A 46369-nucleotide genomic window follows, 5' to 3' on the forward strand; every position below is an offset into this window, starting at 1 on the left:
TGCATCGCTTTAAGAAGCAGGACAGTGGATATTTCTATTGATGGTGGATTAATACAAATTGCTGTTGGCTGATGAGAAAGGTCAGGAAAGGTATGCCTGAACGCAAAGGATTCCCGCATCCATGCGGATCGGCCGCGCCTTCCCTGGCGTGGACGCTTTGCTTTTCAGGCATACCTTTCCTTCCCGGTTGGGCTTGATCATGGCTTTAAAAACATGCGCTGAACTATCAAAATTACGGAACGCCCGTCATTCCCGACTGAATAGCACAGTATTTATAAAAAAACTGATGCCGCATAATCCTGCGTCGGCCGTTTCATTAACTTACTTAAGAGCGCTGTTAATTAAAAAATTGAACAGCGCCCTTTAGTTATTAACGTTTCAAACGGTAATACGCTTCGTTCCAGCGCAGTGCGTCTTTAAACGCAGGTAAACGCGTGTGCTCATCAATCACCAGCACTTCGATATCGTTCATCTCACCGTACAGATACATATCATCCAGCGTCAGCGCCTGGCTGAACACCGTATGGTGCGCGCCGCCGCCCAGAATCCACGCTTCGGATGCCGTTGCCAGTGACGGCTGGGCTTTCCACAGTGCGCGCGCAACCGGCAACTTCGGCAGCGGTTTCGGCTGTTCGATAGCATCCACCACGTTAACCAGCAGACGGAAACGATCACCCATATCAATTACGCTGGCGTTAATCGCGCGACCCGCTGGCGTTGAGAAAATCATGCGCGCCGGATCGGCTTTATCACCAATGCCCAGGAACTGCACATCGATCAATGGCTTCTCTTCAATGGCAATCGACGGGCAGACCTCCAGCATATGCGAGCCGAGAACCAGATCGTTACCGGGTGAGAAGTGATAGGTGTAATCCTCCATAAAGGAGGTGCCACCTTTGCGATCGCCTGCCAGCACTTTGAAAATGCGCAGCAGCGCAGCGGTCTTCCAGTCACCTTCACCTGCGAAGCCATAGCCCTGACCCATCAGACGCTGAACCGCCAGACCTGGCAACTGCGTCATGCCATGCAGCGTCTGGAAGTTGGTGGTGAAAGCGTGGCAGCCTTCTGCTTCCAGGAAACGCTTCAGACCCAGCTCGATGCGCGCGGCATCCAGCACGTTCTGACGCTTTTCGCCGCCGGAAGCGGCAACATCGGTAAAGCGATAAAGGCTTTCATATTCATCGACCAGCGCATTCACGTCGCCATCGCTGACGCCATTGATCACCTCAACCAGATCGCCGACGCCCCAGCCATTCACCGAATAACCGAACTGAATCTGCGCGGCGACTTTATCGCCTTCGGTCACGGCCACTTCACGCATGTTGTCGCCAAAACGCGCAACTTTCAGCTGCTGACTGGCCTGTTTTGTCAGTGCTGCACGCATCCAGTTGCCGAGGCGCTGCTGGCTGGCGCTATCCTGCCAGTGACCGGTCACCACGCTGTGCTGCAGGCCCATACGTGCGCCGATGAAACCGAACTCGCGGCCGCCGTGTGCGGTCTGGTTCAGGTTCATAAAGTCCATGTCCATGCTGTCCCACGGAATCTCCGCATTGAACTGGGTATGGAATTGCAGCAGCGGCTTATTCAGCACGCTCAGGCCACCGATCCACATTTTGGCCGGGGAGAAGGTGTGCAGCCAGGTAATGATACCGACGCACTCCTTGTCATAATTGGCGTCGCGACACAGAGCCAGCGCTTCATCCGGTGACTTAACCAGCGGTTTCAGCTCCAGACGCAGCGGTAAACCGGCCTGATTTAAACCCTCTACCACCTGACGTGCATTCTGTTCAACCTGGCGTAACGTCTCCGCCCCGTAGAGGTGCTGCGTGCCGATGACAAACCACACGCTGTAGCTGTTTGACTGTTCCATAAAATCACTCCTTTACTTTGAGCCTACCTCAATAGGCTATTTTATTTGTCAGTCTGAACCTGGGCAGTGCTCACACAGGCTGCTTTAGCAACCTGAACGCCCGTCAGGGCGGCCCTGAAAGGGCGAGCGTAGCGAGTCATCCTCACGTGCTCCGTGTACTACGGATTGTTCCGCGCTGTCCGTGTCCAGACTGCCTGCAACATTACGCCTGCTGAGATAGGCTCTTAGCGGAAGCGGGGCGTGCGGCGTATTGCGGTTCAGCCGCCACGCACCATTGTTGATAGCGTTGATAAAGTTGTTGATAGCGGGCGACGCGCGCCGGATCGGGCTGCAGTGTCACGGCAATCGGGCTGGCCATCACCTGCTGGGCGTCGGGAACGCTGGCGTGCACACCGGCGGCGACGGCGGCGAAAATGGCCGCACCCAGCGCACAGCACTCGTCAGAGGCGACGATATCCAGTGGGCGGTTCATCACATCGCAGCAGGCCTGCATAATCGCCGGGGATTTCCGCGCGATGCCGCCCAGGGTCAGAATGCTCTCGACCGGGATCTGCTGTTGCTCGAAGCACTCCATAATTGCGCGTGCACCAAATGCGGTGGCGGCGACCAGACCACCAAACAGGGCGGGGGCATCGGTGCCCAGATTGAGGTCGGTAATCACCCCTTTCAGCCGCTGATTAGCATTTGGCGTGCGGCGACCGTTAAACCAGTCCAGCACCACCGGCAGATGGTCGAGCTGCGGGTTTGCGGCCCAGGCCTCGGTCAGATCTTTAATCAGACTCTTTTGCATCTCAGCCAGCTGAGGCTTCAGCTCCGGATGCTGCTGCGCCGCCAGCTGCAGCGGCCAGCCCAGTAAACGGCTGAACCAGGCGTAGATATCACCAAAGGCAGACTGACCCGCCTCCAGCCCGATAGCGCCTGGCATTACGCTGCCATCGACCTGACCACAGATGCCTTTGATGTCGCGATCGCCGACCTTTTCACTATCCGCAATCAGGATGTCGCAGGTCGAGGTGCCGATCACTTTCACCAGGGTATAGGGTTTGGCACCGCCACCGACCGCGCCCATATGGCAGTCAAATGCGCCACCCGAAAGCGTCACGGTTTGCGTCAGGCCAAGACGCTGCGCCCATTCAGGGCTAAGCGTGCCGACAGGCAGATCAGCGGTCCAGGTATCGGTAAACAGGGGAGAGTCGAGCTGTTGCGTTAACAGCGGGTCCAGCGCATTGAGAAAATCCACATCGGGCAGGCCGTTCCAGTCGCCGTGCCACAGCGCCTTGTGCCCGGCCGCACAGCGGCCGCGGCGCAATTTGTCAGGTGCGGTGGTGCCGCTTAACAGGGCTGGCACCCAGTCGCACAGTTCGACCCAGGAGACAGCGGCGTCACGCACGGCCGCATCTTCACGCGACACGTGCAGAATCTTCGCCCAGAACCACTCCGAGGAGTAAATCCCGCCAATATAGCGGCTGTAATCCAGGAAGCGGCCGCTGTGGCACAGCTGATTGATCTCTTCCGCTTCTTCTATAGCGGTGTGATCTTTCCACAACACAAACATCGCGTTGGGGTTGTCGGCGAACTCCGGACGCAGCGCCAGCACGTTGCCGTCGCGGTCAATAGGGGCAGGGGTCGAACCGGTGCTGTCAACACCAATGCCGACCACGGCGTTGCGCTGATCTTCACTCAGTGCATTCAGCACGCCGAGCAGCGCCTGCTCCATGGCGTCGATGTAATCCTGTGGATGGTGACGAAAACGGTTAGTGTGCGGATCGCTGTATAAGCCCTGTTGCCAGCGCGGATAGCTGAACACCGCACTCTGCAGCTCTTTGCCGCTATGACAATCCACGGCCAGCGCACGCACCGAATCACTACCAAAGTCCAGCCCAAGGGTGATGGCTCCAGCACGCATCGGAATCTCCTGTAGTTAGTTAACTCCTGTATCCTGGGTTCGGCGCGCCAAATCAGTTAGTCATCGCTGGCTGACAATATGCACTTTTCTGTCATCGGCAGTGATTTTGTGATCCATTGCAAAAGTTAAGGTCCGGTTAAATTTGCTGAATATATGGATCATTTTGTCGTGATTTTAAGATGTGATACCGCTCTACATTTTTCTTCGCTAATACCGCTAAAACTAGCCCAGCGTCTGGACAGTCTGTCAGCACATGCCAGCCTAACGCACTGATTTATGGCTGTACCCACAAAACAAAACAAACTGGTAGCGTTTACACCGATTCGTTATTAGCAGCGAAAAATAACCTGGTACCGGAGAGCATCATGCATAAATTCACTAAAGCGTTCGCGGCCATCGGCCTGGCAGCGGTTATGTCACAATCCGCTATCGCCGAGACCATGAAGCTGGGATTCTTAGTCAAGCAACCAGAGGAACCCTGGTTCCAGACTGAATGGAAATTCGCCGACAAAGCGGGCAAAGATCTTGGCTTTGATGTCATTAAAATTGCCGTGCCGGATGGTGAAAAAACCCTGAATGCCATCGACAGCCTGGCGGCTAACGGCGCGAAAGGTTTTGTTATCTGTACGCCCGATCCGAAACTCGGCTCTGCCATCATGGCAAAAGCGCGTGGCTACGGTCTGAAAGTCATCGCGGTCGATGACCAGTTCGTCACCGCCAAAGGCAAACCAATGGATACCGTGCCGCTGGTGATGATGGCTGCGACCAAAATTGGTGAGCGTCAGGGTCAGGAACTCTATAAAGAGATGCAGAAACGCGGCTGGGATGTGAAAACCACCGGCGTGATGGCGATTACCGCTAACGAACTCGACACCGCTCGTCGTCGTACCGGCGGCTCCATGGACGCGATCAAAGCCGCTGGCTTCCCGGCAGCGCAGATCTACCAGGTCCCCACCAAATCTAACGACATCCCTGGCGCGTTTGACGCCGGTAACTCTCTGCTGGTTCAGCATCCTGAAGTCAAACACTGGCTGATTGTCGGCATGAACGACAACACCGTGCTGGGCGGCGTGCGTGCGACCGAAGGTCAGGGCTTTAAAGCCGCTGACGTCATCGGTATCGGCATCAACGGCGTGGATGCCATCAGTGAACTGTCGAAAGAGAAGGCAACCGGCTTCTACGGATCGCTGCTGCCAAGCCCGGATATCCACGGCTACAAAAGCAGCCAGATGCTCTACAACTGGGTCAGCAAAGGTGAAGAGCCACCGAAATTCACCGAAGTTACCGATGTGGTGCTGATCACCCGTGACAACTTCAAAACTGAACTGGCGAAAAAAGGACTGATGTAACCCTGAGCCTGCCAGGCAGTTTGTCGCCTGGCATCCTTAATAGCCAATTTCGCGCCGCCCGCCATAACCGGCCGGTGGCGCGAAAGAGTGAGGAAAAACATGAACACTGATTCAGCATTTCTGTCGTTTCATGGCATCAGTAAAACCTTCCCTGGCGTCAAAGCGTTGCAGGATATCTCCTTCGACTGCCGTGGCGGTGAAGTCCATGCTCTGATGGGCGAGAACGGCGCAGGCAAATCGACGCTGTTAAAAATACTCAGCGGCAGTTATCAGCCGAGCGGCGGTGAGATTCGTATTAAAGGCCAGCCGATGAGCTTTCAGCGCACCACCGATGCGCTGGACGCGGGCGTCGCCATTATTTACCAGGAACTGCATCTGGTGCCGGAAATGAGCGTGGCAGAGAACATCTATCTCGGTCAGATCCCGCACAAACATGGGCTGGTCAACCGTAAGCTGATGCGTTTTGAGGCGGGCCTGCAACTGAAAAATCTCGGCATGGATATCGATCCCGATATGCCGCTGAAATATCTGTCGCTGGGGCAGTGGCAGATGGTGGAGATTGCCAAAGCGCTGGCGCGTAACGCGCGTATTATCGCCTTTGATGAGCCAACCAGCTCCCTGTCGGCGCGTGAAATCGACAACCTGTTCCGCGTCATCCGTCAGCTCCGTGAGGAGGGCCGGGTGGTGCTCTACGTTTCACACCGCATGGAGGAGATCTTCGCCCTCAGCGATGCCATCACCGTCTTTAAAGATGGCCGCTACGTGCGGACGTTTACCGATATGGCTAACACCCATCACGACGATCTGGTGCAGGCGATGGTGGGACGAAACCTTGGTGATATCTATGGCTATTCACCGCGTGCCAAAGGCGCGGTGCGGCTGGAGCTGGACAAGGTCGAAGCGAAGGGCGTGCGGACGCCGATTTCGCTGAAAGTCCATGCCGGTGAAATCGTCGGCCTGTTTGGCCTGGTCGGTGCCGGTCGCAGTGAACTGCTGAAAGGGCTGTTTGGCGGCACGCGTCTGCGCGGCGGTCAGGTGATTCTGGACGGCAAACCGCTGCCGCTGCGGGAGCCGATCGATGCCATCCGTGCGGGCATCATGCTCTGCCCGGAAGATCGCAAAGCCGAGGGCATTATTCCGGTGCATTCGGTGCGCGACAACATCAACATCAGCGCCCGTCGTCATAACCTTACTGCGGGCTGCCTGATTAAAAACGGCTGGGAAAATAAAAATGCCGACAGCCATATCCGCTCGCTAAACATCAAAACGCCCAGCGCCGATCAGCTGATCATGAACCTTTCCGGCGGCAACCAGCAGAAGGCGATTCTGGGACGCTGGCTGTCAGAGGATATGAAGGTGATCCTGCTGGATGAGCCAACGCGCGGTATCGATGTCGGTGCCAAACATGAAATCTATAACCTGATTTATCAGCTGGCGAACCGGGGCATTGCGGTGCTGTTCGCCTCCAGCGATTTACCGGAAGTGATGGGCCTGGCCGATCGCATCGTGGTGATGCGCGAAGGTGCCATTGCCGGTGAACTGCTACACGACGACGCCACGGAACAGCAGACGCTGAGCCTGGCGATGCCCAAAACCACTCAAGCGGCCGCCGTGGCCTGACAGGAGATCATCATGGCTTCATCCACGACCTCAAATACGCCGCAGCCCGCTTCACGCGGCGGCCTGCAGTTAGGTCGCATCTGGGACAACTTCGGCATGCTGGTGGTATTTGCACTGCTGTTTATTGTCTGTGCGATCTTTGTGCCGAACTTCGGCTCGTTTATCAATATGAAAGGCTTAGGGCTGGCAATGTCGATGTCCGGCATGGTCGCCTGCGGCATGCTGTTCTGTCTGGCTTCCGGTGATTTTGACCTGTCGGTCGCTTCCGTCATCGCCTGTGCGGGTGTGGTTACCGCCGTGGTGATTAACATGACCGAAAGCCTGTGGATTGGCGTGGGTGCCGGCCTGGTTCTCGGTATGATCACCGGCTTTATCAACGGCTTTGTCATTGCCCGACTCAAGATCAATGCGCTGATCACCACGCTGGCGACCATGCAGATTGTCCGCGGCCTGGCCTATATCTTCTCTGACGGTAAAGCGGTCGGTATCGAAGATGAGCGTTTCTTCGAACTGGGCTTTGCCAACTGGCTTGGCGTGCCCGCTCCCATCTGGCTGACTCTGGCCACCATGCTGATCTTCGGCTTCCTGCTCAACAAAACCACCTTTGGCCGTAACACCCTGGCAATTGGCGGCAATGAAGAAGCCGCACGTCTGGCCGGTGTGCCGGTGGTGCGCACCCGCATCATCATCTTTATCCTCTCCGGTCTGGTTTCAGCGGCGGCGGGCATCATTCTGGCGTCACGTATGACCAGCGGCCAGCCAATGACCTCCATCGGCTATGAGCTGGTGGTGATTTCTGCCTGCGTGCTGGGTGGCGTTTCGCTGAAGGGCGGCATCGGTAAAATCTCCTATGTGGTGGCAGGGGTGCTGATCCTCGGCACGGTAGAGAATGCGATGAATTTATTGAATATCTCGCCATTCTCACAGTATGTGGTACGCGGTCTGATACTGTTAGCTGCGGTGATTTTTGACCGTTACAAACAGAAAAAAGCCTGATTGAGCGAGCCGTTGGTCCGCAGAGGCAGAAGCCTCTGCGGGCTATCCGAACAATAACAGACTGAGTGAGGACGCTATGTATCACCGTGAATTACCGGCCGAGCAGCAAAACCCCTTGTTGCCGGGCTATTCATTCAATGCCTGGCTGGTGGCGGGGCTGACGCCCATCACCGCAGATGGCCCGCTCGATTTCTTTATCGATCGCCCGCACGGCATGAAAGGTTACATTCTGAATCTCACTATTAAAGGTAAAGGGCGGGTATTTGACGGCGAGCGGGCATTTGACTGCGAACCTGGCGAAATGCTGCTGTTTCAGCCGAAAACGGCTCACTATTATGGTCGCGCGCCGGACAGCCCGCAGTGGTTTCACCGCTGGGTCTATTTCCGTCCGCGCGCCTACTGGCACGACTGGCTGCGCTGGCAGGATGAGCAGGAGGGCGTGGGACGACTGCTGCTGCCTGAATCGCTGCGTGGCGAATTTGATCGCCTGTTTGCCAGTATCGAACAGACCCACAATTCGGGCCGTCGCTTTGCGGAAGAGCTGGCGATGAACCTGCTGGAACGGCTGCTGCTGCGCGCCGTTGAAGAAGATCCTCGTAGCCATCAGTTAATTCGCGATCCGCGCGTGATTGAAGCCTGCCAGTACGTCACCAACCATCTCGCCAGCGAGGTTAAGATTGAAGAGGTGGCGCGCCACGTCTGTCTGTCGCCGTCGCGGCTGGCGCATCTGTTCCGCGAGCAGATGGGCGTGAACCTGCTGCGCTGGCGTGAAGATCAGCGCGTAATCCGCGCGAAACTGCTGCTGCAGACCACCCAGGAGCCGATCGCCTCGGTAGGACGTGAAGTGGGCTATGACGATCAGCTCTACTTCTCACGGGTGTTCCGCAAGCGGGTCGGCGTCAGTCCCAGCGACTTCCGCCGCCGTAATCAGGATGCGCACGACAGCCTGGCCGCTCAGACCGCCTGGCCGCTGGCGCGAAGTGCTATCTCTTAGTTTTTTCGGGGAATTCCGGCTTGTCGTCATTTGGTTAATAGTCTTAAATCAATCAGGTTATCAACTAAGAGTCTGGTCAACCAGGCTCTGAGAGGAATCCAAATGAGCGATAAATTACGTGTTGGTCTGATTGGCTACGGTTTTGCCAGTAAAACGTTTCACGCCCCGCTGATTGCGGGGACGCCGGACGTCGAACTGGCAGCCATTTCCAGTAGCGACGCCAGCAAAGTCCACGCCGACTGGCCTGCCGTTAAGGTGGTGGCTGACCCTCAGGCGCTGCTGGACGACCCGACGCTGCAACTGATTGTTATTCCTACCCCCAACGACACGCACTTCCCGCTGGCAAAAGCAGCGCTGAACGCCGGTAAACATGTGGTGGTCGATAAGCCTTTCACCGTGACGTTGTCACAGGCGCGCGAACTGGATGCGCTGGCGAAAGCCAAGGGGCTGCTGCTGTCGGTGTTCCACAACCGCCGCTGGGACAGTGACTTCCTGACGCTGAAATCGCTGATTGAGGCCGGTACGCTGGGTGAAGTGCGCTACTTCGAATCGCACTTTGACCGCTTCCGTCTGGAAGTGCGTAATCGCTGGCGTGAAATGAAAGGCGCAGGCAGCGGAATCTGGTATGACCTGGGGCCGCATCTGCTGGACCAGACGCTGCAGCTGTTTGGCCCGCCGGTCGCTATCACGGTTGATCTGGCCGAGATGCGTCCGGGCGCGCAGACTACCGACTACTTCCACGCGACGCTGACTTATCCGCAGCGCCGTGTCGTGCTGCACGCCAGCATGCTGGTCGCGGCAGAATCTGCCCGTTATACCGTCCACGGCACGCGCGGCAGTTACGTCAAATATGGTCTTGATCCGCAGGAAGATCGCCTGAAGTCAGGTGATTTCCCGCCGCAGGAAGACTGGGGCTATGACATGCGTGATGGCACTCTGACGCTGGTTGACGGAGATTCCCTGACCGAAACGACCCAGCTGACCCAGCCAGGCAACTATCCCGCTTACTATGCGGGCATCCGCGATGCGATTGCCGGACGTGGTAACAATCCGGTGACAGCGGAAGAGGCGATTCATGTGATGGAGCTGATCGAGTTAGGTCTGCAATCCGCCGAGAAACGCCAGACGATGTCGCTGAAGCGCGTTTAATCGGTCGGTGCTTAAAACGCAATAAGTAAAAAAGCGAAACGGGCCGGATATCCGGCCCGTTTTTTGTCCCTACGCTTCAGGATTACTGCACCCGTGCGCAAAGAGCCGCTTTCTCTGCTTCGCTAAGGAACGCAATCGTCAGACCATTTTCCTGCGCCTGACGGATCTGCGCCGCGCTCAGACCGGCAGCCGGAGCGGCGTGATGATACTCATGCGCCAGTTCAATGCCCTGAACCGCCGGATCATCCGTGTTAATCGTCGCCAGAATGCCATGCTCCAGGAAGGTCTTCAGCGGATGCTGCGCCAGTGATGGCACGGTGCTGGTCTGGATATTGGAGGTCAGGCAGGATTCAATACCAATACGGTGCTCCGCCAGGAAATCCATCAGCGCGCGATCTTCAATCGCTTTCACGCCGTGACCGATACGTTCTGCACCCAGCTCCCGAATCGCCTGCCAGATGCTCTCGGGTCCGGCCGCCTCGCCCGCATGGACGGTCACGCGGAAACCGGCATCGCGCGCCTGGGTAAAGTGGCTCAGGAACTCGCTGCCCGGGAAGCCCAGCTCATCACCCGCCAGATCGACCGCGGTGATGTGATCACGATGGGCAAGCAAACCTTCCAGTTCGCTGAGGCAGGCATCTTCGCCAAAGGTACGACTCATGATACCGATCAGACGCACGTCGATATCGTGCTGCTGACGGCCTGCGCGCACGCCCTCAATTACCGCTTCAACCACACCGGCAATCGGCAGGTTGTGGGTCATCGCCATATAACCAGGGGAAAAACGCAGTTCAGCATAGTGAATGCCCGCGCGGGCGGCATCTTCGACATTCTCCTGCGCGATCCGGCGGCAGGCATCCAGATCACCCAGCACTTTCACACCCCAGTCGAGCTTCTGCAGGAAACTCACCAGGTCCGGCTCATTCTGGCCGACCTGCACATGCGGACGCAGCGTCTCCAGCGTGGAAGCAGGCAGGGCGAGGTTAAACTGGCGACCTAAATCGAGAATGGTTTGTGCACGGATGTTGCCATCAAGGTGGCGGTGAATATCAGTCAGAGGAATTTTAGAATCGATCATGGCGCACTCGCTCAGTTGTCGGTGAAGTGCAGAGCATTATAAAAATATCTTGCGCAACAGCGCCAGCTATTTGCGCAACAGCTGCGCCGGATGCTGCTTAATTACGCATAACCGGCGAGCAATGGTTGCCTCGCCGGTTAATGTCAGCCCTGCAACTGATGGATCGCCGCAATCAGGCGTGAAACGCCCTCATCAACTTTGCTGCGCGGACAGCCAACGTTAAGACGCAAAAACCCTTTGCCTGCATCACCGTAGGTCGATCCGGGCATAATTGCGACCCGTTGCTGGATCAGCGCCTGTTGCAGGGCCTCTTCAGGAATGCCCAGCGGATTGATATCGAGCCAGGCGAGATAGGTCGCCTCGGGAATGTGCCAGTTCAGTGCGGGAAACTCAGCGTTAAGCCGATTGGCAACCAGTATGAAATTACCATAAAGATAGCTGCGCAGGGCATCCAGCCAGGGTGCGCCTTGTTGGTAGGCGGCAACGTGTGCCGTGACGGCCAGCACGGCCGGAGAAGAAAGGCCGTCAGCATTTTTCAGCGCCTGAAACCAGGCGGCTCTGTCTGCCGCATCCGGGATGATTCCCCACGCACCGGTCAGTCCCGGCACGTTGAAGCTTTTCGACGCCGAGGTAAACAGCGCCCAGTCACTGCGCGCCACGCTGGCCCACGGAGTATGGGGCTGATTACCCATAATCATATCCATATGGATTTCATCGCTGATCACCCGCACGCCGTGACGATCGCAGAGCGCCGCCATCTGTTGCAGCTCAGCTGCTGTCCACACTTTGCCGGTGGGATTGTGCGGGCTGCAGAGCAACAGGATTTTGCAGCGCGGGCGCGCCAGCCGCGTCTCCAGCGCGGCCATATCACATCGCCAGCTACCGTTATCCCGCTGCAGCGGCATCTCCAGCACCTGTCGCTGATTGCCGCGTACCGTTTTATAAAAAGCATCGTAGGCGGGAGTGTGGAGCACCACTTCATCATCCGGGTTGCTCCAGCGGCGCAGCATCTGCGCCACCATATAGATCACCGAGGGTCCATAAACCAGCGTGTCAGCATCGGGCTGGTAGCCGAAACGGCTGGACATCCAGTGGCAGCAGGCGGAAAGAAAATCGTCATGCTGCCAGCGACTGTAACCCAACACGCCGTGTGCTACGCGCTGTGCCAGCGCCTGCTGAACCGCTGGCGCAGTTCTGAAGTCCATATCCGAAATGGTAAACGGCAGCAGATCGGGGACGCCAAAGCGGTCAGCCACGAAATCCCACTGGGTCGACCAGCTGCCGCGGCGATCGATGACTTCGTCAAAGTTAAACATTATCGGCTCCGGCACTTCAGGCAGGGACATTCATCAGGTGTGACAGTTCATCTTTCACCGACTGCACCTGTGGACCAATAACCACCTGCAGGCTGGTCTGATTAAGATGGACCACACCTATCGCGCCGTTGGCTTTCAGCGCCGCATCATCCACTTTACTCATATCCGCCAGGGTCAGACGCAGACGCGTCAGACAATTATCCAGCGAGGTAATATTCTCCACGCCGCCAAGTGCCGCGAGAATAGCCGGTGAGTTATAGCCAGATTTGCCTTTACCGGCATTGCTGACCTGCTGCGCAACCGCACTGGCACTTTCCACTTCGCGGCCCGGTGTTTTGATATTGAAGTGCAGAATGGCGAAACGGAAAATCAGGTAGTAACCGACAAACCATATCGCTGCGACAACGGGTACCCAGTACCATTTGGTCGACAGCCCGTGCAGCACACCAAACACCACAAAGTCGATGATATTGCCGTCTGTATTGCCGATAGTGACGCCCAGTATCGCCATGATGCTGAAGCCAACGCCGGTCAGCAGGGCGTGGATCAGATAGAGGAACGGGGCGACAAACAGAAACAGGAATTCGATAGGTTCGGTGGTGCCGCCAACCACGCAGGCCACCACGCCAGAGATCAACAGGCCTTTGATCTTATGACGATTCTCCGGGCGGGCGCAGTGATAGATGGCCAGGGCAGCACCTGGCAGACCACCCAGGAACGCAGGCATTTTACCCTGTGACAGGAAGCGGGTCGCGCTTTCAGCAAAACCGTGGGTTTCCGGGCAGGCGAGCTGCGCCTGGAAAATGGTTAAGGCACCACTCACGCTCTTGCCACACACATCCAGTGTGCCGCCTGCATCGGTAAAGCGCATGATGGCGACCAGAATATGCTGCAGGCCAAACGGCAGCAGCAGACGTTCGCCGGTACCAAAAATCATCGGGCCGAAATCACCCGCGCTGTTAATCATCCAGCCTAATCCGGTGATGCCCCGTGCGAAAAAAGGCCAGATCAGCGGGACGACCAGTCCCAGTAAACCAATCACCAGCGTGGTGATAATTGGCACAAACCGGGTGCCGCCAAAGAAAGCCAGCGCATCGGGCAGTCGGATATTATGAAAGCGCTCATGCAGCCAGAACACCACAATACCCACAATGACCGCGCCCAGAATGCCAGTATCGATCGACGGGATCCCCAGGATCGGCTGAACGTTGTTAGCTTTCAGCAGGGCGGCATCGGTGGTTGGCAGAATGCCGTGGATATTGAGCCAGAAGTTGATGCTGAGGTTTAGCACGGCATACCCCACAAAGCCGGCAAACGCTGCCACGCCCTTGTTCTCGCGCGCCATACCCAGCGGAATCGCAATGGCGAACATCACCGGCAGATAGCTAAAGGCGAACGATCCCAGTTTGGCCATCCAGAGAAACAGATATTGCAGCCAGGGGTGATCCAGCACAGGTAACAGGGTCAGGACATCACGACTGCTCAGCGAACTGCCAATCCCGAGCATGATGCCGCAGAAGGAAAGCAGGGCAACCGGCAGCATAAAGGTTTTGCCCAGACTCTGGAAAAATTCCCAGACGGACATTTTTTGGTGAGAGGGTGACATGAACGCTCCTGGATAAACGGACCACTGAGTGAAGTGGCGGGATGATAAAACGTTTTACCTGGATCTTATGCGCGCTGAATCACACTCTTCAGGTCATGGACGATATAATTCTGACGTCATAAGGTGTAACGTTTTACCTTGTTTTCTAATGCTGTAATTCAGTTGAGTAATCTGATGAGTAAAATCACCATCAATGATGTTGCGGCGGCGGCGGGCGTGTCGGTGACCACGGTATCGCTGGTGTTATCCGGCAAAGGACGGATCTCTGCGGCCACCATGGCGCGCGTGAACGAGGCCATTGAGCAACTCGGTTTCGTGCGTAACCGTTCGGCAACCATGCTGCGCGGGGGTGAGAGTGGCGTGATTGGCTTGATCGTCCGCGATCTCAGCCAGCCATTTTATGCCGAAATGACGGCAGGTCTGAGTGAAGCGCTGGAGAAGCAGGGCAAATTGCTGTTCCTGACGCAGAGCGGCGCCCAGGGACAGCATCTGCATCGCTGCTTTGAGTCACTGGTCGCTCAGGGAGTGGATGGCGTGGTGCTGGGAGGCGGTGCCGATAAGGCCAGCCAGATTGTGACACGGGCCAGAGAGGTGAATATGGCCTTAGTCTGTGCCGCGCGCGCCAGTAGTCTGGATGAGGTGGACGCTATCCGTCCCGATAATGCTCAGGCTGCGCGTCTGGCCACAGAATACCTGATTCGTCAGGGGCATCAGCGCATTGCCTGGCTGGGCGGTCATAGCGCATCACTGACCCGGGCAGAACGTCTTGGCGGCTATTGCGCCACCCTGCTGCAATATGGGCTGCCGTTCCGGCCTGAATGGATTATTGAATGCGGTAACACGCAAAAAGAGGCGGCTGATGCGGCGGTACAGCTGTTTCAGCACCATCCGCGGCTGACTGCCGTGCTGGCCTATAACGCCACTACCGCGCTGGGATGCTATTTTGGGTTGTTGCGCACCGGGCGAACATTCGCCCGGGGTGCAGTCGACAGCTATTACGATCAGCAGCTGGCTCTGATGGGCTTTGGCGATGAACCGCAGGCGGAACTGACCGATCCGCCGCTGACGTTTGTCACCAGTTCAGCCCGGGAGATTGGCCGTGTGGCAGCTGAGCGTATCCTGCAACGGATAGCGCAACCGGATGCCGCCCGGCAGAACGTGATTATGCCGCCGCAGCTGGTTATTCGCGGCTCGGCATAAAAAAGGCGACCCGGAGGTCGCCTTTAAAGGAAGAGTAGAGAATTACTGCGGCATCCCTTCGCTGGTCGGCATACCCAGCATATAGCGGGAGAGGAACTGCTCCAGCGTCATTTTGTCGCCGTTCATGTTCACCTGACCGTTGGTATACTGCAGGCTGGTGACGATATTGTTATCCTGCTGCTGGGTCAGGCGGAACATCTGACCCATCGCCGCCAGTCCTTTCACCTGCTGATCTGCCAGCTTCTGTGCGTCATCGGCCTGATATCCTTCAGCCAGTCCCACTTTATGCATGGTTTCGGTCGCCATTGGCATATTGATGACCAGCTTGCTGTCCAGGCTCTTCAGTACCCGATCAACCATGGCGCTGAGTGTCTGGGCTTCGCCGGTCACCGCAGAGGGATCGTTGAAATTAGCGTTCAGGTTAAAGGTGCTTTCACCTTTATCATTTTTCCAGCTCAGCGGGGCGATACTGATCGCAGGTGAGCCCTTCAGCAGCATCGGCAGGTTGCTCATCAGAATCTGATGCACACCCGCCTGGTAGCGGATAGGATCTTCCGCGACGCCAGGCTGGCTAAGCAGTTCCTGCATCTGCGCGTTGTAACGATCGGAGAAGGCTTTTACCGCCTGCGCATCAAACTGTGACAGTTTCATCTTCAGCGCTGCCTGACCAAAATCCTGCTTCTGCAGCTGAATGCCTTCAACTTTGTAGTCGATATTGCCGCCAATCTTACCGGCGCTGTTATCGAAAGAGGAGGTGCCTTTCATTTTGTGCAGCGTCAGGGCGTCCTGACCATTGATGCTGGCATTGACCTTCTCAATATCCACTGACTGGTCGCCAATACGTACGCCTTCCGGGCTGAGATGGGTGTTACCGCTCAGCTTCAGACCATTAATGGTGAACAGCACCGGCTGGCCCATCTCATTTTTACTGGTCAGCGCGAGGCTATCAACATCACTGTCCAGCGACACTTTGTCGCCTTTGTTATCCGCGCTGACGTTGAAGGTGCCCCCATTGGTGGCAAGACGCTCGCCGCTTTGCGCATTCTGATAATCAACCGGCAGAACGCGCAGCGCCGTATCGGTGGCACCGCTGTAGCCGATACGGGTATCGGCGTTAATCAGCGACTTGTTGCCGGTCAGCTCAAACAGCTTTTTCACCGCATCGGTGTTAGCCAGTTCGGTATGAACCGACGCCATGCTCGGGATCAGATTAAAATGCTTCAGCTGAGCAAACGGGAAAGGGCCATGATCGATGGTTTCGTTCAGGATGATGCTCTGGCCTGGTTTCAGCAGGGGATTATCTTCCGTCTGCGAGTTGGCCTGAATCACCAGATTCACTTTGCTGCTGAACACGCCGCGCTGATAGTCCTGATAGCTGATCTTCAGTCGGCTGTTAGGGGCATAAGCATTCAGCTGGGCATTGGCGTTCTGCACCAGCTCATCCCTGTGGCTTTCAATCTGCTTGCCGGTGAACCATGCCGCGCCAGTCCAGACTACGCCCAGTGCGATGATGACACCTACGGCAACATTGGTCTTTTTCATTGCTGATTCGTCCTTATCCTTGAGTCCGCTTATGCCGCAGGTTTACCCCAGCGACTGAAGAAAAACGCCCGCAGGCGTTTAAAAGCTAATAGGTTGAAATAATAGCAGTTAACAGGCACTCCGTCAGCCGCTTCACCCTAAGTCGTTAAATACCCGCGCCAGTCGGCCCGTGCCTGCGACCGTTACGGGGGATTCGCTGGCGGCAATGAAGCAGGATTCACCTGGTTTCAGCGTCACCTGCTGCTCGCCTTTGGCGATCACCGTCTGGCCTTCGATGCAGAAAAGCAGTGCGGCGCTCTGCTGCGCCAGCGGCTGTGGCTCTGCGTTCAGGGTATGAATGGCAAAGGCAAAATCCTCCACCGGAATCGGGAAGCGCAGCGCGTTGCCCTGTTGCTCTGGTTCGGTCAGCAGGGTGCTGGCTGGCTTCTCTTCAAACTTCAGGTTCGCCATCAGCTCGGCAATATCGATATATTTCGGGGTTAAACCGGCCCGCAACACGTTATCGGAGTTTGCCATCACCTCCAGCGCCACGCCTTTCAGATAAGCGTGCGGGGTCTCCGCATAGAGGAACATCGCCTCGCCCGGTTGCAGCGTGATTACGTTCAGCAGCAGCGGCGAAAACAGGCCGCTGTCGTCAGGATACTCTGCCGCAATCATGCGAATGGTCTGCCACGGCTCACCCTGTTGTGCATCAACCGCGGATTTCAGGATGCCCAGCGCCAGCGATTTCGCCTCACCCTCCAGTGACAGCAGGGTAGAGAAGAGCGCGGCCAGCGTATCCTGATCGGGATGCTGCAGAAAATGGGCTATCTGTGGATGTGCGCCCGCAACCGGCTCCAGCAGTGAGACCATCTCCGTCAGGGTGCGAAAGCCATTCATCGCCTGGAAAGGCGTCAGCGCGAAGACCAGCTCCGGCTTGTGGTTGGCATCTTTATAATTACGCTCAGCAGCCGTCAGCGGAATACCCGCCGCATTCTCACGGGCAAAGCCCACTTCGGCCGCGCGTTTGCTGGGATGGACCTGAATCGACAGCGGCTGATCGGCAGACAACACTTTGAACAGGAAGGGCAGTTCACCAAAACGCTGTGCCACCGCTTCGCCCAGCATGGCGGCAGGCGCGGCATCAATCACGTCACGCAGCGAACGCTCGCTGCCCTGGTCAATCACGGTGGAGGGGCTCTTCGGATGTGCGCCCATCCAGAGTTCCGCCATCGGCAGCCCCTGTGGATTAGCGATTCCGTAAAGCTCAGTCAACGCAGTTTTGCTGCCCCATGCGTAGTTTTGCAGCGTATTGTTCATTTTTTGCATTGTATAACCCTTTATCACGGGAAATTATTGCCAGTATTAAAGCAGAAACTGCCGGTAAAAATACATCTCCAGCGCAAAAGGACGCTAAGCTCTGATAATGTTAAATTATTGTGTATTACTATCCTGACCGCCCGGCAGTCGATCGTAATGACGTACCGGGCGGTCATTCTTTTAAAAACCAGATGAAGGAGACGTATTCATGGCAGCCAATCGCATTGAGAAAGATTCAATGGGCCCCATCGACGTACCGGCAGACAAACTGTGGGGCGCGCAGACACAGCGCTCACTGGAACACTTCCGCATCTCAACCGAAAAAATGCCGACCGCGCTGGTGCATGCACTGGCATTGACCAAGCGCGCCGCGGCCAGCGTTAACCGCGATCTGGGACTGCTGCCCGCTGACCGCGCCGAGGCGATTGTCAGCGCGGCCGATGAGGTGCTGGCTGACAAGCATGCGGATGAATTCCCGCTGGCGATCTGGCAGACCGGTTCCGGCACCCAGACCAATATGAACATGAATGAAGTGCTGGCGAACCGCGCCAGTGAAATCCTTGGCGGCGAGCGCGGAATGGCGCGGCTGGTTCATCCCAACGACGATGTGAACAAGAGCCAGAGTTCCAACGATGTCTTCCCGACGGCGATGCACGTTGCCGCCGTTATCGCCTTGCGCGAACAGCTGATCCCTCAGATTCAGGTACTGAAAAAGACGTTGAGCCAGAAGTCCGACGCCTTCAAAGATATCGTCAAGATTGGCCGTACTCACCTGCAGGATGCCACGCCGCTGACTCTGGGCCAGGAGATTTCCGGCTGGGTGGCGATGCTGGAGCATAACCTGAAGCATATTGAGCAGAGCATTCCGCACGTGGCGGAACTGGCGCTGGGCGGCACGGCAGTAGGTACGGGCCTGAACACCCATCCGGAATATGCGGTGCGCGTGGCGAAGGCGCTGGCCGATCTCACGCAGCAGCCATTTGTCACTGCGCCAAACAAGTTTGAGGCGCTGGCAACCTGTGATGCGCTGGTGCATGCGCATGGCGCGCTGAAAGGGCTGGCCGCCTCGCTGATGAAAATCGCGAACGACGTGCGCTGGCTCTCTTCCGGCCCGCGTTGCGGCATCGGCGAAATCGCCATCCCGGAAAATGAGCCAGGCAGCTCCATCATGCCGGGTAAAATTAACCCGACCCAGTGCGAAGCGATGACCATGCTCTGCTGTCAGGTGATGGGTAACGATGTGGCGATCAATATGGGCGGCGCATCCGGTAACTTTGAGCTTAACGTGTTCCGTCCGATGGTAATCCATAACTTCCTGCAATCAATTCGCCTGCTGGCGGATGGCATGGACAGCTTTAATCATCACTGCGCGGTCGGCATTGAGCCGGTGCGTGAGCGCATCGATCAACTGCTTAACGAATCGCTGATGCTGGTGACGGCGCTGAATACCCATATTGGCTATGACAAAGCGGCAGAAATTGCCAAGAAGGCGCACAAAGAGGGGCTGACGCTGAAAGGCTCGGCGCTGAAGCTGGGTTATCTTACCGAAGAGGAGTTTGATGCCTGGGTACGGCCGGAAGAGATGGTCGGCAGCATGAAGTCGTAAGGTTTGAGTGAGTCAGAGGCCAGCGAAAGCTGGCCTTTTTTATTTATATTGGACAATCGACCCACAGATGCAGTCTGGGGATCAAAAGATTCAGCGGTTCAGCGGCAGGTTTATAACGATGGTTAATATTATCGGCATCGTAGTTAAGCAATTCGCCCAGAACCGGAACCTGGCTGCGATCGCGACAGATAACCAGAATCGGTGAAGGACAGGCCAGCTGAGTTTGTTTTTGTTCATCCGCGCGCCAGACGCGTGCAACCGGCTGGACTTTCACCGGGCGCTTGATTTTCAGCCGTGCCGAGGCGGGCAGGGCGCGCACGCTTGCCAGCTCCTCTTGCACTTTTTCCGCCCACTGTTCACGTGACCACGGCGCTTTTGCTCGTCCCGACTTCAGGCTTTTTTCCAGCTGGGCGATCACCTCTTCACGCTTGAGATTCTTGATAATGTGCTTGTTGGCCCAGCCGAAACGCAGGCTGTCGGGTGCGCTCAGCAGGGTGATAGTGCGATAGGCATTCAGGGTAATCAGCCCGCGCAAATGCTGGTGGACGAACTCAAAACGCGCTTCACTCGGCAGGCCAGAGTCCACCGTAATCAGCTGCTCCAGCCGTGCTTTCAGCTGATTGATGACGTCGACCAGTGCGCCGATCTCCGCCTCCTGCTGCGCGTTGCATTCGATACAGAGCGCGCCAGGCAAGCGCACGGCAGCCTTGGTGCTCAGCTGTTCTGACTGATGCTGCATAAACAGGCGGCAGTAGTGGTCAAGCGCCATCTTTAACGCGCTCTCCCCGAGATGCTGCTCGACGGCAATCCGGCTGATCGCTTCATGTTCGCGACCTTTAACCACCGGCGGCAGGCTGAAGACGCGGGCGATCAGCAGAGGCTGCGCTTCAATCTGCTGACGCAATTCACCCAGCGCCAGTTCCAGGTCATTTACACATTGATGCATATCAGCCACTAAGTCGTAGCGCGTCATGTTGTGCCTCCATAGTTACAACGTCCACAATGTGGCAGAAGCCTGGCGAGGATGCAAGCGCTATATAGTTACAACATACTGAAAGGGTTGTACTCACAATCGTGCGGCCTGCATAGCTATCCAGTCAAAATGGCATCACGCATTTTGGCTTATCACAGAACATGTTATAAAAACGGTTCGCCTGCTAACCAGGAGATTGCCTGTGAATCAGAACAACAAACCCGGCATCGCCGCCATTATTACCCTGGGCTGGGTGCAGATCCTGTCATGGGGCGGGTCGTTCTACCTGATGGCGGTGATGGCGAATCCGATTGCGGCTGAGACAGGCTGGTCACAGCAGTGGATTTATGGCGCACTCTCGACCGGGATTCTGGTATCGGGCCTGTTGTCACCGCTGGCAGGCAGGATTATCGCCCGCACCGGTGGCCGCCTGTTGCTGGCACTAAGTGGCATGGTGATGGCGGTGGGGCTGGTGATCATGGCTTATAGCCACTCTCTGCCGCTGTTTCTGTTTGCCTGGGTAATTATTGGCATCGGCATGGCGATGGGCCTTTATGACGCACTGTTTGCCACACTCGGCACCTGCTATGGCGGTCAGGCGCGTGCAGCGATCACCGGTATCACCCTGATATCTGGCTTCTGCACCACGCTGGTCTGGCCGGGAACGGCATTGTTAATCCACGGATTCGGCTGGCGAAACGCGTCGCTGATTATTGCGGCACTGATGGTCGTCTGCGTGCTGCCCGCCTATCTGTTTGCCTTACCCGACAGTCATGCTAAGCGGCCGGTGAAGCGACTGAGTCCGCAGTCTGGCACGGCGGAGATTGCGCCTGCGCTGTTCTGGCTGCTGTGTGCCATTTTTACCCTGGCGTCCGTGATCATGACGGCTATTTCCGTGCAGCTTATCGCCTTGTTGCAGGCCAGTGGCCATACGCTGACCTCGGCGCTGGCGATCAGCGCCGTACTTGGCCCGTGTCAGGTAGGATCCCGACTCGTCGATATCGCCTTTAAACGCAGTCATCCCATCCGTACCACCTTTTTTTCCGTTGGACTGGTGGCACTGGGCTTGCTGTTGCTGGCACTGTTTCCGCAGATGGCGTTGCTGAGCATGGTGTTGTATGGCGCAGGAAATGGCTTACGTGCCATCGTGCGGGGAACTTTACCGCTGGCGATGGTCAAACCAGAGTCCTATGCGATTGTGGTGGGTAAAATGGCCCGCCCGGCGTTGATGGGGCAGGCACTGACGCCGCTGATAGGTGGATATGTGTTTGAAAAGATGGGAGCAACGGCGACGCTGTGGTTGCTTTGCGCCCTGGCAATCTTTAACGTGGTACTGGTTATTGCGCTGAAGCAGCGATTACCGGCGACATCGGCCACCACGGCATAACGGAACGGTTCTCCTTGCTGCGCAGGAAGAGGGCCGTTAGCAGGCTAAGCACCTTGTGCTATCGGGCCTCAGCCTTTGGTGAATACGTGCCTTGTCACCGCCGGTTTGCTTCAAAAAAGCAACAGTGTTTGTTATATTTATTGCTCATTGATTGTTCACTTATGCGGCAATAAAACAATAAGATGCACCGCAACTCAGGATAAAGAAATGCTTGATTACCGCTTCCCGACAGCTTTGCAAATGGTTCTGAGCGTAGCGATGGCGGAGCAAATGGGAAAACGCTCTACCAGCGCGATTCTGGCCTACGGGCTGGAAGCGAATCCCAGTTTCATACGAAAATTAATGGTCCCGCTGACCCGTGACGGCATTATCGTCTCTACGCTGGGCCGTACCGGTTCGATTCATCTGGGCCGTCCTGCTGCGGAAATTACCCTGCGGGATATCTATGTCTCCGTGATCGAAGACAAAAAAATCTGGGCCGCGCGTCCCGACGTCGCGCCACGCTGTCTGGTCAGTGCCAACCTCTGCTGGTACTTCAAGTCGATAGCCGATGAAGCCGAGCAGGCGTCGCTGGATGTGCTGGCAAAACGCACCGTGGCAGACGCACTGAACGAACTGAAGAAACGCGACACCAGCAACTGCACCGCCGTGCCGGAACCTGAACCCGAAGAGATTGATGATCTCTGCAAAAAAAGCCGCTGATTAGCGGCTTTTTTTATGCCTGCTGGTCACTAACTTCCTGCCTCAAATCTGCCATAAGCCAATAACTCACTTTCCTGGGGTCGGTTATCACGCTGAACCTGATCAATCATTTGAAAATTCAGTATCCATCACAACATTAATGTTGTATTGATTATCACCAATGTTATTCTTGCTGTTATACACAGCGAGGGAACGCGATGAAGTACAGTGAATTCAGACGCTGGCTCATTCAGCAGGGCGCTATTTTGACTAAGCACCGCAGTGGAAGCAGCCATTTCAAGGTCTTCCTGGGCGACAGGCAATCCATTTTTCCGGATCACGGAGCAAAAGAAATGCCTGAAGGTACGCGCAGAAAAATTTTAAATGATCTGGGCCTGTGAGCCCGATCAGAGAGGTAACTCTATGTTTAATTATGCCGTCAGATTAACTCATGACGCCAAAACCGATACCTATGAGGTCTCGTGTCGTGATTTGCCGTTACTGCATTCCGTCGGTGACACCGTTGAGGAAGCACTTGCAGAAGCCGAAGATGGACTGGTGACGGCAATCTCTCTCGAGATGGATACGCGTCGTCCGATTCCGGTTGCCAGTAAACCGCTGGAAGGAGAGTACATTGTCTCTGTGCCTGTACTGGTGGCAATGAAAGCGGCACTTTACAACGCAATGATTGAAACCGGCACCCGTAAAGTCGATCTGGCACGTCAGCTGGGCGTGAATGGCCCACAGGTTGATCGACTACTGGATGTAGAGCACTCATCGAAAGTCGAAAATGTGGAGCTGGCGCTGGCTCAGCTGGGACGCAAAGCCCGGATTGAAATTCGTACCTGATCATCTGCCCGCAAGCAGAACGCTGGAGGTCAAAGATGAGTAATAATTCAGATCTGGCTAATGTCGCCGGGCAACCCACCGTGATCACCTATGTTCCTGAACTCAACATGTTCCGTGGGCGCTTTACTGGCCTGTCAGGCTACTGTGATTTTGTCTCTGACAGCGTACAGGGGCTGTACAAAGAGGGCGAGATTTCGCTGCGCGAATACCTGGAAGATTGTGCAGCCTCCGGCATTAATCCCTATGCTGAGCAGGAAAAAATTAAGACCTTTACGCTGCGCTATCCTGAATCGCTGGGAGAGCGCCTGTCTCAGGCTGCTGCGCAAAATGAAACCTCGCTGAATGCGTTTATCATTGAAACGCTGAATGAAAGATTGAAGCGGCGCTAACCTGCAAGGCAGAATCTGCCGGCATCTGTGAATCACAGGCAAAAAAAGGGGCGATCATATGGTCGCCCCTTTTAACTTTTACGGTTTACGCCGTCACGGACGATGCACTACCTGACCGGCGCGTCACCAGCTTGCGCAGGGCGACGTAGAACACCGGCGTCAGGAACAGGCCGAACAGCGTCACGCCGAGCATGCCGGAGAAGACCGTAATACCGGTAACGCCGCGGACCTCTGCACCCGCGCCTTCACCCAGAATCAGCGGTATTGTACCGGCGATAAAGGCGATGGAGGTCATTACAATCGGACGCAGACGCAGGCGACACGCTTCCAGCGCCGCTTCCACAATCCCTTTGCCCTGAATCTCCAGCTCCCGCGCAAACTCGACGATCAGAATCGCGTTCTTACAGGCGAGCCCCATCAGCACCACCAGTCCGACCTGCACGAAGACGTTGTTGTCACCGCCAGTCAGCCAGACGCCAAACAGCGCAGAGAGCATGGTCATCGGCACAATCAGGATCACCGCCAGCGGCAGCGTCCAGCTCTCATACAGCGCGGCCAGCACCAGGAACGCCAGCAACACGGCCATCGGGAAGACAATCAGCGCGGTATTGCCCTGCGTTGACTGCTGATAACTCAGATCGGTCCACTCGATGTTCATGCCGTTTGGCAATAGCTGACCGGACATCGCTTCCAGCTGACTCATCGCCTGCGCCGAGGAGAGCACGCGTGGGTCGGCATCACCAATCAAATCCGCCGCCGGATAGCCGTTATAGCGGATCACCGGGTCGGGACCGTAGGTGGTGGTAATGTTGACCATGCTGCCAATCGGCACCATCTCACCACGATCGTTTCGGGTACGCAGGTTAGCGATATCTTCGATGCTGTCGCGGAAATCCCCGTCAGCCTGCGCCATCACCCGCCAGGTGCGGCCAAAGCGGTTAAAGTCATTCACATACGACGAGCCAAGATAGGTCTGGAGCGTGCTGAACAGCGCGGTCAGCGATACTCCCTGCGCTTTGGCTTTATCCCGGTCTACCTTCACATCAAGCTGCGGAACGTTGGCCTGATAAGAGGAGATGGGGAAGTGCATCCCTGGCGTCTGCATGATGCTGCCCGACAGCGTATTAATCGCCGTCTGCAGTGCGCCATAACCCAGACCCGCCCGGTCCTGCACATAGAGCGAATAGCCCGAGCCCTGGCCCAGTCCCAGAATCGGCGGTGGCATAATCGAGAAGCCAAAGCCCTGCTGGATTTGCGCGATCTTCGCATTGATCTCAGCGTTGATCTCCGCCGCCGTATGTTTGCGCTCATTAAACGGCTTCAGACCGAAGAACACCGTGCCGCTGTTCGGCGTATTGGTGAACTGCAATGCATTCAGGCCAGGGAACGCTACCGCATAGGCGACGCCTTCGGTCTGCATACCGATTTCGCTCATCTTACGAATCACTGCATCCGTGCGCGCCAGAGAGGAACCTTCCGGCATCTTCACGCCACCAATCAGGTAGAGCTTATCCTGCGTCGGAATAAATCCACCCGGCACGGTGTGGAACATAAATCCGGCACCTGCCAGCAGCAGAATATAGACGCCAAACACGGCGCCACGGCGACGCAGCGTACGGCCCACCAGCGATTCATAACCATGGGCACTGCGCTGGAAGAAGCGGTTAAACGGCCGGAACAGCCAGCCAAACAGCGCATCAATGATCCGCGTCAGCCGGTCTTTCGGCGCGTTATGATCTTTCAGCAGCATCGCCGCCAGCGCAGGCGAGAGCGTCAGCGAGTTAATGGCAGAGATCACTGTAGAGATGGCGATGGTAGTGGCGAACTGCTTGTAGAACTGCCCGGTGACGCCAGAGAGAAACGCCATCGGCACAAACACCGCGCACAGCACCAGCGCAATGGCGATGATCGGCCCGGAGACCTCACGCATCGCCTGATGTGCAGCGGCGCGCGGCGACAGCCCCATCTCAATGTTACGTTCGACGTTCTCCACCACCACAATGGCGTCATCCACCACGATACCAATCGCCAGCACCAGCCCGAACAGGCTCAGCGTATTCAGCGAGAAGCCAAGCAGATAGAGCACGCTAAAGGTACCGACTATCGAAACCGGCACCGCCAGCAGGGGAATGATCGAGGCACGCCAGGTCTGGAGGAACAGAATCACCACCAGCACGACCAGAATGACCGCTTCCAGCAGGGTCTGCACCACGGCTTTAATGGAGTCGCGGACAAACACCGTCGGATCGTAAGGCGCGGCCCATTTCACGTCGTTGGGGAAGCGGGTCGCCAGCTCATCCATTTTGGCGCGAACCGCATTGGAGAGGTCGATGGCGTTGGCGCCAGGCGCCTGGAAGATGCCGATACCAACCGCATCTTTGTTATTCAGCTGCGAGCGCAGGGCATAGCTGCCCGAGCCCATCTCAATCCGCGCCACATCACGCAGCCGCACCAGCGAACCATCTTCCGAGGTTTTCAGGATGATATCGCCAAACTGCTGCTCGCTCTCCAGTCGTCCCTGGGTGTTGATTGACAGCAGAAAATCGCTCTGTTTTTTCAGCGGCTCGGCACCCAGCTGACCGGCAGAGACCTGCACGTTCTGCTCCTGCATCGCCGTTACCACGTCAGAGGCGGTCAGACCACGCGCCGCCACTTTATTGGGATCAAGCCAGACGCGCATCGCATACTCGCCTGCGCCAGAAAATCTGGATCTGCCCCACACCCGGCAGGCGGGCCAGCTCATCTTTTACCTTGAGGGTGGCGTAGTTACGCAGGTAGAGCGAATCGTAGGTATTGTTCGGTGAGAACATGTGGACGACCAGCGTCAGGGTCGGCGACATCTTCTGGGTGGTGATCCCCAGCCGACGCACATCTTCCGGCAGACGGGCTTCCGCCTGCGCTACGCGGTTCTGCACCTGCACCTGCGCCTGATCAGGATCGGTGCCTGGACGGAAGGTGACGGTGGTCACCAGCACGCCGTCAGAACCGGCCACTGACTTCATGTACATCATGTTTTCGACGCCGTTGATTGCCTCTTCCAGCGGCGTCGCCACGGAATCCGCAATCACTTTCGGGTTAGCGCCTGGATACTCGGCGCGCACCTGCACGCTGGGTGGCACCACGTCGGGATATTCACTGACTGGCAGCAGCGGGATGGCAATCACCCCGGTCACAAAAATCAGGATCGACAGCACCGCAGCAAAAATGGGCCGGTCGATAAAAAAGCGGGAAAAGTCCATATCGGCCTCGGGTTATTGAGCGGCTGCCGCACGCATGGCGACCGGCTGAGCAGTGACCGGCATGCCGGGCATAAATACTTTTTGCAGACCGGCGATGATGACCTTGTCGCCGGATTGCAGACCCGATTTAACGATGCGCAAACCATCCACCATCGCGCCAGGCTGGATATCGCGCCGCTGCGCTTTACCTTCGCCATCCACCACGTAGACATATTTGCGATCCTGGTCGGTCAATACCGCTTTATCATCGATCAGCACCGCCTCGAACTGCGCGCTGCCGGGCAGACGCACGCGGGCAAACAGGCCAGGCGTAAACTGACGCTGTTGATTGTCGAGCAGGGCGCGCATACGAATGGTGCCGGTGCTGGCGGTCAGCTGGTTATCCAGAAAGTCAATTTTGCCCTGGTGCGGGAAACCCTGTTCGCCGACCAGCGCAATCTCAACCGGCAGCGCATGGCGCTGCTGGCCCTGACGCGCCATCGCCTGATAGTTAAGGAAGGTGTTCTCATCGACATCGAAATAGACATACATCTGCTGCTGCGACACCAGCGTGGTTAACACACTGGCGCTGTCGCCGGCGGTCACCAGGTTACCGGCGGTGATCATCGCCCGGCTGGCGCGGCCATCAATCGGCGCGGTAACGCGGGTGAAGTCGAGGTTCAGCTGCGCCATATCGACCGCGGCCTCTGCGGCCAGCACATCCGCCTGCGCCTGACTGGCGGCAGAACGACGCTGCTCCCACGCTTCGCGGGAAATCGCCTGCGTGCCGATCAGCTTCTCGCTGCGGCCCGATTCGCTGCGGGCCAGACTCGCCTGACTGCGCGCCCGGGCCAGTTCCGCTTTGGCCTGCTCCAGCGCCGCGCGGTAACTCCGGTCATCAATGGTAAACAGTACCTGACCTTTTCTGACCTCATCGCCTTCACGATAGTTAACGGCATCAATGTAGCCAGAGACGCGCGGACGCAACTGCACGCTCTGCACCGCTTCAACCCGGCCATTGAAATTGTCCCATTGACTGACCGGTTTGATCAGCACGGGTGCGGCACTCACTTCAGGCGGCGGGGGAGCGGCGTTTTGCGCCACACCTTTATCGCAGCCGCTCAGTTGCGTGATGAGCAGTACCATCCCTAAGAGGGTTAAACCCTGACGAACCCGGTTCGTAATCATTGTTGTTATTCCGCGATAGATATAAACAGGCGGCCTGCAGGCCAATATTTGCAACTTTTAAGATTGCAATTAATCGCGGTGAGTGTAGGCTTGCGTGGCTGGCAACTGCAAGAATAACAGATACACTTTATGTGCGGTTTAGGGCAGGGCGATGAAAGCCTGAACAACTTAGCTAAAACCACACAAATAGTGCGGCATTTAATGTACTAATAAAACTTGCATTAAATGGCATAGTCAGCCACCCTTAAGTGTAACTGCAACTGATACTAATACTTTTCGCCACGGCGACAGGAGAGACTGGAATGATGAGTGATGCTTTTATTCACGATTTAATCGACTGGATTGATAACAACATCGAAGCACGTCTGGATCTGGATACCGTTTCAGAGCGCGCGGGCTACTCCAAATGGCACCTGCAGCGCATGTTTAAAGAGCACACCGGTTATCCACTGGGTGAATACATCCGGGTTAAGAAGCTGAAGAAATCAGCCGACCGCCTGACCAGCACTGATGAACCAATTCTTAATGTGGCTATCTCGTTAGGTTTCGACTCCCAGCAATCCTTTAACCGCAGCTTCAAACGCCAGTATGGCGTCGCGCCGGGTGCATGGCGTCGGCACAGCGGGGATTCGCACGCAGCATAACCTCGCCAGGGCCAGCTTGTCTGGCCCGCGCTTTTCTCTGCGCGCAAAACTGGTATCATCTGCGTCCTGTCGTCACGGATGCCATCATGTCAAAAAAACTCTGGATTGGACTTTTTCTCGTCCTCGCGGCCTGTTTCTACGGCCTTAAACCCTATCTGAATTCCGTTTCAGCCCCTGCCCAGGCGGATATCGCCACCCTGACTGACGCCCATACCGTGGCGCGCTGGGTGCTGCAGCATCAGCAACTGCCGGACTACTACCTCACCAAAAACGACGCGCGCAAGCGTGGCTGGAATCCGGCTAAAGGCAACCTGTGTGACGTGTTGCCAGGCAGAGCCATCGGCGGCGATCGCTTTACGAACCGTGAGAAGCGTCTGCCCGGGCGTGCGGGCCGTCAGTGGTATGAAGCGGATGTGAATTATCGCTGCGGGCATCGCGATGCCGATCGCCTGGTCTACTCCTCTGACGGGCTGGTGTTTCTCTCCACCGATCACTACCGCAGTTTCAGGCAGGTGCCCTGATCATGCTTAATCTGACCTTTGACCTGCGTCAGCTCACCACGCGCGCGGCGTTTTATCAGCAGTTTGCTGAGCAGAGCGGCTGTCCGCAGACCTTCGGACATAATCTGGATGCGTTATGGGACTGGCTGACGGGCGGGATGGCGCTGCCTGCGACAATGTGGTTGCAGCACTATGCCGCGCATCAGGCCGATTTAGCGCCGGTGCTGGCGCTGCTGGAAGAGGCGGCGCAGTCGCTGGAGGGCGAACTGCGCCTGATCATTGATTAAGCGCGTAGCGGCTTGAGCAGCGCAACCAGCGCTTCACGGGCTGCCAGCGGCAGATCGCCGCCGCCAGTGTAACCATTGTTCTCAATGATGACCTGGTTCAGCCCCACCAGCCAGTCGTAGATATAGTAGGCCGTGTGGTTGGCCGGGGCGGCAGAGAGTCTGGTCAGACGCTGGCCGGAACTGAAGCTGACGCTGGGAGCCGGAGGCCGCGAGAAAATCACCTGACCCCGGTTAACGCGGCTGGCAGGGCGTTCATTTTCAGGACGCTGTAAAAAGCCGAGCCAGGCCACAAAATCCCCCAGCACCGTCATCGCCCGCGTCACCTGACGATCCGCGCGTGATTCATGGCTGACGCTCTGCGTATCGGGCTCATGCAGCGCCTGCTGCAGCTTTTGCGCGATATCGGTGCGGAACCCGGCCGTGATCAGCTCTTCAACCAGCCACTCCATCGTTGGCTTATCCACGTTCAGCAACGCCAGCAGGCTGCGGTTTTCCGGCAGCTGACGCAGATGATCCAGCCACAGCAGCAGCACCTGACGCGGATACTGCTGCGCGCTCTGCAGACTCTGACGCGGCTGAACCGGCGCTTCAGCCGGGCTCTCACTGAACAGGTCAAATTCAAACCCGATACCGAACTGATTTTCCGGGGCCTGAATACTGGCCGGTTTGCTGCCTTGTAAGGCGGACTGATTGAGCCACAGCTGACGCAGCGCCTCACGCGGCGGCTGCAGGCGTTCCAGCAGCTCGCCATGCAGGCCGGTCCGATGCTGTAAACACTTCAGTAGCGTATCGGCGATATTCTGTTTGCGTGCCGCCTGTTCCGGGCTGGCACCCGCTTCGGTCCAGGGCAGCAGACGCCGCTCCACCACGGTATGCTGAATCTGCGCCAGTTGAGCCAGCAGCATGTCGCGGCGCGCTTCCGGCTGCATCTCATCCTGCAACCAGCTCGCCATGCGGTCGACGCCCGCGCGATCCAGTGCCAGCATCGACCCCCAGTGCTGACCGGGCTGTCCCATCTGACGCTGCACCGCTTCATCCACATTGACCTGCTGATGGCGGGCATCGAAAGGGGTAATCGCCCAGATCAGGCGCGGTTTCTCTGCAGATTCCTGTGCGGGCTGCTGACGCTGCCATTCGCGCAGCGTTTCGCTGGCGAGGTCGGCATCCTGACGCTGGCTGGCTGCGGTACAGACCAGCAGCAGATCAATTGCCTGACGCGCGGCGTAAAAACCGGGCAGCAGGGCACGTTTCTGTTCCAGCAGTTGGGCACGCAGCGGATCCTGCTGCTGCAGGCGCTGACGATCTTCCTGGGTTGCCGCGTCACCGGACTGGCCTGGCGCGGGCAGTTCCAGCATATCAGCATCATCATAGAGCGCGGTTCGCGGTGTGGAACTTAGCGGGACCAGCACTTCCAGCGTCAGCAGCGCCAGTAATCCCAGCGGCACGTTCTGCGCCTTACCGATGCGGTTACCATTCAGCGGGCAGACTTCCACCAGCTGCTGCTGATCCTGCTCACTGGCCGGAACAATCAGCTGCTCGGCCGGCAGCAGTGATGTGTCGGTCAGCAGGCTCAGCGGGGCGAGCACCCGGCTGCTGTTACGCAGCTGGTGACGCAGATGCAGCAGGGTGCGCAGCATCTCATTCAGTTCAGGCTGACCAGGCCACAGCAGTGAAAAAAGCTGTACCCGGTCGTCAACGCTGAGCCAGGGCGCCAGCTCAACCGCCTGCGGCCAGAAATGACGATCAAGCCGCGCATCGTGGTGCGCACGGCGACGGCACCAGGACCAGAGTGTTACCAGCGCATCGCCTTCCAGACCCGCCAGCGGCGTGGCGAGACGATGACGCTGCAGGCGCTGCAGTGCGCTGTCGATCTGTGCGGTATCGGGCGTTGTCGCGCCGGCACAGGCGACCATCAGCCGTACGATCTCCGCTTCACTCAGCAGCATCAGTTCAACCGGCCACTCGTTTGAGAGCGGCTCGCGCTGATGGCTGAAACGGGTGGCGGTAGCAAAATCGAGGTTGCCGGGATTGATATGCTGAAACCAGTTCAGTAGTTTATCACCCATGCGGGTCACTAACTGGCCCTGTGCATCGGCCACCATTTCGTTCAGCAGCCAGGCCTTACCCGCCTGCGACTGGCCAAACAGCGCCAGCGTCACCGGACGCGCCACCTGCTGCGCCAGCGCCTGAGTCTGCACGCGCGCCTGGCGCAGTTGCAGCGTCAGGGTTTCTGCTTCCAGCGCCAGACGCGGCGACTGCTCACGGCTGCTCTCAATCCAGGCCAGACTGTTATTCAGGGCGTCCTGCAACAGGCCAAGACGTTTTGCCAGCGTTTGCGGCTGACGGGGTTTCAGGGCTTTCATCGTTTACACACGCTCCCGCTGTCAATCCAGTATTGCGCATTGGCATTGCCGGTCGCCGACAGGGTATTCAGCTTAAGACTCAACTGCTCCAGCGGCACGCGGGTGCCATCATCCAGACGGGCATCGCTCAGCACCAGACTTTCCGGGCCGGACGCGTCGGGTCCGGCTTTTACCGCCAGCCGGATGCGCAGCACGCTCTCACCGGCCACTTTACGCGCCAGGGTGGCGTCGTTCAGCGTCAGGCTATAGAGCGGCGAGGCGGGCCAGCGATCGTTATCAAGCTGGCGGAAGCCGAGACAGACGTTGCCGCGAATACGGAAACTGCGCTTTTTATCCAGCACATAGCCGGGATCGTCGAGGTCAATTTCGCTGTAGCAGAGGTTCTCGTCCGTCAGCGCCTGGTTTTCGTCGAGCATGCCAAGATAGCGAATCGTCGAGTAGGGTTCAAAATCGCCTGCGCGGAACCAGAAGCTGCTGAGGCGCAGATCCAGCGCCAGCAGGCAGAGCATCGCGCCGACCGCCGCGGTCGATTTCGGGTTGTCGATGCGGCCATGTTTGTTAAACGGATACCAGTCGCTGGTGTGATAGCCTTCCAGCGACAGTATACGGCTGCCCGGCAGCGGTTGCAGATGACGCACCAGCGCCTGAATGCCCGGGAAGCGCGACGGGCGACCGGTCAGCAGCAGCACGTCACACTGATAGAGCGACACCACTTCACACATTGAACGCAGCGCCGGGATAATCGCCATCCGGTGCTGCATAAATTCACCGTGCAGCTGTGACAGGCTCACCACCAGCGGTACCTGCAGCAGGTCAAAGCGGCTGTTACCGCCCAGCTCGCGCTGAATCTCGCCGTTGACGAAGGCCAGTACCGCTTCGCCCGGCGGCTGATCGACCAGCTCGCCAAACAGTGCGTTGATCTCCGCGTGGCTCTCCAGCGGATCCCAGTTTTCGTAGCGTTCCAGTACCGCCTGCGCCAGCGGAATAAACAGTTGTAAGGTGATCTGCTGACGCAGCGTGGCCTGACCGTCCATGCGGCTGTCGTGACCAAACAGCTTGTTCATCAGCGGTTCCGCCAGCGTCAGGCCCGCTTTCTGCAGATGCTGCTGCAGCGCCGGTAAAATCCACAGCTGAATCACATCCAGCAGGATATCGTCGCCCGCGACTTTAAAGCCTTCGCGGAACAGCAGTCGCGGCGTGATTTTGACGTTGTTGCCCTGACCATCATCCAGACGATACTGGGTGATGGCGAGGTCAGTAGTGCCGCCGCCGATATCAATCGAGGCGATGCGCAGGCTCTTGCCTGGCAGTTCGTCAGCATCGCGCGGGCGATCCGGACGGGCCATGCTGCTGAAAAAGTCTTCGGCACGACCGGCAAAGTTGACCTGGGTTTCATTAAACAGCCAGACCATCTGACCACAGGTCGCTTCATCCCACTCCATCTGCACATCCGGCAGCGGTTTCGGGTTCTGACGTGGCAGTGATGGTGAAAGGTCATCTTCGTCAGCCAGCCAGCCTTCCGCTTTCCAGACCAGCGCCAGCGCTTCCTGCATCCGGCGGCGGAAAATTTCACGCTCCGGCTTCGGCATCGCTGACGGCAGCGTCAGGATCACATGGCGCAGCTGACGTGGCGCGTGGCTCTGTGGCATCCGCTGACGCTGTGCCGCGCTGTTCATCTGCATCAGCGCCTGAGCCAGCAGCTCACACAGCATAAAGGTCATCAGCGAACTGCGGCTGTAGTGCGGAGAAAAGACCGGCAGACGATCGTCCGGTGCCAGCGTCGAGAGCGGCTGGCCTTCGTCGTTGAGCAGGGTGGTAAAGGGCGCGGCATAGGCCAGCGGTTCAGCCTGTTCGCCGGGCGTGTTAAAACGCCAGCCTGGCTGATAGCGCGCCTCATCCCACAGATAACGACGCGGGCTGGAGAGGCCGGTGCTGCCTTCCAGTCCCACACGCTGCAGTGCCAGACGGCTCGCTTCACGGCCGACGCGCGTCAGAGAAGGCCACATAAAGGCCTGCTCACGACCGCTCTCCAGCGAGAAGTTCGCTTTGCCAAAACGGGTCTCGGCAAACTCCAGACGGCTATCAAACAGCTCGTTGTAAACCTGATGCGGCTGCGACAGATCGCGCAGCTGCAGCTCATAGGTCTGCTTCAGGCCGTTGCTCTCTTCCGGGTGATCTTCCACCAGAATGCCGCAGGTATGGGAGTTACCGACATCCAGAATGATATCGACGTTGACCGCCGGGGTCTGCAGCGTGGCGGCCTGAATATGGATCTCGCTGAGGTCGAGCTGTTCGCCCAGCAGCTCCAGCAGATTGAGGTAGTGCGCCTGATACTCAAACTCGCGCAGCGCCTGATTAATCGCCTGTTCGCGGCGATCGGAGACGCGGTCGGTAAAGGATTCGCGCAGCCAGCCGTCAACCCAGGTCAGGTCAAGAAAATCACCCAGCTCGTAGTTGTGCCAGGCGAGCGCAAAAGTCACACCGTTCTGAGCATCAGCCGTGCTGAGGCCGAGCTGTTCACCGCCATCCTGTTCCGCCACGCAGCGGGTATCAAAGGCCAGGCTGACGCGATGGGTATTGCCTGCTGCATCGGGCGCGGGCAGCGCAACCAGACGCATCCGCGCCCAGTTTTCAGGACCGCCGATAAAACGACGTCCGCTGGCACAGCGCAGCATCGGCAGCGGCAGCCAGCAGGCTGACAGCAGAGAGAGCGAGTCCGCCAGCGCGATATCAGACTCCGGGCGCACCACTTCCGCAGCGCCGCCATCTTCCGGATAGAGCAGGAACTTACCGCTGTTGCCATCGACGTTCAGGCGCAGCAGCGGGCCGTTGGCGGTCTGGCGCACAAACTGGCGGCGCGCAGGGGTATCTGAGAGTTGCAGGCCGAAATCCAGAAACTGCACGCCGCTGTTTTCAATCAGCGAAATTTTTTGTTTGTCATCGATCAGGGGAGCCAGCATCGTTATTTACTCTCACGCTTAATCGTCATCGGGAAGACCCGGTCATCAGCATACTGCGCTTCACACACTGCGGCACCGATACTCGCATGGCAGACCAGCAGCGGCATACGGTAGCGCGAATTGTTCTGGCACTTCGCCGTGTAGCGGCTCTCAATCACCAGGTTACCGGCGCTGGTCATGGCCGCGCTGACATCCGCTTTACAGGTGGTATTGCCCTGGGCGATCTGCACGCTGCCTTTGCCGTTTTTAAACTGGAAGCGCATCACTGGAGGCTTACCGGTTGGCGTCGGCATCTGGTCGATAGTGACACGCCAGCGGCCATCAATCACCCTAACCTGGCCATCGCGCACCGCATCCGGCGTCACGATCAGGTCATCGGGTTTGGCCGGAACCGGCGCCGTCACCGTTGTGGCAAGGGTAGCAGATGCGTCTGCCGGTGCGGTATCGGTGGTGGTGTTGGCCGGTTTCTGCGGCTGCGATTCAGGGAGTTTTTCCGGTGCTGCCTGCTCTGCAGGTGGCGTGACAGACGGTGTCGCCGCAACCGGTGCCGGAGTCGCAGCAGGGGCCGGAGTGGATACCGTCGCCGGGGCTGACGCTGGCTTCGCAGTGGCAACCGGTGTTTTTACGGGTTCAGAACGATGCAGCAACACGGCCACCGTCACGGCAGCAGCAATCGCCACCGGCGGTAACAGATACCAGACGCGGAAACGGCGGCGAGCCGCTACAGGCGTCGCCGGCTGAGCTTCAACGGGTGCCGCAACCGGCAGCGGTTCAGCCACAGGTTCAGGTTCGGGCTCAGTGATTATCTCTGGTTCAGCGATGACCGGCGCGGCAGGCAGCTCAGGCAGCGGTTCAACCAGCGCCACTGGCAGGTTCTCTTCCAGCGTGTCACGCAGGCAGGCCAGCGCGTCATCGCGGCTGCGCGCCTGGGCATCGACAAAGCCCCAGAAGGTGATGACCGGTTTGCCATCAACCAGATAGACATACTGCTGGTCGGGGAATTGCAGGGTTTTGCTCAGCAGCGCACCAAACAGCCGCATTGATGGGTTCTCAGCTGCGCGCGCGCGCGTACTGAGATCCTGCATATCCTGCTGACAGGCGGTGAGCTGTTGCAGCGCCGCGCGACGTTCATGATCGCTGGCACCCAGCCAGGATTTGACCCGGCCGCTAAAAGGGGCATACCAGTCGAGGCGATCGCCCCGTTCATTGGCCTGAGGAATGGCCAGGCAATCTGCCAGTGCGCTCTGACGGCGCAGGCGCAGGGTTTCACGAATTTGCAATGCTGAGGCGTAGACCGGCTGGCCATTTTCACCTAACGCCAGAACTGCATCTAAATTACCGCTGCGCAGAAAAGTTTTTGCCACCTGTTGGGCCCTTATCGGTCGTTGTCTGAGGCAGAAAATCGCGTGTTATCGACGATTGGGTTGATTTTACGCGGGGCAATGACAAATCAAACGGCAGAAAAAGGGGGTAAATCCACTGTTTTTTTCACCGGCTGACGGAAAAACCACCGCTATTTCAGAGAGTATGACGCAATCAGCCGGATTTGCGCACCAGCAGCAGGTGGGCGATGACGCCGCCCGCCAGTCCCCAGAAGGCCGGACCAATGCCCAGCAGCGAAACGCCGGATGCGGTGATCAGAAAGGTGATCAGCGCGCTGTCGCGTTCGGCAGGCAGATCCAGTGCGCGGTGGAGGCTGCCACCCAGTGTGGCAAGGAGTGCCAGACCCGCCAGCGCCTCAATCAGCACCGCAGGCAGGGCACTGAACAGCACGGCGATCAGCGCACCGGACGCGCCCGCCAGCAGATAGAAGATCCCCGCCAGCGCCGCCGCGCGCCAGCGTTGCTGAGGATTTGGGTCGACCTCATCGCTCATGCAGATGGCCGCCGTAATCGCCGCCACGCAGACCGAAAAACCCCCTAACGGCGACAGCAGCAGCGCAATTAATCCGGTCCAGCTCATCAGTGAAGAGACGGGTGGACGGTAGCCGTGCGCCTGTAGCGTGGCGATGCCGGGGGCGTTCTGCGACGCCATCGTCACCAGGAAATAGGGCACGCCGATCCCCAGCAGCGTGGTGAGGGTAAAGTGCGGCATCACGACTTCCGGCATTGCCAGCCTAATCGGCTGCGGCGGAAAGTGGATGGCGTGCTGTGCCAGCGCGACGGCAAAACCTACCAGCAGCGTGACCAGAATTGCATAGCGGGCCAGCCAGCGGCGGGCCAGCAGCCAGGCCAGGCACATGCTGCCGCACAGTACAAAGTTACTTTGCAAATCGGCAAAGGTCTGCAGCCCGAAGCGCAGCAGAATACCTGCCAGCATCGCCGCTGCCAGTGAGGCGGGAATGTAGTTCATCAGCCGGGCAAACAGGCCGGTGACGCCGCACAATACGATCAGCAGATTGGCGAAAACAAAGACGCCTACCGCCTCATTCAGCGAAATGCCGTGAAAACTGGTCGCCAGCAGCGCAGCGCCGGGCGTTGACCAGGCAGCCAGCACCGGCATGCGGTAGCGCAGTGACAGGCCCAGCGAGGCGATCCCCAGCGCGATGCCCAGCACCGACAGCCAGCCGCCAATCTGCGCGGGCGTGGCGCCCGCCGCCTGAAACATCTGATAGATAATCGCGCCACTGCTGCTGTAGCCCACCAGCACAGCCACGAAGCCGGAGACCAGCATCGGCAGGGTAAAACGGGGAGGTTCCGCTCTCGTCATGGTCAGACTCTTTATGAGGTTGTGCGTTATAGCGCACATGGTCGCATGATGCGCTATAACGCACAAGTGTTACACTATTGCCATAACGTCACTCACCAGGATGACGAGAAAGCAGGAGAAAAAATGGCGGATTTTCAGCAACACCTGAGCAGCGCTCTCAGACAGTTGCGGCAGGCCAATGGCTGGAGCCTGACGCTGACGGCGGAGCGAACCGGCGTCAGTAAAGCGATGCTGGGCCAGATTGAGCGCGGCGAATCGAGTCCCACCGTGGCGACGCTGTGGAAGATTGCCACCGGTTTCAACGTTCCCTTTTCCTTTTTTATCGACGGCAGCGTGTTGCCTTCAGGCGCCGCGCCTGCATTCAGTCAGCCCAATGCCGACATGTCGGTACGGTCGCTGCTGCCTTACGATCCGCAACTGCGTTTTGATCTGCTGGCGGTGGAGTTGGCAGCGGGCGCGCAGAGTCATTCTTCGCCCCATGAAGCGGGCTGTGTGGAGCAGGTGGTGGTCATCGAGGGCGAACTATTGCTGGGCGTCGGTGACCTCTGGCGACGTCTGCTCGCCGGGGAGGCGTTCCAGTTCAGGGCCGATGTGCTGCACAGCTACCGTAACCCGCTCAGCACGCCGCTGCGCTTCCACAGTCTGATCCACTATCTGCAGCGCCCGGACGTTACAAATTGATACCTGAGCAAACTACACAGTTTACCTTCGTATCTTTATACTTTCGCTTATCGATGGAGACGTGTAATGAGCGATCTGACTGAATCCGCTGCAATGCTGCGCATGCTGGTGGGCAAGCTGGGCCGCCGGTTGCGCGAGTCAGCACCGCCTGGTGAATTGACCTGGTCTCAGGTCGCGGTGCTGGGTCATCTGGTTCGCGATGGGGCGATGACGGTAACGCAACTAGCGGCGGCCGAGGGCGTACGCACCCAGTCAATGGGCGCGACCGTCGCCGGGTTACTGGCGGCGGAACTGGTGACGGGCGAGCCGGATCCCCATGATGGCCGTAAAACCCGCTATCTTCCCACGACGTCCAGCCTGGCGGTGATTACGTCGAGTCGCGCGATGCGCGATGACTGGCTGGTCCGGACGCTGGAAGCGCGACTGAGTCCGGCAGAACAGCAGCAACTGACCGACGTTCTCCCTCTGCTGCAACGACTCACTGACTATTAAATCTGAGGATTCAACATGGCTGTAACCACACTTGATGCAAAAACTGCGCTGATTGTTATCGACCTGCAACATGGCATTGTGGCGCTGCCGCTGGTTCATGAACCGCAGCCGGTGATCGAACGCTGTGCCGGACTGGCTGAGGCGTTTCGCGAGCACGATCTGCCGGTTGTGCTGGTTAACGTGGCTGGTGGGGCGCCGGGCCGCAATGAGCAGGCACGTCACAGCGGCGAATTGCCCGCCGACTGGGCCACGCTGGTTCCGGCGATGACCCCACAGCAAAATGACCTTACGGTCACCAAGAAAACCTGGGGTGCGTTTCACGCCACGGCGTTGCACGATGAGCTGCAAAAGCGCGGCATTACTCAGGTAGTGATTTGTGGTATCGCGACCAGCATCGGCGTGGAATCCACCGCACGACAGGCGTATGAGCTGGGTTACAACGTCACGCTGGCGACCGATGCGATGACCGATCTCAACCTGGATACGCACAACAATAGCGTGAACCTGATCTTCCCGCGCCTGGGTGAAACCGGCAGCTGTGAGGATATTAAGGCGCAGCTGAATTCGCGCGACTGATTGGCGTGTGACGTTAAGCGTCGGGCCACCGCGACGGTGGCCCGTTGAGGGCAGCCACAGCTCTTATCAAAAAACTGCGCCACGTTTCTCCCCAGGGGGCCGGACGAAACTCTTCACCAGCAATCGCTGACATAATGACATTCAAATCATCATCCTCATTCTGAAGCAGGATGTTTATTTCATTCCGCGCTTCGATAACAGGCATGTCATGATCAATATAGCTCTGAAGCATTTCTTCGAGGGTATTGCCAAAGTCGTCATGGTGGCAGCTTAAAAATACTCTTAACATGCCGGTTAGCGCCGGGTATTGTTTCTCGGGTTTATCACCCCATCCACGGATAAGACGTGAGAACATAGTAAGGTTTCCCGTTATAAGTTTGCTTAAGCAGCACCACTCGCACAGAGTAACAGGTTTCTTTTGCCGCTTTACCCTGCCTGAATCCATAACCCACAGCAGCCCTGCTACGATATACCAGTTCCAGAGGACTGGCGTTATTCCCCCAGTTCGCCCAATGAATGATCCGTAGTCGGTTAGCTTTCAGGGCTGAGCTGATCGCTTTTTCTGCAATCTGAACTGAATAATATGATGATACTGAGTGCATATTTGGGCTGAGGGCCAGCCTGGCGAGTAAATCATTATCAGAAATTGCGACGTGCTTAGCAATGGTGTGGCCGCCAGCCCTGACTGAGCTGACAGCCTCATGCTCAGTAATTTTAAACGTACCCGCCCGGACGTATACAACACGGGCTGCACTAACAGTAAGTCCAAAGGCAGCTGGAACACCCACATCTATGGCCAGACCGATATTCCATGCTGCTGTGTCGTCAGCGCCAAATTTCTTTGCGAGAGCAACAGCCGTCTGGTAGGTGGCAGTTCGGGTATTCTGGCCGGTCAGCACCCGGTTAGCTGCAGCATTAATGCTATCCATACTGTGAGCACCAACGACAATACATGCTGCCTTGATTATCCCGGTGGGTTCGGGAGCCATACACAATGCGGTTGCACCAGCCAACTCCAGACTACCCATGAGCAGGTCAAGACCACCCATAAGACGGTTGCTCATTCCCTCGGATTCAGTAACTGACTTATCGGAAAGCACCGCAGCAAGATGTACCGGAGACATTGCAATTTGTAGCTCGTTGTCCATAACAATCAATCCTTAAAAGAAATTCAATTCGCGCGCCTGATTCGCGTGTGAAGGTAATATCCGGGCCACCACAGCCGTGGCCCGAATTGTTTTAGCGGAAGGCGTAACCCAGCGTTAAACCGACGCTGTAATTGCGGCCCGGCGCGGATTCGAAATAGCGACCATTACTCTCATTCACAATCACTGAACCCACATAGTGCCGGTCAAACAGGTTATCGACCCGGCCAAACAGATCCAGTGTCCAGTTCTCAACCAGCCACTTATAGCCACTGTTAACCGCTGCCACGGTGTAGGACGGGGTGTTCACGCTGTTCTGATCTTCAGCGGCGATCTGGCTCAGATAACGCACCTCACTGCCTGCATAAAAGCCCTGTTCAGGCAGGTAACCGAGTCCGGCGTAAGCCATGTTACGGGCGATGCCGGGAATGCGGTTGCCGTCACAGCTGTCACTACCGCAGGCGTTGCTGCGATAGCGCGCATCCAGCAGGGTGTAGGCCATCTTCAGCCGCCAGTCCCAGGCAAACTGCTGATCCAGGCTTAACTCCAGACCGCGACGGCGGGTCTGACCGGCATTTTTATAGGTAGTGCGTCCGCCACTGCTGGCATCCGCCACAATCTCATCCTGGGTATCGGTCTGGAACAAAGCCGCGCTGATCAGGCCATTGCCGATGCGTTTCTTGCTGCCAATCTCCAGCGTATCGCTGGTGGCCGGTTTCAGCCCCAGATTCAGACCGGTCGCGCCGTCTGAACGGTAAGAGAGCTCATTAATGGTCGGGGTTTCAAAGCCGCGACCGGCGGAGATCCACGCGTTCCAGCCTGGGTCAAAGGCATACTTCAGTGCCGCAGCGGGCAGCCATTTGTGATAGCGCGCATCACCGCTGTCGTCGCCGTTACCGGGCTGAATATAGAAGTCATTAGAGTCAAAGTTAACGGTGCTGAACCGCACACCCGCATCCAGCGACAGCTTATCGGTCAGTTGCCAGGCGGTCTGCAGATAGGGATCGAGCGTCCACATCAGGTTGCGCTCGTTGCGGCGAAGATTGCCCTGTTCGCCCAGTTGCGTCACCCCGTTGCTGACCGTGAAGTTTTCATAGCCCTTGCGGCGCTCGGTCATGGTTTCGTAGTCGAGTCCGCCGGTCAGCGCCACCGGAATAGACAGCAGCGTGTCGCGATGGGTCCAGCGGGTATCGACGCCCTGATAGTGGCGGGTCAGGGCGATCACGCCACCGGGATGAGACGGGTTGCGCTGCACGGCTGCGGGGATCGACTGGAACTGGGTAGTTTCGCGCATGCCCGCATAGAGCATCACGCTGAGGTCGTCATTTTCACTCATCTGGCGCTGATAACGCAGGCCGCCCTGAGTCTGATCGACAGTCTTACGGGTGTTATAAAGCGGGACGTTGCTGACCACCTGACGTGGATTCTCACGCCACTGCGTCTCGGTTAAGCCGCCGGGATCCTGCGCGTCAATGTGAACGCTGTTAAACAGCAGCGTCAGGGTGCTGACATCATCAATACGCACGCCCAGTCGGGCGTTGCCGAGGTTCTTCTGCGCAGCGCTGTGATCACGATAGCCGTGAGTGGTGAAGCGTGAGGCGGAGACGGTGTAGTTAACATCCCCGGCATGGCTGCCGTCACCGGTCGCACCGCTGGCTTTCACGCTGTTGCGCCAGCTGCCGTAACTGCCATACCAGCTGCTGGCTTCAAGCGTGGTCGGCTGTTGTCCTTGCTGGGTAGTGACATTGATTACGCCACCCGAAGCGTTGCCATACAGCGCAGAAAACGGGCCGCGCAGTACCTCAACATGATCAATCGAGCCGATATCGATATTGGAGGTCTGCGCCTGACCATCCGGCATGGTGGCCGGGATGCCATCCACATAGATGCGCAGCCCGCGTACGCCGTAGGTTGAGCGGGAGCCAAAGCCACGCATCGACAGCTGCAGGTCCTGTGCGTAATTTTGCCTGTTCTGGATCTGCAGACCCGGCACGCTGCTGAGGTTTTCCGACAGGTTAACGCGCGGTGCTGCCTGGCGCATATCGTCGCCACTGACCACGCTCAGGGCCGCAGGCGTATCGAGTTCGTTAAGGCCCGTTTCCGGCGGTGCAGCCGTGACGACCAGGGTATTGTCATTATCCGCCGCCAGCAGCGGCAGTGGCAAAATGGCAGGCAACATCAACAGCGTCGCCTGGCGCATAGAGATTATTTTCATTATATGTGGCCTGAAAAAAGAGAGGATATGAACCAGGTGGAACAATTTCCGCATATGGTAAGGGTTTGATGCGCTGGGGTACATCGTTTCGGGCTGGATTTTTTCTCTGTTTACCGCCAGGCTGGAATCCATCTTTTGCAGTGATATGGCGTCCGATTCACCCGGATGCAGACAAAAAAACTCACGGGAGTCAGCATGAAACAACCTGAAGTGGCGGTTCTGGGATTAGGCGCAATGGGGCACGCATTTGCCGCAAACCTGCTGAAAAAAGGCTTTCACGTTCATGGCTGGAACCGCACCCGCGCGCGCGGCGAAGATCTGCTGGATGCGGGTTTGCAGCTGGCTGACTCGCCAGCTGAGGCGGTGCGTGAAGCAGATGTCGTGATCGCCATGCTGTCTGATGGCGACACCACTGAGCAGGTGCTGCATCAGGTCAAAGAGGCGTTTAAGCAGGGCGCGACGCTCTGCCAGATGGGCACCATCGGCGTAGAAAAAACCGACGCGCTGATCGCCTTTTTCGCAGAAAAACGCCCCGATTTGTTACTGATCGATGCGCCAGTCTCCGGCACCAAAGCGCCAGCAGAGAATGCGCAGATTCTGGTGCTGGCCAGCGGCGATCAGAGCCGGGCGCAGGCCGCAGAAGCGGTGTTTGCTGCCATCAGTAAAGGCACTCAGTGGCTGGGCGAGGCGGGAAAAAGCACCCGGATGAAGCTGGTGATCAACAGCTGGCTGATTGGCATGATGCAAAGCCTGGCGGAGAGTACCCGGCTGGCAGAGCAGTTCGGCTTTTCCACCGACGATCTCTGGCAGGTGCTGGAGGGCGGTCCGCTGGCCGCACCGTATGCAAAAATGAAGCTCGGGATGATCGCCAGCGACGACTTCACGCCGCAGATGCATCTGGTCTGGGCGCTGAAAGATGCCCGCCTGGCGCTGGATGCCGCAGAGACGCCGCTGCCGGCGCTGGAGAATATCGCCCAGCTCTGGCAGCAGGCGGTGGAGGCCGGACACGGTGAAGAGGATCTGGCGGTGATCTACCGCTATCTGAAGGCGCAATGAGTCAGCAGCATTTTGACTTCAGCACGCGTCCGCTGGTGCCGCTGGCGCACGATTACCTGCACGGTGCCAGCGAACCCTGGCACCAGCACGCCTGTGCCCAGCTGATCCACACCCTGAGCGGCGTGGTACGGGTAGAGACGGAGTATGGCAGCTGGATTGTGCCGCCGAGTCGCGGCGTCTGGCTGCCCGCATTTACCCGTCATGCGCTGCAGATTACCGGCAGTGTGGCGGCGCGCACGCTGTTTATCGATCCGCTGGCGCGCGCCGATCTGCCCGCCAGTTGTCAGGTGGTGCAAATCTCACCGCTGCTGCGCGAGCTGATTGTCACGGCGCTGAGCCTGCCAGAGCGTTACGCCGCAGGCAGTCGGGCCGAGCGGGTGATGGAGTTGATTCTGGATGAAATCCGCGGCATGGATGTGCTGCCCTTTGCGCTGCCAACGCCCGACAGTCCCCGTTTACAGGCGCTGTGCGAGCTTATTCAGCAGACGCCCGGTGAGAGCTGGACGCTGCTGCGGGCCAGCGCCCACCTGAATGTCTCGGGCCGCACTCTGGCCCGCCATTTTATGCGTGAAACCGGCCTGCAGTTCAGCGACTGGGTGCGGCGCGCCCGACTGGCTATCGCCCTGACGCGACTGGCTCAGGGCGACTCCGTGCTGCGGGTGGCGCTGGAACTGGGCTATGAAAGCCCCAGCGCGTTTAGTGCGATGTTTCGTCGTCTGCTGGGCGTCTCTCCGACTGACTATTTTCCGCCTGCAGAAACTGGCCTGCCGCGCTGAGCAGCGCCTGCAGGGCGGCGCGGGCGGTGTCATTGTCGATACTCACTCCCCAGGCTCGCGCGCCACGGGCATCCACGCAGCTGATATAGGCCACCGAGCGGCTGTCACTGCGTCGTCCCAGCGTATGCTCATGATAGTCCTCAATGGTCAGATGCAGATCAAACGCGCTGCGCAGGGCATTGACCGCCGCCGACAGCCAGCCGTTGCCGCTGCCGGTCAGCATCAGCGATTGCGTCTGATACACCACGCTGGCGCTAATCTGCGTCTGCCCGCCGCTGTCACTCTGGCTGTCAGCCCGCTGTAAGGCCACCGCGGGCTGCGTTACGCCATACTGGCGGCAGAAGAGCTGCCACAGCGCGTAGTGCGTCATCTCTCCGCCGTGCCGGTCAGTCTCCTGCTGAACACAGCGGCTGAAATCCTGCTGCAGCGCTCGCGGCATTTGTAACCCGTGATTCTGCTCCAGCAGCCAGGCGGCCCCGCTTTTTCCCGACTGGCTGTTAACGCGGATAACCGCTTCATAGCTGCAGCCAATGTCAGCCGGGTCCAATGGCAGGTATGGCATCTGCCACTCTGTTTCCTGCTGTTCGGCGCGGATGGCGAACCCTTTTTTAATCGCATCCTGATGAGAACCAGAGAAGGCGGTGAAGACCAGCTCGCCCGCATAGGGATGGCGCGGATGAACCGGCAGCTGGTTGCAGCGGGTTACCACTTCAATCACCTCATGCATCTGGCTGAAATCGAGCTGGGGCGAAACGCCCTGGGTATAGAGATTCAGCGCCAGCGTCACCAGGTCCACATTGCCGGTGCGTTCACCGTTACCAAACAGACAGCCCTCGACCCGGTCAGCGCCTGCCAGCAGCGCCAGTTCTGCGCAGGCGACGCCAGTGCCGCGATCGTTGTGCGGATGCACGCTGATGCAGACGGCATCACGGCGGCTGAAGTGACGGCAGAAAAACTCAATCTGATCGGCATAAACGTTGGGGGTATTCACCTCTACCGTGGCAGGAAGGTTAATGATCATCGGGCGCTGGGCGTCCGGTTGCCAGACATCGGCTACCGCCTCGCAGATCTCCAGCACAAACTCCGGCTCGGTAAAGCAGAAGGTCTCTGGCGAATATTCAAAGGTCCAGTAGGTTTCCGGCTGCGCCTCGCATTCGGCGCGGATCTGCCGTGCACCAGCGGTGGCCAGCGCCACGATTTCCGCTTTGCTCTGCTTAAATACCCGCTCGCGAAACAGCGGCGCGGTGGCGTTATAGAGATGCACGATGGCGCGCGGGACGCCCTGCAGCGCCACAAACGTGCGGGCAATCAGGTCCTCACGCGCCTGAGTCAGCACCTGTAACGTCACATCCTCCGGGATACGCTGCTGCTCAATCAGGTCGCGGACGAAATCGAAATCGGTCTGCGACGCCGAGGGAAAGGCGACCTCGATCTCCCGGAACCCGCAGCGCAGCAGCAGATCCCAGAAGGCCATTTTGCGTTCCCGATCCATCGGTTCTGCCAGCGCCTGATTGCCGTCACGCAAATCGGTGGAGAGCCAGCGCGGCGCCTGGGTCAGCTGGCGTGAGGGCCACTGGCGATCGGGCAGGGTGATCAGCGGGGAGGGACGATATTTATCAGCGGGTCGGGTCAGCATAGGAGTCTCCTGTGGTTTTTTTACCAGTCTGCCGACACGCCTCCGGGTCCGCGCGCGCAGGGCTGACAACCTGACGCGCAAAAGTGACAATACCCTGCATGACCTGCATGACC

General features: G+C 57.9%; 37 protein-coding genes and 1 pseudogene. 20 read left to right on the forward strand and 18 right to left on the reverse strand.

What is annotated here, in order from left to right; all coding sequences use genetic code 11:
• Positions 1-370: 370 nt before the first annotated feature.
• A complete protein-coding gene (gene araA / locus AFL22_RS20240) occupies positions 371-1870 on the reverse strand; it encodes an L-arabinose isomerase (RefSeq protein ID WP_010670082.1) in 1500 nt (499 codons plus the stop codon).
• A 202-nt stretch (positions 1871-2072) separates the two neighbouring features.
• Positions 2073-3776, reverse strand: a complete 1704-nt coding sequence (locus tag AFL22_RS20245) for a ribulokinase (RefSeq protein WP_033757547.1) — start codon at positions 3774-3776, stop codon at positions 2073-2075.
• 365 nt (positions 3777-4141) lie between these two features.
• Here AFL22_RS20245 and AFL22_RS20250 point away from each other — a divergent pair, with 365 nt between their 5' ends.
• The 5 genes from AFL22_RS20250 to AFL22_RS20270 all read left to right on the forward strand — a co-directional run bounded on the left by AFL22_RS20250 (position 4142) and on the right by AFL22_RS20270 (position 9884).
• On the forward strand, positions 4142-5125 hold the full coding sequence (locus AFL22_RS20250) for an arabinose ABC transporter substrate-binding protein (protein WP_010245365.1): 984 nt from the start codon (positions 4142-4144) through the stop codon (positions 5123-5125).
• A 99-nt stretch (positions 5126-5224) separates the two neighbouring features.
• Positions 5225-6745: an L-arabinose ABC transporter ATP-binding protein AraG gene (araG, locus tag AFL22_RS20255; protein WP_010245364.1), complete on the forward strand. Its 1521-nt coding sequence runs from the start codon at positions 5225-5227 to the stop codon at positions 6743-6745.
• A gap of 12 nt (positions 6746-6757) precedes the next feature.
• Entirely contained in the window at positions 6758-7741 is a 984-nt protein-coding gene (gene araH / locus AFL22_RS20260) for an L-arabinose ABC transporter permease AraH (protein ID WP_010245363.1), read from the forward strand.
• Positions 7742-7817: 76 nt separating this feature from the next.
• On the forward strand, positions 7818-8735 hold the full coding sequence (gene araC / locus AFL22_RS20265; protein ID WP_003853440.1) for an arabinose operon transcriptional regulator AraC: 918 nt from the start codon (positions 7818-7820) through the stop codon (positions 8733-8735).
• Positions 8736-8837: 102 nt separating this feature from the next.
• A complete protein-coding gene (locus AFL22_RS20270; protein ID WP_052272059.1) occupies positions 8838-9884 on the forward strand; it encodes an oxidoreductase in 1047 nt (348 codons plus the stop codon).
• An 82-nt stretch (positions 9885-9966) separates the two neighbouring features.
• Here AFL22_RS20270 and add read toward each other — a convergent pair whose 3' ends face one another.
• From add to malX, 3 genes are all read right to left on the reverse strand, one after another.
• Positions 9967-10962 (reverse strand): adenosine deaminase, encoded by a 996-nt coding sequence (gene add, locus AFL22_RS20275; RefSeq protein ID WP_052272060.1) that lies wholly within the window; start codon positions 10960-10962, stop codon positions 9967-9969.
• Positions 10963-11105: 143 nt separating this feature from the next.
• Positions 11106-12278 carry a MalY/PatB family protein gene (locus AFL22_RS20280; protein WP_082239237.1) on the reverse strand — a complete coding sequence of 391 codons (1173 nt, stop codon included), beginning with the start codon at positions 12276-12278 and terminating at the stop codon, positions 11106-11108.
• A 16-nt stretch (positions 12279-12294) separates the two neighbouring features.
• Positions 12295-13884 carry a maltose/glucose-specific PTS transporter subunit IIBC gene (malX, locus tag AFL22_RS20285; protein WP_031292964.1) on the reverse strand — a complete coding sequence of 530 codons (1590 nt, stop codon included), beginning with the start codon at positions 13882-13884 and terminating at the stop codon, positions 12295-12297.
• A gap of 174 nt (positions 13885-14058) precedes the next feature.
• Between malX and malI the strand changes: the two genes are divergently transcribed.
• Complete coding sequence (malI, locus tag AFL22_RS20290; RefSeq protein ID WP_022625704.1) at positions 14059-15084, forward strand: Mal regulon transcriptional regulator MalI; 1026 nt, start codon at positions 14059-14061, stop codon at positions 15082-15084.
• Between the two features lie 42 nt (positions 15085-15126).
• On the opposite strand, the gene AFL22_RS20295 is transcribed toward malI, so the two are convergent.
• Entirely contained in the window at positions 15127-16626 is a 1500-nt protein-coding gene (locus AFL22_RS20295) for a YdgA family protein (protein ID WP_010245343.1), read from the reverse strand.
• A gap of 132 nt (positions 16627-16758) precedes the next feature.
• Positions 16759-17934, reverse strand: a complete 1176-nt coding sequence (gene manA, locus AFL22_RS20300) for a mannose-6-phosphate isomerase (RefSeq protein ID WP_052272061.1) — start codon at positions 17932-17934, stop codon at positions 16759-16761.
• A gap of 199 nt (positions 17935-18133) precedes the next feature.
• Here manA and fumC point away from each other — a divergent pair, with 199 nt between their 5' ends.
• On the forward strand, positions 18134-19531 hold the full coding sequence (gene fumC / locus AFL22_RS20305; RefSeq protein ID WP_052272062.1) for a class II fumarate hydratase: 1398 nt from the start codon (positions 18134-18136) through the stop codon (positions 19529-19531).
• Positions 19532-19574: 43 nt separating this feature from the next.
• On the opposite strand, the gene tus is transcribed toward fumC, so the two are convergent.
• Positions 19575-20504, reverse strand: coding sequence for a DNA replication terminus site-binding protein (gene tus / locus AFL22_RS20310; RefSeq protein ID WP_052272063.1), 930 nt, complete (start codon positions 20502-20504; stop codon positions 19575-19577).
• A 202-nt stretch (positions 20505-20706) separates the two neighbouring features.
• On the opposite strand from tus, the gene AFL22_RS20315 reads away from it, so the two are divergent.
• The 5 genes from AFL22_RS20315 (at position 20707) to AFL22_RS20335 (ending at position 23810) form a co-directional block, all read left to right on the forward strand.
• Positions 20707-21891: an MFS transporter gene (locus AFL22_RS20315; RefSeq protein WP_052272064.1), complete on the forward strand. Its 1185-nt coding sequence runs from the start codon at positions 20707-20709 to the stop codon at positions 21889-21891.
• Positions 21892-22098: 207 nt separating this feature from the next.
• Positions 22099-22593 (forward strand): Rrf2 family transcriptional regulator, encoded by a 495-nt coding sequence (locus AFL22_RS20320; protein WP_010245324.1) that lies wholly within the window; start codon positions 22099-22101, stop codon positions 22591-22593.
• A gap of 197 nt (positions 22594-22790) precedes the next feature.
• The gene (locus AFL22_RS20325; protein ID WP_052272065.1) at positions 22791-22973 is read left to right on the forward strand and encodes a type II toxin-antitoxin system HicA family toxin; all 183 of its coding nucleotides are present in this window, start codon (positions 22791-22793) and stop codon (positions 22971-22973) included.
• A gap of 22 nt (positions 22974-22995) precedes the next feature.
• Positions 22996-23421, forward strand: a complete 426-nt coding sequence (locus AFL22_RS20330; protein WP_010245317.1) for a type II toxin-antitoxin system HicB family antitoxin — start codon at positions 22996-22998, stop codon at positions 23419-23421.
• Between the two features lie 35 nt (positions 23422-23456).
• On the forward strand, positions 23457-23810 hold the full coding sequence (locus tag AFL22_RS20335; protein ID WP_052272066.1) for a type II toxin-antitoxin system HicB family antitoxin: 354 nt from the start codon (positions 23457-23459) through the stop codon (positions 23808-23810).
• 85 nt (positions 23811-23895) lie between these two features.
• On the opposite strand, the pseudogene oqxB reads toward AFL22_RS20335, so the two are convergent.
• Positions 23896-27049, reverse strand: a pseudogene (gene oqxB, locus AFL22_RS20340) (multidrug efflux RND transporter permease subunit OqxB).
• 12 nt (positions 27050-27061) lie between these two features.
• Positions 27062-28216, reverse strand: coding sequence for an efflux RND transporter periplasmic adaptor subunit (locus AFL22_RS20345; RefSeq protein ID WP_010245312.1), 1155 nt, complete (start codon positions 28214-28216; stop codon positions 27062-27064).
• Between the two features lie 302 nt (positions 28217-28518).
• Here AFL22_RS20345 and AFL22_RS20350 point away from each other — a divergent pair, with 302 nt between their 5' ends.
• The 3 genes from AFL22_RS20350 to AFL22_RS20360 all read left to right on the forward strand — a co-directional run bounded on the left by AFL22_RS20350 (position 28519) and on the right by AFL22_RS20360 (position 29647).
• Positions 28519-28860 carry a helix-turn-helix domain-containing protein gene (locus AFL22_RS20350; protein ID WP_009090299.1) on the forward strand — a complete coding sequence of 114 codons (342 nt, stop codon included), beginning with the start codon at positions 28519-28521 and terminating at the stop codon, positions 28858-28860.
• Between the two features lie 86 nt (positions 28861-28946).
• Positions 28947-29381 carry a ribonuclease domain-containing protein gene (locus AFL22_RS20355; protein WP_052272067.1) on the forward strand — a complete coding sequence of 145 codons (435 nt, stop codon included), beginning with the start codon at positions 28947-28949 and terminating at the stop codon, positions 29379-29381.
• Positions 29382-29383: 2 nt separating this feature from the next.
• Entirely contained in the window at positions 29384-29647 is a 264-nt protein-coding gene (locus tag AFL22_RS20360) for a barstar family protein (protein WP_010670099.1), read from the forward strand.
• Here the strand turns inward: AFL22_RS20360 and AFL22_RS20365 are convergent.
• The 4 genes from AFL22_RS20365 to AFL22_RS20380 form a co-directional block, all read right to left on the reverse strand.
• Positions 29644-32010 carry a virulence factor SrfC family protein gene (locus AFL22_RS20365; RefSeq protein WP_052272068.1) on the reverse strand — a complete coding sequence of 789 codons (2367 nt, stop codon included), beginning with the start codon at positions 32008-32010 and terminating at the stop codon, positions 29644-29646. The two genes, AFL22_RS20360 and AFL22_RS20365, sit on opposite strands and share 4 nt — an antisense overlap.
• A complete protein-coding gene (locus tag AFL22_RS20370) occupies positions 32007-34970 on the reverse strand; it encodes a virulence factor SrfB (protein WP_052272069.1) in 2964 nt (987 codons plus the stop codon). The genes AFL22_RS20365 and AFL22_RS20370 overlap by 4 nt, the downstream gene beginning before the upstream one ends.
• A 2-nt stretch (positions 34971-34972) precedes the next feature.
• Positions 34973-36334: an SrfA family protein gene (locus AFL22_RS20375; protein WP_052272070.1), complete on the reverse strand. Its 1362-nt coding sequence runs from the start codon at positions 36332-36334 to the stop codon at positions 34973-34975.
• A 172-nt stretch (positions 36335-36506) separates the two neighbouring features.
• Positions 36507-37718: a benzoate/H(+) symporter BenE family transporter gene (locus tag AFL22_RS20380; protein WP_156311612.1), complete on the reverse strand. Its 1212-nt coding sequence runs from the start codon at positions 37716-37718 to the stop codon at positions 36507-36509.
• A gap of 84 nt (positions 37719-37802) precedes the next feature.
• On the opposite strand from AFL22_RS20380, the gene AFL22_RS20385 reads away from it, so the two are divergent.
• The 3 genes from AFL22_RS20385 to AFL22_RS20395 all read left to right on the forward strand — a co-directional run bounded on the left by AFL22_RS20385 (position 37803) and on the right by AFL22_RS20395 (position 39428).
• Positions 37803-38360 carry a helix-turn-helix domain-containing protein gene (locus tag AFL22_RS20385; protein WP_052272072.1) on the forward strand — a complete coding sequence of 186 codons (558 nt, stop codon included), beginning with the start codon at positions 37803-37805 and terminating at the stop codon, positions 38358-38360.
• A gap of 66 nt (positions 38361-38426) precedes the next feature.
• Positions 38427-38852, forward strand: a complete 426-nt coding sequence (locus AFL22_RS20390) for a MarR family winged helix-turn-helix transcriptional regulator (protein WP_010245273.1) — start codon at positions 38427-38429, stop codon at positions 38850-38852.
• A 15-nt stretch (positions 38853-38867) separates the two neighbouring features.
• Positions 38868-39428: an isochorismatase family protein gene (locus AFL22_RS20395; protein WP_052272073.1), complete on the forward strand. Its 561-nt coding sequence runs from the start codon at positions 38868-38870 to the stop codon at positions 39426-39428.
• 13 nt (positions 39429-39441) lie between these two features.
• Here the strand turns inward: AFL22_RS20395 and AFL22_RS20400 are convergent, their stop codons facing one another.
• The 3 genes from AFL22_RS20400 to pqqU all read right to left on the reverse strand — a co-directional run bounded on the left by AFL22_RS20400 (position 39442) and on the right by pqqU (position 42788).
• The gene (locus AFL22_RS20400; protein WP_010670106.1) at positions 39442-39783 is read right to left on the reverse strand and encodes a contact-dependent growth inhibition system immunity protein; all 342 of its coding nucleotides are present in this window, start codon (positions 39781-39783) and stop codon (positions 39442-39444) included.
• Positions 39752-40576 carry an RNase A-like domain-containing protein gene (locus tag AFL22_RS20405; RefSeq protein ID WP_052272074.1) on the reverse strand — a complete coding sequence of 275 codons (825 nt, stop codon included), beginning with the start codon at positions 40574-40576 and terminating at the stop codon, positions 39752-39754. Before AFL22_RS20405 ends, AFL22_RS20400 begins: the two co-directional genes overlap by 32 nt.
• Positions 40577-40667: 91 nt before the next feature.
• Positions 40668-42788, reverse strand: a complete 2121-nt coding sequence (gene pqqU / locus AFL22_RS20410) for a TonB-dependent receptor PqqU (RefSeq protein WP_197276794.1) — start codon at positions 42786-42788, stop codon at positions 40668-40670.
• 165 nt (positions 42789-42953) lie between these two features.
• On the opposite strand from pqqU, the gene AFL22_RS20415 reads away from it, so the two are divergent.
• Entirely contained in the window at positions 42954-43844 is an 891-nt protein-coding gene (locus AFL22_RS20415; RefSeq protein WP_071785072.1) for an NAD(P)-dependent oxidoreductase, read from the forward strand.
• Complete coding sequence (locus AFL22_RS20420) at positions 43841-44620, forward strand: helix-turn-helix transcriptional regulator (protein ID WP_010245094.1); 780 nt, start codon at positions 43841-43843, stop codon at positions 44618-44620. Before AFL22_RS20415 ends, AFL22_RS20420 begins: the two co-directional genes overlap by 4 nt.
• Here the strand turns inward: AFL22_RS20420 and leuA are convergent.
• Positions 44541-46256, reverse strand: coding sequence for a 2-isopropylmalate synthase (gene leuA, locus AFL22_RS20425; RefSeq protein ID WP_052272075.1), 1716 nt, complete (start codon positions 46254-46256; stop codon positions 44541-44543). The genes AFL22_RS20420 and leuA overlap by 80 nt on opposite strands.
• Positions 46257-46369: the final 113 nt, after the last annotated feature.

The sequence above is a fragment of the Pantoea sp. CFSAN033090 genome (assembly GCF_001264395.1).
Classification (GTDB): domain Bacteria; phylum Pseudomonadota; class Gammaproteobacteria; order Enterobacterales; family Enterobacteriaceae; genus Pantoea; species Pantoea agglomerans.

Coding starts and splice junctions, on each gene's coding strand:
- araA (WP_010670082.1), bottom strand. CDS start 1,870: ATGGAACAGTCAAACAGCTACAGCGTGTGGTTTGTCATCGGCACGCAG.
- AFL22_RS20245 (WP_033757547.1), bottom strand. CDS start 3,776: ATGCGTGCTGGAGCCATCACCCTTGGGCTGGACTTTGGTAGTGATTCG.
- AFL22_RS20250 (WP_010245365.1), top strand. CDS start 4,142: ATGCATAAATTCACTAAAGCGTTCGCGGCCATCGGCCTGGCAGCGGTT.
- araG (WP_010245364.1), top strand. CDS start 5,225: ATGAACACTGATTCAGCATTTCTGTCGTTTCATGGCATCAGTAAAACC.
- araH (WP_010245363.1), top strand. CDS start 6,758: ATGGCTTCATCCACGACCTCAAATACGCCGCAGCCCGCTTCACGCGGC.
- araC (WP_003853440.1), top strand. CDS start 7,818: ATGTATCACCGTGAATTACCGGCCGAGCAGCAAAACCCCTTGTTGCCG.
- AFL22_RS20270 (WP_052272059.1), top strand. CDS start 8,838: ATGAGCGATAAATTACGTGTTGGTCTGATTGGCTACGGTTTTGCCAGT.
- add (WP_052272060.1), bottom strand. CDS start 10,962: ATGATCGATTCTAAAATTCCTCTGACTGATATTCACCGCCACCTTGAT.
- AFL22_RS20280 (WP_082239237.1), bottom strand. CDS start 12,278: ATGTTTAACTTTGACGAAGTCATCGATCGCCGCGGCAGCTGGTCGACC.
- malX (WP_031292964.1), bottom strand. CDS start 13,884: ATGTCACCCTCTCACCAAAAAATGTCCGTCTGGGAATTTTTCCAGAGT.
- malI (WP_022625704.1), top strand. CDS start 14,059: ATGAGTAAAATCACCATCAATGATGTTGCGGCGGCGGCGGGCGTGTCG.
- AFL22_RS20295 (WP_010245343.1), bottom strand. CDS start 16,626: ATGAAAAAGACCAATGTTGCCGTAGGTGTCATCATCGCACTGGGCGTA.
- manA (WP_052272061.1), bottom strand. CDS start 17,934: ATGCAAAAAATGAACAATACGCTGCAAAACTACGCATGGGGCAGCAAA.
- fumC (WP_052272062.1), top strand. CDS start 18,134: ATGGCAGCCAATCGCATTGAGAAAGATTCAATGGGCCCCATCGACGTA.
- tus (WP_052272063.1), bottom strand. CDS start 20,504: ATGACGCGCTACGACTTAGTGGCTGATATGCATCAATGTGTAAATGAC.
- AFL22_RS20320 (WP_010245324.1), top strand. CDS start 22,099: ATGCTTGATTACCGCTTCCCGACAGCTTTGCAAATGGTTCTGAGCGTA.
- AFL22_RS20325 (WP_052272065.1), top strand. CDS start 22,791: ATGAAGTACAGTGAATTCAGACGCTGGCTCATTCAGCAGGGCGCTATT.
- AFL22_RS20330 (WP_010245317.1), top strand. CDS start 22,996: ATGTTTAATTATGCCGTCAGATTAACTCATGACGCCAAAACCGATACC.
- AFL22_RS20335 (WP_052272066.1), top strand. CDS start 23,457: ATGAGTAATAATTCAGATCTGGCTAATGTCGCCGGGCAACCCACCGTG.
- AFL22_RS20345 (WP_010245312.1), bottom strand. CDS start 28,216: ATGATTACGAACCGGGTTCGTCAGGGTTTAACCCTCTTAGGGATGGTA.
- AFL22_RS20350 (WP_009090299.1), top strand. CDS start 28,519: ATGATGAGTGATGCTTTTATTCACGATTTAATCGACTGGATTGATAAC.
- AFL22_RS20355 (WP_052272067.1), top strand. CDS start 28,947: ATGTCAAAAAAACTCTGGATTGGACTTTTTCTCGTCCTCGCGGCCTGT.
- AFL22_RS20360 (WP_010670099.1), top strand. CDS start 29,384: ATGCTTAATCTGACCTTTGACCTGCGTCAGCTCACCACGCGCGCGGCG.
- AFL22_RS20365 (WP_052272068.1), bottom strand. CDS start 32,010: ATGAAAGCCCTGAAACCCCGTCAGCCGCAAACGCTGGCAAAACGTCTT.
- AFL22_RS20370 (WP_052272069.1), bottom strand. CDS start 34,970: ATGCTGGCTCCCCTGATCGATGACAAACAAAAAATTTCGCTGATTGAA.
- AFL22_RS20380 (WP_156311612.1), bottom strand. CDS start 37,718: ATGTGCGCTATAACGCACAACCTCATAAAGAGTCTGACCATGACGAGA.
- AFL22_RS20385 (WP_052272072.1), top strand. CDS start 37,803: ATGGCGGATTTTCAGCAACACCTGAGCAGCGCTCTCAGACAGTTGCGG.
- AFL22_RS20390 (WP_010245273.1), top strand. CDS start 38,427: ATGAGCGATCTGACTGAATCCGCTGCAATGCTGCGCATGCTGGTGGGC.
- AFL22_RS20395 (WP_052272073.1), top strand. CDS start 38,868: ATGGCTGTAACCACACTTGATGCAAAAACTGCGCTGATTGTTATCGAC.
- AFL22_RS20400 (WP_010670106.1), bottom strand. CDS start 39,783: ATGTTCTCACGTCTTATCCGTGGATGGGGTGATAAACCCGAGAAACAA.
- AFL22_RS20405 (WP_052272074.1), bottom strand. CDS start 40,576: ATGGACAACGAGCTACAAATTGCAATGTCTCCGGTACATCTTGCTGCG.
- pqqU (WP_197276794.1), bottom strand. CDS start 42,788: ATGAAAATAATCTCTATGCGCCAGGCGACGCTGTTGATGTTGCCTGCC.
- AFL22_RS20415 (WP_071785072.1), top strand. CDS start 42,954: ATGCAGACAAAAAAACTCACGGGAGTCAGCATGAAACAACCTGAAGTG.
- AFL22_RS20420 (WP_010245094.1), top strand. CDS start 43,841: ATGAGTCAGCAGCATTTTGACTTCAGCACGCGTCCGCTGGTGCCGCTG.
- leuA (WP_052272075.1), bottom strand. CDS start 46,256: ATGCTGACCCGACCCGCTGATAAATATCGTCCCTCCCCGCTGATCACC.